Source organism: Synechococcus sp. RSCCF101, assembly GCF_008807075.1.
GTDB lineage: Bacteria > Cyanobacteriota > Cyanobacteriia > PCC-6307 > Cyanobiaceae > RSCCF101.
In genome coordinates this window covers 1,677,320-1,731,929 of record NZ_CP035632.1, presented here as the reverse complement: position 1 = coordinate 1,731,929, position 54,610 = coordinate 1,677,320, and the positions used below count along the sequence as shown (strand labels likewise).

The 54,610-nt window shown below is 69.2% G+C and carries 51 protein-coding genes, 3 tRNA genes and 3 pseudogenes (2 of these 57 cut by a window edge); 27 read left to right on the top strand and 30 right to left on the bottom strand.

The window, feature by feature from the left end; all coding sequences use genetic code 11:
• Positions 1 to 364 carry the start of a lytic transglycosylase domain-containing protein gene (locus EVJ50_RS08515; protein WP_150883482.1) on the bottom strand. 1,700 nt of this gene lie to the left of the window's left edge, so 364 of the gene's 2,064 nt are visible here — the first part of the coding sequence; it begins with the start codon at positions 362 to 364; its stop codon lies off the left edge, out of view.
• A 72-nt stretch (positions 365 to 436) separates the two neighbouring features.
• Between EVJ50_RS08515 and EVJ50_RS08510 the strand changes: the two genes are divergently transcribed.
• Both EVJ50_RS08510 and glmM read left to right on the top strand, forming a co-directional pair.
• Entirely contained in the window at positions 437 to 649 is a 213-nt protein-coding gene (locus EVJ50_RS08510; RefSeq protein ID WP_150883481.1) for a hypothetical protein, read from the top strand.
• 48 nt (positions 650 to 697) lie between these two features.
• Positions 698 to 2,128, top strand: a complete 1,431-nt coding sequence (glmM, locus tag EVJ50_RS08505) for a phosphoglucosamine mutase (RefSeq protein WP_150883480.1) — start codon at positions 698 to 700, stop codon at positions 2,126 to 2,128.
• On the opposite strand, the gene EVJ50_RS08500 is transcribed toward glmM, so the two are convergent.
• From EVJ50_RS08500 to EVJ50_RS08485, 4 genes are read right to left on the bottom strand one after another with little or no spacing between them, the layout of a single operon-like run.
• The gene (locus EVJ50_RS08500; RefSeq protein ID WP_150883479.1) at positions 2,113 to 3,054 is read right to left on the bottom strand and encodes a BadF/BadG/BcrA/BcrD ATPase family protein; all 942 of its coding nucleotides are present in this window, start codon (positions 3,052 to 3,054) and stop codon (positions 2,113 to 2,115) included. The two genes, glmM and EVJ50_RS08500, sit on opposite strands and share 16 nt — an antisense overlap.
• Positions 3,051 to 4,394 carry an IctB family putative bicarbonate transporter gene (locus EVJ50_RS08495; RefSeq protein WP_150883478.1) on the bottom strand — a complete coding sequence of 448 codons (1,344 nt, stop codon included), beginning with the start codon at positions 4,392 to 4,394 and terminating at the stop codon, positions 3,051 to 3,053. Before EVJ50_RS08495 ends, EVJ50_RS08500 begins: the two co-directional genes overlap by 4 nt.
• A gap of 27 nt (positions 4,395 to 4,421) precedes the next feature.
• Positions 4,422 to 5,093 carry a tRNA (guanosine(46)-N7)-methyltransferase TrmB gene (trmB, locus tag EVJ50_RS08490; protein ID WP_150883477.1) on the bottom strand — a complete coding sequence of 224 codons (672 nt, stop codon included), beginning with the start codon at positions 5,091 to 5,093 and terminating at the stop codon, positions 4,422 to 4,424.
• Positions 5,094 to 5,118: 25 nt separating this feature from the next.
• Complete coding sequence (locus tag EVJ50_RS08485) at positions 5,119 to 6,396, bottom strand: FIST N-terminal domain-containing protein (RefSeq protein WP_150883476.1); 1,278 nt, start codon at positions 6,394 to 6,396, stop codon at positions 5,119 to 5,121.
• 66 nt (positions 6,397 to 6,462) lie between these two features.
• On the opposite strand from EVJ50_RS08485, the gene EVJ50_RS08480 reads away from it, so the two are divergent.
• Both EVJ50_RS08480 and EVJ50_RS08475 read left to right on the top strand, forming a co-directional pair.
• Positions 6,463 to 7,077: a DUF3177 family protein gene (locus EVJ50_RS08480; protein WP_150883475.1), complete on the top strand. Its 615-nt coding sequence runs from the start codon at positions 6,463 to 6,465 to the stop codon at positions 7,075 to 7,077.
• A gap of 50 nt (positions 7,078 to 7,127) precedes the next feature.
• A complete protein-coding gene (locus tag EVJ50_RS08475; RefSeq protein WP_150883474.1) occupies positions 7,128 to 7,475 on the top strand; it encodes a hypothetical protein in 348 nt (115 codons plus the stop codon).
• Here the strand turns inward: EVJ50_RS08475 and EVJ50_RS08470 are convergent.
• The 3 genes from EVJ50_RS08470 to EVJ50_RS08460 form a co-directional block, all read right to left on the bottom strand.
• Positions 7,462 to 7,950 (bottom strand): cupin domain-containing protein, encoded by a 489-nt coding sequence (locus tag EVJ50_RS08470; RefSeq protein ID WP_150883473.1) that lies wholly within the window; start codon positions 7,948 to 7,950, stop codon positions 7,462 to 7,464. The genes EVJ50_RS08475 and EVJ50_RS08470 overlap by 14 nt on opposite strands.
• 8 nt (positions 7,951 to 7,958) lie before the next feature.
• Positions 7,959 to 10,832, bottom strand: coding sequence for an isoleucine--tRNA ligase (gene ileS, locus EVJ50_RS08465; protein WP_225323178.1), 2,874 nt, complete (start codon positions 10,830 to 10,832; stop codon positions 7,959 to 7,961).
• 92 nt (positions 10,833 to 10,924) lie between these two features.
• Positions 10,925 to 11,410 (bottom strand): hypothetical protein, encoded by a 486-nt coding sequence (locus EVJ50_RS08460; protein ID WP_150883471.1) that lies wholly within the window; start codon positions 11,408 to 11,410, stop codon positions 10,925 to 10,927.
• A 61-nt stretch (positions 11,411 to 11,471) separates the two neighbouring features.
• Here EVJ50_RS08460 and EVJ50_RS08455 point away from each other — a divergent pair.
• Together EVJ50_RS08455 and crtR are read left to right on the top strand one after the other, a co-directional pair.
• Positions 11,472 to 11,553: transfer RNA gene (locus EVJ50_RS08455), tRNA-Leu, on the top strand.
• A gap of 87 nt (positions 11,554 to 11,640) precedes the next feature.
• A complete protein-coding gene (gene crtR / locus EVJ50_RS08450) occupies positions 11,641 to 12,702 on the top strand; it encodes a beta-carotene hydroxylase (RefSeq protein ID WP_150883470.1) in 1,062 nt (353 codons plus the stop codon).
• Between the two features lie 22 nt (positions 12,703 to 12,724).
• Here crtR and gatC read toward each other — a convergent pair whose 3' ends face one another.
• Positions 12,725 to 13,018, bottom strand: a complete 294-nt coding sequence (gene gatC, locus EVJ50_RS08445) for an Asp-tRNA(Asn)/Glu-tRNA(Gln) amidotransferase subunit GatC (RefSeq protein WP_150883469.1) — start codon at positions 13,016 to 13,018, stop codon at positions 12,725 to 12,727.
• 54 nt (positions 13,019 to 13,072) lie between these two features.
• Positions 13,073 to 13,820, bottom strand: a pseudogene (locus tag EVJ50_RS08440) (creatininase family protein).
• 104 nt (positions 13,821 to 13,924) lie between these two features.
• Here EVJ50_RS08440 and EVJ50_RS08435 point away from each other — a divergent pair.
• Complete coding sequence (locus EVJ50_RS08435) at positions 13,925 to 14,251, top strand: DUF6679 family protein (RefSeq protein ID WP_150884955.1); 327 nt, start codon at positions 13,925 to 13,927, stop codon at positions 14,249 to 14,251.
• An 18-nt stretch (positions 14,252 to 14,269) separates the two neighbouring features.
• Here EVJ50_RS08435 and EVJ50_RS14610 read toward each other — a convergent pair whose 3' ends face one another.
• Positions 14,270 to 14,413 (bottom strand): hypothetical protein, encoded by a 144-nt coding sequence (locus EVJ50_RS14610; protein WP_191964722.1) that lies wholly within the window; start codon positions 14,411 to 14,413, stop codon positions 14,270 to 14,272.
• Between EVJ50_RS14610 and EVJ50_RS08430 the strand changes: the two genes are divergently transcribed.
• A complete protein-coding gene (locus EVJ50_RS08430; protein WP_150883468.1) occupies positions 14,412 to 15,119 on the top strand; it encodes a DNA-3-methyladenine glycosylase in 708 nt (235 codons plus the stop codon). The genes EVJ50_RS14610 and EVJ50_RS08430 overlap by 2 nt on opposite strands.
• A complete protein-coding gene (locus EVJ50_RS08425; protein WP_150883467.1) occupies positions 15,116 to 16,192 on the top strand; it encodes an aspartate carbamoyltransferase catalytic subunit in 1,077 nt (358 codons plus the stop codon). Before EVJ50_RS08430 ends, EVJ50_RS08425 begins: the two co-directional genes overlap by 4 nt.
• Here the strand turns inward: EVJ50_RS08425 and EVJ50_RS08420 are convergent.
• From EVJ50_RS08420 to EVJ50_RS08410, 3 genes are all read right to left on the bottom strand, one after another.
• Positions 16,156 to 16,491 (bottom strand): DUF565 domain-containing protein, encoded by a 336-nt coding sequence (locus EVJ50_RS08420; RefSeq protein WP_150883466.1) that lies wholly within the window; start codon positions 16,489 to 16,491, stop codon positions 16,156 to 16,158. The two genes, EVJ50_RS08425 and EVJ50_RS08420, sit on opposite strands and share 37 nt — an antisense overlap.
• Positions 16,492 to 16,778: 287 nt before the next feature.
• The gene (locus EVJ50_RS08415; protein ID WP_150883464.1) at positions 16,779 to 16,979 is read right to left on the bottom strand and encodes a hypothetical protein; all 201 of its coding nucleotides are present in this window, start codon (positions 16,977 to 16,979) and stop codon (positions 16,779 to 16,781) included.
• 369 nt (positions 16,980 to 17,348) lie between these two features.
• Positions 17,349 to 17,421: transfer RNA gene (locus EVJ50_RS08410), tRNA-Ala, on the bottom strand.
• Between the two features lie 69 nt (positions 17,422 to 17,490).
• Here EVJ50_RS08410 and EVJ50_RS08405 point away from each other — a divergent pair.
• From EVJ50_RS08405 to EVJ50_RS08380, 7 genes and pseudogenes are all read left to right on the top strand, one after another.
• Positions 17,491 to 17,736 (top strand): DUF2555 domain-containing protein, encoded by a 246-nt coding sequence (locus EVJ50_RS08405; RefSeq protein ID WP_150883462.1) that lies wholly within the window; start codon positions 17,491 to 17,493, stop codon positions 17,734 to 17,736.
• Positions 17,726 to 19,009: a bifunctional phosphopantothenoylcysteine decarboxylase/phosphopantothenate--cysteine ligase CoaBC gene (gene coaBC, locus EVJ50_RS08400; protein WP_150883460.1), complete on the top strand. Its 1,284-nt coding sequence runs from the start codon at positions 17,726 to 17,728 to the stop codon at positions 19,007 to 19,009. Before EVJ50_RS08405 ends, coaBC begins: the two co-directional genes overlap by 11 nt.
• 149 nt (positions 19,010 to 19,158) lie before the next feature.
• Entirely contained in the window at positions 19,159 to 19,977 is an 819-nt protein-coding gene (gene psbO / locus EVJ50_RS08395; protein WP_150883458.1) for a photosystem II manganese-stabilizing polypeptide, read from the top strand.
• 138 nt (positions 19,978 to 20,115) lie between these two features.
• A complete protein-coding gene (sat, locus tag EVJ50_RS08390) occupies positions 20,116 to 21,288 on the top strand; it encodes a sulfate adenylyltransferase (RefSeq protein ID WP_150883456.1) in 1,173 nt (390 codons plus the stop codon).
• A 93-nt stretch (positions 21,289 to 21,381) separates the two neighbouring features.
• Positions 21,382 to 21,618: pseudogene (locus EVJ50_RS15355) on the top strand (ATP-dependent metallopeptidase FtsH/Yme1/Tma family protein); the annotation flags it as partial.
• A 395-nt stretch (positions 21,619 to 22,013) separates the two neighbouring features.
• Positions 22,014 to 23,224, top strand: a pseudogene (ftsH, locus tag EVJ50_RS08385) (ATP-dependent zinc metalloprotease FtsH).
• On the top strand, positions 23,224 to 23,889 hold the full coding sequence (locus EVJ50_RS08380; protein ID WP_150883454.1) for a bifunctional 4-hydroxy-2-oxoglutarate aldolase/2-dehydro-3-deoxy-phosphogluconate aldolase: 666 nt from the start codon (positions 23,224 to 23,226) through the stop codon (positions 23,887 to 23,889). The pseudogene ftsH and the gene EVJ50_RS08380 overlap by 1 nt, the downstream one beginning before the upstream one ends.
• Positions 23,890 to 23,892: 3 nt before the next feature.
• Here EVJ50_RS08380 and aroC read toward each other — a convergent pair whose 3' ends face one another.
• Entirely contained in the window at positions 23,893 to 24,981 is a 1,089-nt protein-coding gene (gene aroC, locus EVJ50_RS08375; RefSeq protein WP_150883452.1) for a chorismate synthase, read from the bottom strand.
• A gap of 191 nt (positions 24,982 to 25,172) precedes the next feature.
• Positions 25,173 to 26,252: a photosystem II q(b) protein gene (gene psbA, locus EVJ50_RS08370; RefSeq protein WP_150882476.1), complete on the bottom strand. Its 1,080-nt coding sequence runs from the start codon at positions 26,250 to 26,252 to the stop codon at positions 25,173 to 25,175.
• A 162-nt stretch (positions 26,253 to 26,414) separates the two neighbouring features.
• Here psbA and cofG point away from each other — a divergent pair, with 162 nt between their 5' ends.
• Positions 26,415 to 27,374, top strand: a complete 960-nt coding sequence (gene cofG / locus EVJ50_RS08365) for a 7,8-didemethyl-8-hydroxy-5-deazariboflavin synthase subunit CofG (RefSeq protein WP_225322861.1) — start codon at positions 26,415 to 26,417, stop codon at positions 27,372 to 27,374.
• Between the two features lie 116 nt (positions 27,375 to 27,490).
• Positions 27,491 to 29,047, top strand: coding sequence for a photosystem II high light acclimation radical SAM protein (locus tag EVJ50_RS08360; protein WP_370455639.1), 1,557 nt, complete (start codon positions 27,491 to 27,493; stop codon positions 29,045 to 29,047).
• Position 29,048: 1 nt separating this feature from the next.
• Here the strand turns inward: EVJ50_RS08360 and EVJ50_RS08355 are convergent, their stop codons facing one another.
• The 3 genes from EVJ50_RS08355 to EVJ50_RS08345 form a co-directional block, all read right to left on the bottom strand.
• Positions 29,049 to 29,930 carry a type II CAAX prenyl endopeptidase Rce1 family protein gene (locus tag EVJ50_RS08355; RefSeq protein ID WP_150883448.1) on the bottom strand — a complete coding sequence of 294 codons (882 nt, stop codon included), beginning with the start codon at positions 29,928 to 29,930 and terminating at the stop codon, positions 29,049 to 29,051.
• A 3-nt stretch (positions 29,931 to 29,933) separates the two neighbouring features.
• Entirely contained in the window at positions 29,934 to 30,326 is a 393-nt protein-coding gene (clpS, locus tag EVJ50_RS08350) for an ATP-dependent Clp protease adapter ClpS (RefSeq protein ID WP_225322860.1), read from the bottom strand.
• 68 nt (positions 30,327 to 30,394) lie between these two features.
• A complete protein-coding gene (locus tag EVJ50_RS08345; RefSeq protein ID WP_150883446.1) occupies positions 30,395 to 31,621 on the bottom strand; it encodes an LL-diaminopimelate aminotransferase in 1,227 nt (408 codons plus the stop codon).
• 70 nt (positions 31,622 to 31,691) lie between these two features.
• On the opposite strand from EVJ50_RS08345, the gene EVJ50_RS08340 reads away from it, so the two are divergent.
• The 3 genes from EVJ50_RS08340 (at position 31,692) to EVJ50_RS08330 (ending at position 37,378) form a co-directional block, all read left to right on the top strand.
• The gene (locus EVJ50_RS08340) at positions 31,692 to 34,397 is read left to right on the top strand and encodes a TIGR03960 family B12-binding radical SAM protein (RefSeq protein ID WP_150883444.1); all 2,706 of its coding nucleotides are present in this window, start codon (positions 31,692 to 31,694) and stop codon (positions 34,395 to 34,397) included.
• Between the two features lie 318 nt (positions 34,398 to 34,715).
• Positions 34,716 to 36,734, top strand: coding sequence for an Rne/Rng family ribonuclease (locus EVJ50_RS08335; RefSeq protein WP_150883442.1), 2,019 nt, complete (start codon positions 34,716 to 34,718; stop codon positions 36,732 to 36,734).
• On the top strand, positions 36,731 to 37,378 hold the full coding sequence (locus EVJ50_RS08330; protein WP_370455468.1) for a ribonuclease HII: 648 nt from the start codon (positions 36,731 to 36,733) through the stop codon (positions 37,376 to 37,378). Before EVJ50_RS08335 ends, EVJ50_RS08330 begins: the two co-directional genes overlap by 4 nt.
• Here the strand turns inward: EVJ50_RS08330 and EVJ50_RS08325 are convergent.
• Positions 37,281 to 37,856: a DUF1997 domain-containing protein gene (locus EVJ50_RS08325; protein WP_225322859.1), complete on the bottom strand. Its 576-nt coding sequence runs from the start codon at positions 37,854 to 37,856 to the stop codon at positions 37,281 to 37,283. The genes EVJ50_RS08330 and EVJ50_RS08325 overlap by 98 nt on opposite strands.
• A 35-nt stretch (positions 37,857 to 37,891) precedes the next feature.
• Between EVJ50_RS08325 and pheA the strand changes: the two genes are divergently transcribed.
• Positions 37,892 to 38,767 carry a prephenate dehydratase gene (gene pheA, locus EVJ50_RS08320; RefSeq protein ID WP_150883440.1) on the top strand — a complete coding sequence of 292 codons (876 nt, stop codon included), beginning with the start codon at positions 37,892 to 37,894 and terminating at the stop codon, positions 38,765 to 38,767.
• Here pheA and EVJ50_RS08315 read toward each other — a convergent pair.
• The 9 genes from EVJ50_RS08315 to EVJ50_RS08275 all read right to left on the bottom strand — a co-directional run bounded on the left by EVJ50_RS08315 (position 38,737) and on the right by EVJ50_RS08275 (position 47,583).
• Positions 38,737 to 39,744 carry a methyltransferase domain-containing protein gene (locus tag EVJ50_RS08315; RefSeq protein ID WP_150883438.1) on the bottom strand — a complete coding sequence of 336 codons (1,008 nt, stop codon included), beginning with the start codon at positions 39,742 to 39,744 and terminating at the stop codon, positions 38,737 to 38,739. The two genes, pheA and EVJ50_RS08315, sit on opposite strands and share 31 nt — an antisense overlap.
• Before the next feature lie 8 nt (positions 39,745 to 39,752).
• Positions 39,753 to 40,433, bottom strand: a complete 681-nt coding sequence (locus EVJ50_RS08310; protein ID WP_150884950.1) for an LON peptidase substrate-binding domain-containing protein — start codon at positions 40,431 to 40,433, stop codon at positions 39,753 to 39,755.
• Positions 40,434 to 40,505: 72 nt separating this feature from the next.
• Positions 40,506 to 40,826, bottom strand: coding sequence for a 30S ribosomal protein S10 (gene rpsJ, locus EVJ50_RS08305; RefSeq protein ID WP_150883436.1), 321 nt, complete (start codon positions 40,824 to 40,826; stop codon positions 40,506 to 40,508).
• A gap of 114 nt (positions 40,827 to 40,940) precedes the next feature.
• Positions 40,941 to 42,170 (bottom strand): elongation factor Tu, encoded by a 1,230-nt coding sequence (gene tuf / locus EVJ50_RS08300; RefSeq protein WP_150883434.1) that lies wholly within the window; start codon positions 42,168 to 42,170, stop codon positions 40,941 to 40,943.
• A gap of 42 nt (positions 42,171 to 42,212) precedes the next feature.
• Positions 42,213 to 44,288, bottom strand: coding sequence for an elongation factor G (gene fusA, locus EVJ50_RS08295; RefSeq protein WP_150883432.1), 2,076 nt, complete (start codon positions 44,286 to 44,288; stop codon positions 42,213 to 42,215).
• Between the two features lie 92 nt (positions 44,289 to 44,380).
• Positions 44,381 to 44,851 (bottom strand): 30S ribosomal protein S7, encoded by a 471-nt coding sequence (rpsG, locus tag EVJ50_RS08290; RefSeq protein WP_150883430.1) that lies wholly within the window; start codon positions 44,849 to 44,851, stop codon positions 44,381 to 44,383.
• 83 nt (positions 44,852 to 44,934) lie between these two features.
• A complete protein-coding gene (gene rpsL, locus EVJ50_RS08285) occupies positions 44,935 to 45,309 on the bottom strand; it encodes a 30S ribosomal protein S12 (RefSeq protein ID WP_150883429.1) in 375 nt (124 codons plus the stop codon).
• Positions 45,310 to 45,368: 59 nt separating this feature from the next.
• Positions 45,369 to 45,716, bottom strand: coding sequence for an AIR synthase (locus EVJ50_RS08280; RefSeq protein ID WP_150883428.1), 348 nt, complete (start codon positions 45,714 to 45,716; stop codon positions 45,369 to 45,371).
• A gap of 103 nt (positions 45,717 to 45,819) precedes the next feature.
• Positions 45,820 to 47,583 carry a phosphodiester glycosidase family protein gene (locus tag EVJ50_RS08275; RefSeq protein ID WP_225322858.1) on the bottom strand — a complete coding sequence of 588 codons (1,764 nt, stop codon included), beginning with the start codon at positions 47,581 to 47,583 and terminating at the stop codon, positions 45,820 to 45,822.
• A gap of 220 nt (positions 47,584 to 47,803) precedes the next feature.
• On the opposite strand from EVJ50_RS08275, the gene gltB reads away from it, so the two are divergent.
• Positions 47,804 to 52,402: a glutamate synthase large subunit gene (gene gltB, locus EVJ50_RS08270; RefSeq protein ID WP_150883427.1), complete on the top strand. Its 4,599-nt coding sequence runs from the start codon at positions 47,804 to 47,806 to the stop codon at positions 52,400 to 52,402.
• 18 nt (positions 52,403 to 52,420) lie between these two features.
• Complete coding sequence (locus tag EVJ50_RS08265; RefSeq protein WP_150883426.1) at positions 52,421 to 52,741, top strand: YciI family protein; 321 nt, start codon at positions 52,421 to 52,423, stop codon at positions 52,739 to 52,741.
• Between the two features lie 20 nt (positions 52,742 to 52,761).
• On the opposite strand, the gene lipA is transcribed toward EVJ50_RS08265, so the two are convergent.
• Entirely contained in the window at positions 52,762 to 53,673 is a 912-nt protein-coding gene (lipA, locus tag EVJ50_RS08260) for a lipoyl synthase (RefSeq protein WP_150883425.1), read from the bottom strand.
• Between the two features lie 63 nt (positions 53,674 to 53,736).
• On the opposite strand from lipA, the gene EVJ50_RS08255 reads away from it, so the two are divergent.
• From EVJ50_RS08255 to EVJ50_RS15015, 3 genes are all read left to right on the top strand, one after another.
• A tRNA-Pro gene (locus tag EVJ50_RS08255) sits at positions 53,737 to 53,810 on the top strand.
• Between the two features lie 69 nt (positions 53,811 to 53,879).
• The gene (locus EVJ50_RS15020; protein ID WP_225322857.1) at positions 53,880 to 54,395 is read left to right on the top strand and encodes an EamA family transporter; all 516 of its coding nucleotides are present in this window, start codon (positions 53,880 to 53,882) and stop codon (positions 54,393 to 54,395) included.
• 14 nt (positions 54,396 to 54,409) lie between these two features.
• A protein-coding gene (locus tag EVJ50_RS15015; protein ID WP_225322856.1) for a DMT family transporter crosses the window boundary here: on the top strand, positions 54,410 to 54,610 show its 5' portion. Its footprint extends 339 nt past the window's final position; 201 of the gene's 540 nt are visible here — the first part of the coding sequence; it begins with the start codon at positions 54,410 to 54,412; its stop codon lies beyond the right edge, outside the window.

The window sequence follows — 54,610 nt, the reverse complement described above, 5'->3', positions numbered from 1 at the left end:
TCCCGTTGCGTCCCAGGGCACGGGCCGCCTCCGCCTGGCGCTTGAGCGCCACGGCGGCCAGGGCGGAACGACCCCAGCCCTGCCCCTGCATCAGGCTCCAGCGCTCTGCCGCCGAACCGCTCGATCCCTCCAGCAGCAGGGCCGCCTCCCGCCTCCGTTCCGGGTCGGGGTGCCGGCGCTGCGTCACCTGCAGCACGCGGGCAGGACTGTCCGGGGTGAGGGTGGGCTGCCGGCTTCTCAGCAGGCTCCGGCCGCTCAGCAGCACCGCCATGGCGGCGACCGCGGTTCCCGCCAGCAGCACGGCCCCGGCGATGGAACTGGCTGGCGAGGTGCGCACCTGGAAGCGGCTCAGCGGGGCCGGCATTCTGGTCGCCAGGCTGACGGCCTCCTGCCAACCGCCTCCTGCCACCGCTTTCTTTCGCCGCCCCGTCGTTCCGTGCCGCGCCTGCCCGCCTCCCTCAGCCGCCTCCCCGGGGCCTCCCAGCGATGGCGTGCTCTGCTGCTGACCGCCGCGGGTCTCACCTGCTGGCTGCTGCGGCCCCTCTGGCCGCTGCGCCTGCTGCCGGGCTGGGCGGTGGGCCTGCTGTTGCTGCTGGCCCTGGTGGCCTGGTGCCGGGTGCTCTGGAGTCCGCGCCGCTGGCGCACTTGAGACCCAGCTGAGCCACCCGTATCCTTTGCGCGCGTGCTTGCGGTGTTCATGGCCGAATCGGCCCCTCTTCCCATCGGCGCTCCGCTGGGGTCCTCCACCCCGGGCTTCGGGACCGATGGAATCCGCGGTCGGGTCGGCACCGTTCTCACTCCTGCCCTGGCTCTGCAGGTGGGCTACTGGGCCGGACAGGTGCTCGGTCCCGCCGGTCCGATCCTGCTGGGCATGGATTCCCGCAGCAGCGGCGCCATGGTCGTGGCCTCCCTCACGGCCGGTCTCACCGCCGCAGGCCGGGAGGTCTGGAGCATCGGGCTCTGCCCGACCCCCGCAATTCCTTACCTGATCCGACGCTGCGGCGCCGCCGGCGGCCTGATGGTCTCCGCCAGCCACAACCCGCCCGAGGACAACGGCATCAAGGTGTTCGGCGCCTGTGGCGCCAAGCTCGACCGCGCCCGGCAGGACGCCATCGAGGCCGGCCTCCGCGGGGATCGACCCGGCGCGGTGATCCGGCCGGCTCTCACCGGCTGCGGTGCGGCCCATCAGCGACACGACCTGCTCGCCGCCTACCGCGACTTCCTTGCCGCCAGCCTCGGCGGCGTGGGGCTCGAAGGAGCCCGGATCGTGCTCGACCTCTGCTGGGGATCGGCCACCGCCTGCGGCGCGGAGCTGTTCCGTGATCTGGGTGCCGAGGTGACCGTTCTCCACGGTGATCCCGACGGAACGCGGATCAACGTCGGCTGCGGCAGCACCCACCTCGATCCCCTCCGGCAGGCCGTGCTCGAGCGGGGCGCCAGCGCGGGATTCGCCTTCGATGGCGACGCCGACCGGATGCTGGCGGTGGATGGTCGCGGCCGGGTCGTGGACGGCGATCAGATCCTCCACCTCTGGGGCTCGGCCCTCAGGCGAGAACCCGGAGCGCTGCCGGAGTCTCGCCTGGTGACAACACTGATGACCAACCTCGCCTTCGAGCGGGCCTGGCAGCAGGCCGGAGGGCTGATGGAGCGCACCGCCGTCGGTGATCAGCACGTCCATGCCGCCATGGAGGCCACCGGAGCGGGTCTGGGTGGTGAGCAGTCGGGCCACATCCTCTCGGCCGCCCACGGCATGAGCGGTGACGGCCTCCTGACCGCCCTGCAGGTGCTGCGTCACCTGGACGGCTTCGGTTGCGATCTCGCCGGCTGGATGGATCAGAGCTTCCAGCCCTATCCCCAGAGGCTGATCAACGTGCGCGTCGAGGACGCCGACCGCCGGCGCCAGTGGCGCTCCAGCACCGCATTGCGGCAGGCCGTGGAGGCGGCCGAGCAGGCCCTCGGCGCCGAGGGCCGTGTCCTGGTCCGTCCCAGCGGCACCGAACCGCTGCTGCGCATCATGGTGGAGGCGGCACGCCGCGCTGATGTGGCCCACTGGTCCGGCCACCTGGCGCAGATCGCAGGCCTTGAGCTGGGCGGGCCAAGGCCCGAAGCCGTTCAGGCCCCGGCCTGAAACGCCATCTGGAGAGCTCCGTCGCAGGCATCGCCGGCCTGCTCCAGCCAGCGCGCGTCCGGCAGGCGCTGGGCCAGCTGCGCCTGGGTCGACTGCCGCAGGGTCGTCAGGTTCCTCCAGGCGCCGCCGCAGCCATGGATGAGCGGGCCGCTCAGATCCAGCCGCTCCGCCACCGCCGCCAGCGATCCGGCCAGGGCCTGCGCTGAACGGCTGATGATCGCGGCGGCATGGGGGTCCTCCTCCCCCGCCAGCGTCTCGACAGCGGGCGCCAGGGCCGCGAAGCCCGCCGCCCCGAAGCCCTCCTGCACCACCAGCGCCTTGATCTCCTGCGGGCTGCGCGCTCCAAGCCGGGCCCACAGTCGCGTCCGCAGCACCGTCTCCGGCAGCCTCCCGTCCGCCATCAACAGGCTGCAGGCCAGGGCCTGCTGGCCGATGCTGGAGGCTGCTCCGGCTTCGTCCAGAAGCCAGCCCCAGCCCCCGCAGCGGGCCTCCCGGCCCTGCCCGTCCCTGCCCAGGCAGATCATGCCGGTGCCGCTGATCACCACAAGACCAGGGCCGCTGGGGAAGGCTCCGCGCAGGGCCGTGCGCTCGTCGCCGGTCACCACCAGCCGCTTCGCCGGCAGCTGCAGCGCGGCGGCGGCCAGCGACAGCCCCCGGCTCTGCACCCGGGAGCCCTGCTCGATCCCACTGGCCCCCACGCCCGCGGCCCACACGGTTGCGGCCTGATGCCCCGACGGCAGTTGCCTTCGGGCGTCCCGAAGGCTCTCCGTCAGCGCGGCCTGGAAGAGCGCATCCCCGTGTGCTTCGGCCAGATGCCGCACCCCCGGACCCCGGCCCTCCGCGAGGGGGCGTCCGGGATCCTCCGCCGGGCTGAGCCGGCAGGTCGTGTGGGTCTGGCCGGCATCGAAGCCGGCAAGCACCCTCACGCCGGTTCCTCCGCCGGCAGCTGTCGATCCGCCCCGCCCCCGGAGGCGGGGAGAGAGGCGATGGTGGCCAGGCTGAACCAGCCCACCAGCTGCACCTCGGGCCGGAAGAACACGGTGTCTCCGAGGCCATGGCCCACCAGCCCCGCGATGGCGGCCAGCGCCCCGATGCAGGGCAGCGCCACCCGGGCCTCCCCCCGAAGCTGCCGCAGGGCCCTGCCGGTGGTGGCAACCAGCAGCCCGACGGCGCTCATGAGCATTGGCACGCCCCCCTCCACCAGCAGTTCGAGGGGGACGGAATAGGCGCTCAGGGCGTCGAAGCGGGGCTGCTGGTACAGCGGATAGATGAGGTTGAAGGCCTCATTGCCCGGACCGATGCCGATCCAGGGCCGGTCCCGGACCATGGCGAGGGCCGCCAGCCAGACATTGATGCGGAAGTTGTTGGAGCTGTCGCCCCGCCCGGCCATCAGGCTCGTGGCCCGGATGCGCAGCGGCTCGACGCTGGCCACCAGCACCACGGTCGCCAGCGATCCGCCGATCAGCAGCAGAACGGGCAGCAGACGCCGCCACAGGGGAGGCAGGTGCCGGGCGGCCCGCAGGGCCAGGAGCAGCACCAGTGCGGCCAGGCTGGCCATCAGCCCGATCCAGCCACCGCGGCTGTAGGTCAGAACGAGGGCGGTGCCGCCGATGGCGGCGGTGACGACGGCGAACAGACGACTCCAGGGGGACCTCCAGCGCAGCGCCGCGACCACCGCCAGGGGCAGGATCGGCACCAGAGACCCGGCCAGGAGGTTGGGATTGCCCAGCGTGCCGTAGAGACGCACGGTCCCGGCGCTGACGCTGTTGGGGTCGGCCCAGCGGGCCAGCTCCTCCAGCGGCATGTAGAGCTGGCGGATCGCCACGACCCCGTTGAGCAGCGCCCCGCCCAGGAGTGCGGCCACCAGGCGATCCCACCAGGGCGGCTCACGCCAGAGCAGTTCGCGCATCAGCGCGAAGCAGAGCAGAAAGCTGATCAGCTTGATCAGGCCCTCCAGGGCTGCGGCGGGAACGGGAGAGAAGCCCGTGGCCACCACGGCCACCGCCAGCAGCAGCAGCAGCCAGCGGCCGACGGCCTGGGCCGGGTGGGGCGGCTGGGTCAGCGCCATCAGAGCCCAGAGCACGGCGCTGGCCAGCATCAGCAGGGCCAGGCCCTGACGGGTCACCAGCGGCAGGCCCGCCAGCAGTGCCATCAGTACGAGGCCCGCGAGACCGTTGAGTCGCCAGGCGAGGGGGCCGCCGCCCAGGCCGGCCCAACGGCCCTGCCAGCACAGCAGCAGGGGCTGCAGGGCACGCTCCCGGGCCATGGCTCGGATCAAGGCAGTTCGGGCGGATTATGGGCCGGGGGCATCCGCTACAGCCTCATCCGGCGCGGGCTCGGCGGTGCGCAGCAGGAGCACGCGGTACAGGGCTCCCCCCTGCTCCGCCACGAGCCGCTCCCGCTCGGTCCGCACCGGGTAGGGACTCTCCGTGCGCCAGGGTCGCGCATCCTGTGAGGGGCGGGCGAAGGTTCCGCCTGCCTCGCTCAGGGCGACCATCGAAGCGATCGCCTCCGGCACATCGCTCTGGAAGTAGAGCTCAGCCCCCTCCCCCGTGGCCCGGGCCAGAGCCGCGAGGAGCGGTGGCTGCAGCACCCGTCGTTTCTGGTGGCGGGTCTTGAACCAGGGATCGGGAAAAAGGATGGTGATCCGCCTGAGCCGGCCCGGCGGCAGGGCGTTCAGCCAGCCGGGGAGCGTCACGGTGGCGTTGGCGAAGAGGTAGCGGAGATTGACCAGCTCTCGCCGCTCGCGCTCCGCTTCGGCGCTGCGCACCAGGGGGGCGCGGATTTCGAGCCCGAGGTGGTTCCAGTCGGGATGGAGCTGGGCCATCTCCATCAGGAACATGCCCCGGGCGCAGCCGATGTCCAGGTGCAGGGGACGCTCGCCGTTCTCGAAGAGATCATCCAGGCTCGGCAGGGCGCGGGGTTCCTGGAAGAAACGGCTCAGCGGGTTGACGTGCTGCCTCATCGGACGGGGCCGTGTCCGGGCCCGCTCACGCGGCCTCGGACTCCTCGGGGCTGGGAACGACCATCGCCCAGCAGGCGGTGTAGCCGTGCAGGTGGGTGGATCCACCGAGAGGTCCGATCTCGCCGTTGCAGAAGGCTCCCGCCACCGGAAGATCCGGATGGGCCTCGGCAGCGAGAGCCACATCGCCGTTGGACTTCTGGAAGAGGCCCTGTCCCCTGCCAAGACACGCGAAGAGCAGTCCGGCCAGGGGCGGAGCCGTCAGGCGCGCCCTCTGGGCCGCCAGCAGGCTCTGGGCCTCCTGGGTGGAGGCACCGCTCTCCCGGAGCTGGAACTGAACCTGCTGGCCGACGCGGATCCGTTCGGCCACGGCCACAGCCCCGTTGCGGGGATCCACGCCGATGAGGTTGCGCACGAGGAAGGCGGGCTCCTGTGAGGAGGCAGAGGCCGCCGAGGGCATGCGGAAGTCGTTCTGGCCGATGCCGAGAAACAGGGAGTGGCGCACCAGGTCCCGTTCCCCGGGAGTGAGGTCGGCCAGCACGCCCTGCAGGCAGGTCACGGGGCTGGCGCGGGAGCCCTCGGTGCTGAGCTCCAGGAGAACGTTCCGCTCCACCTGCTCGATCTCGAACACCGGACCGATGGGCCGGCAGCCCTGAGCCACGACGGGATCCAGTCGCCAGGGGCCATCGATCAGGCAGCCCACCGCTCCCGTGCATACCGATCCCTGATGCAGGAGGGAGCCATGGGCGGCGGCATGGTTCCCGGCGATCCCGCCCAGGGTGACCGCGCCGGGGTAGGCGTAGTCGAGACCGCGGATCAGGTCATTGATCCCGCTGGCACCGGGATCGATCAACAGCAGCATGCTGCGGGCCGCCTCCGCCGGAGCACCCACCCATCGGTGCCATTCGTCACGCGAGCCATCCAGGTCCGGCAGCCCGGTCATGTCCAGATGGAAGGGGTGCAGGCGCACACCCGGCAGCCGCAGCAACATCACCGAGAGGGCCGGTGCCGCTTCCACCTCCTGCGGCTGGGACTCGGCATCGGTGCCCACCACACCTCCGCCGAGGCAGCCGAGCCAGACCTCCGATTGCAACCCCTGAGCCAGCAGAGGAAGAAGCCGGGGCAGATCGGTGGCGAAGCTGCTCGAGACGAAGACCAGGGCCAGGTCGGCCGGGCCGGGCGGCTTGAGCTGGCGGCGGAGCTCCGCGACCGCGGCATCGAGGGAGCTGGCCCGGGAGAGGGCGGTGCGCACCCAGGGACCCTGGGTGGGGCCGCGCAGCCAATCCAGTGCGGGGAGGCGAAGCATGAGGCCGACATTACCCAGCCCACCGCTGCTGATAATGGCGCCTTCCCGTACCTCGCCCGAGCCGCTTTGACGGAACAGCTCTACCGAACGCTGGTCTGGCTGGACTACCGGTTGGCTGTGGTGTTCGGTGCCGGCCTTCCCCTGGTGCTGCTGCTCTGGGCAGCCCTTCGCCGGGAGGGGGCGCTGACCCGTCTGATGGGCATTTACTGGAAGGTGGCGAGCCTGATGGCGATCAGTGTGCTGCTGCTCACCGACGCCAGGCCACTCGGCTATCTCACGTCACTGCTGGCGCAGCTGGCCGTGCTGGTCACGCTCTGGTTCTGGGCGGACCTGAACGAGGAGCTGGCCGACATGCCCCCCTGGCGCTCCCTGCCCCTCACCCTGCGCATCTGGCGCTGGGCCCTGACCGTGACCGTGCTGTTCGGCATCGTCCTCGGCGTCACGGCCCTGCCCTGCATGGCCCAGGCCTCCGCCGCTGCCTCCTGCGCCGTCTGGCAGGAGGCCCCGCTGAGGCTGCACGCCGTGATGGCCCGTCTGTTCGGCTTCCTCTTCGGTGCCCGCTGGACACCGCCTGTGGCGGCGTTCGTGGGCTACCTCGCCCTTGTGGCCTATGCCATCGGCTTCCTGCAGTGGCTGATCGTGCGGCTGCCCCGCCATGGGCGGGTCGCCGGTGAGTTCTGACGCTGCTGGACCGCGGACACCCGTCCACCCCCCTCCGGCCTCGACTCCCCATGACCGATCCCTCCGCCGGCGATCCGCTGTCGCCCTACGAAGCGCTGAGCCGGGCTCACCCCGAGCTGGTGCTCCGTCTGAGTGGCCGCTGCCCCGGGGACGAGGGTGCGGAGGAACCGCTCGAACTGCTGATCTACAGAGGCATGAGCAGCTGCACCTCCCACCCCCTGCCCTGGGATCCGGATCGCTCCGCGCTGCCGCCGGGAGCCACGCTTGAGTCCGCCCAACTGTTCGCGGCGCCCCTCGATCCGGCCGCCCCCTCCCTGACCGGTCCGCTGGCGCTGCGTGATGGCCTCGACCCGGCCCTCTGGCAGCGCCTCGGCTCCGGGGGGCTCAGTCCGGGGTGAGCCGGGCGATCAGATCCGCCTGACCCGGATGGCTGGCGAGCAGCGCGTCGCGCTGAGCGAACTCCAGATCCTCGAAGTCGAAACCGGGCGCCACGGTGCACCCCATCAGGCTCCAGCCCTCGGGTGTGGCCGGCTCCGCGGCGAACCAGCTGCCCGCCTGCACCACGGCCTGGGGCTGCACCCCGCCGGAGCGCTCCGACCCCAGCCGAATCAGATGTGCGTCCCCCTCGGGGGTGAGCACGTGCAGCGTCAGGGCGCCTCCGTCGTGGTGGTGCCAGAGCTCATCCCAGCGCAGCCGATGAAAGCGGGAGCACTCGCCCGGTCCGAGCAGGTAGAGGATCGCCGTGCCGGCCGACCTCGGGCCGAATTCGGTCGGCACCGAACGGGAGGACCGGTAGGTCTCCCGGTAGTGCCCTCCCTCCGGATGGGGCCGGAGGCCCAGCTGGTCAATGCAGTGCCGGTGCGGCTCGGCCATGGCCCGGGTCATGCCGCTGCGCCCTGACCGGCAGGCGTCATCTGGTGCTGCATCACCTCCCAGCAGCGGTCGCACAGACCCGGATGGTCGCTGTGCCGGCCCACGCTCGGCTCGACATGCCAGCAGCGGTCGCACTTGGTTCCCTCCGCCCGGAACAGGCGCAGCGTCACACCGGGCTCCCTCTGCTCGGCCAGCAGGCCCTCGCCGTCCACTGCTGATCCCGGAGGCTGCCAGGTGAGCTGCGAGACCAGCAGCCAGTCCCGCAGACGGTCGACCTCCGGGTCCCCACGGCGCTCGAGAAGGGCCATCGCCTCGAGCAGCGCGGGCTCCTCCACCACCAGGTGCACGGCCACCTCGAGCGAGGATCCGATCCGCCCCTCGCTCCGGATCGTCTCCAGGGCGCGGTTCACCTGCCCCCGCAGCTCCCGCAGCCGCTGCACCGGTGCCGTCAGCTCCCCGGCGGTCAGCCAGCCGGGGTCGGCCTCGGGCCAGCCGCGCAGGAAGACAGAGCGCTCGGACACCGCATACGGGAGCGACTGCCAGATGTCCTCGGCCATGTGGCTGAGTACCGGCGCGATCAGGCCCGCCAGCTGTTCCAGCATCAGGGCCATCACGGTCTGGCAGCTGCGACGCCGGGGTGCCGCGGCTTCGCTCACATAAAGCCGGTCCTTGGCGATGTCGAGATAGAAGTTGCTCAGATCGACCACGCAGAACTGCTGCAGGGTCTGAACCACATGGAACAGCTCGTGCGTCTCGTAGGCCCGCTGGATGGCGGCGTTCACCTCCGCGCAGCGATGCAGCATCCAGCGATCGAGCAGGGGCAGCGTCTCCGGGGGCACCGCATCGCGCCGTGGGTCGTAGTCGTGCAGGTTGCCCAGCAGATAGCGGGCGGTGTTGCGCAGCTTGCGATACACATCAGCCAGCTGCCGCAGCATCGTCTTTCCGATCGGCACATCGGAGCTGGTGTCCACCGAGCTCACCCAGAGTCGCAGCACATCGGCGCCATAGGCGGGCTCCTGTTTCTGATTGGAGCCGCCCTGGATGATGCGGTTCGGATCCACCACATTGCCCAGGGATTTGCTCATCTTGCGGCCCGTCTCATCGAGCGTGAATCCGTGGGTGAGCACGCGCCGGTAGGGCGCCCGGCCGTTGACGGCCACCGAGGTCAGCAGAGACGACTGGAACCAGCCCCTGTGCTGATCGGAACCCTCGAGAACCAGATCGGCGGGATAGCGCAACCCTTCGCGGTTCGCGCTCACGGCGGCCCAGCTGGAGCCGGAATCGAACCACACATCCATGGTGTCGCTGCCCTTGCGCCATCGCTGCCACTCCCGGTCGTAGGGGGCCGGCAGCAGCACCCGCTCGTCCTCCTCCCACCAGACATCGCTGCCGCGTTCGCGCACCAGCGCCTGCACATGCCGGAGCGTGTCAGCGTTGAGCAGCACCTCACCGGTCTCGCGCTCGTAGAAGACCGGAATCGGCACACCCCAGCTGCGCTGGCGCGAGATGCACCAGTCGCCCCGTTCCCGCACCATGGCTTCGATCCGGTTGCGGCCCGATGCCGGCAGCCACTCCACCTCGGCGATGGCCGCCAGGGCCTGATCGCGGAAGCCATCAAGGGAGGCGAACCACTGCTCGGTCGCCCTGAAGATGGTGGGCTTCTTGGTGCGCCAGTCGTAGGGATAGCGGTGCGCGTAGGGCTGCTCCAGCAGCAGTGCGCCCTCCTCCCTCAGGGCACCGCTGATGGCGGCATTGGCATCCCTGAGCACATTCAGCCCGGCGAAGCGTCCGGCCTCCTCGGTGAGCACGCCGGCCTCGTCGACGGGGCAGAGCATCGGCAGGCCGTGCTTGCTGCCGGTGATGAAGTCGTCGCTGCCGTGCCCGGGGGCGGTGTGCACCAGACCGGTGCCGGAGTCGGTCGTGATGTACTCGCCGCCGAGCACCACAGGCGCCTCCCGCTCGAATAGGGGCAGTCGGTAGCGCGTGCCGGCCAGGGCCTCGCCGCGCACCCGGGCCAGTGGCTGCAGCGGCAGCCCCAGCTGGTCGCGCAGCGCCTCCAGCCGTTCCGCCGCCACGACCAGCAGGGGCTGGCCGTCCCCGCCGCTGCTGATCGCGTACTCGAGCCGGCCGTTGACCGACACCGCCTGGTTCCCGGGCAGGGTCCAGGGCGTGGTGGTCCAGATCGCCAGGGAGAGCTGCTCCGCGAGGTCCTGTCCGTCATCCGGCAGGGTCAGTCCCTGCCCGTCCAGCGCCCGGCGGAGCTCGCCGCTGAGCGCGTGCACCGGGAAGGCCACGAAGACGCTCGGGCTGGTGTGGCCGTCGGGGTATTCCAGTTCGGCTTCCGCCAGGGCCGTGCGGGAGCTCGGGCTCCAGTGCACCGGCTTGAGACCCCGGTAGATGTGTCCGGCCAGCACCATCCGGCCGAACACCTCCAGCTGGGCGGCCTCGTAGCCCCGGTCCAGGGTCAGGTAGGGCTGATCCCATTCGGCCCAGATTCCCCAGCGGCGGAAACCGCTGCGCTGCTGCTCCACCTGCTCCATGGCGTAGGTGGCCGCCTTGCGCCGCAGCTGCACGGGATCCAGGCCGCGCCGCTCCTCGCCCGAGAGGGACTGAAGCACCTTCAGCTCGATCGGCAGCCCGTGGCAGTCCCAGCCCGGCACGAACCGGACCCGACGGCCCCGCATCAGCTGGTACTTGTTGATGATGTCCTTGAGGATCTTGTTCAGCGCATGGCCCATGTGCAGGGCCCCGTTCGCGTAGGGCGGTCCGTCATGGAGCGTGAAGACCGGTCCGCTGTTGTTCCGGCTCAGCTGCCGGTAGATGTCCTGGCTCGCCCACAGCTCCTGCAGCTCAGGTTCCCGCACGGCGGAGTTGGCCCGCATCCCGAAGGAGGTCTTCAGCAGGTTCAGGGTGTCCTTGTAGGAGGCCGGGCTGGCGGTCACGGCAGCGGGGTCAGGCGCAGGAGGGTGGATTATCAGCCCTCGCTCCCGGCCGCCGTCGGCTCCGCCTCCTCCGCGGCGGCAGCACCCTCACCATCCGGCCTCACCCAGCGCCGCACCGGTCGGCTGCGCCGGCGTTCGGCGAGCCACTCCCCCAGGCCGCGCAGCGTGCGTGCGCACGTCCCCAGCGCCAGGGTGATGGATGCGGCCAGCTCGGAGCCGCTGCTGCGCCAGCGCTCACCGGAGCGGAGCCGCTGCTGCTCGTCCTCACTGAGCTGATGCCAGCGGCCGCGGCCGACCTCAGCGCTGAGACGGCCCACCAGAAGCGCACCGCAGATCACAGCGACCATCGGGGAGCCCGTCAGGCGGTCGGCGCTGGTGACCAGGGACAGGCCCAGCACCAGCACAACGGCACCGAGGGCGGGATCGCCGGGCCGGCTCAGCTCTGTCACCAGCAGGGGCAGCAGTAGCAGGAGAAGACCCAGAACCAGGGCCAGGGATCCACTGATCGCGGCGAGCATGGGGCGATCCGGCACCCCCTCATTGTGACGACCCGGGTTCTGCTGCCTACAGTCCTGCGGTGCCCACCTGGCGGAATTGGTAGACGCGCTGGTTTTAGGGTCCAGTGGCCACGGTCGTGGGGGTTCAAATCCCCCGGTGGGCAGTGTTGCGAGGTCGGAAGTCCGGTTGAGGGTCGTGATCTCCGTATGCTGAGAGGCCGAAACACTTCTTCAGAACAGCCCCGTTGCCCATGGTCCGGTCCGTGCTGATCCAGCCCGACGGCGTCGCGACGGACTCCGGAGTCCATGCGGGTTCCTCCCGCGAGGCGGGTGCCTCAGCTCCCGGGGTCCGCTCGCTTCCGCGCTGGCTCCTCGCTCCCCCGGGCCCGTGGAACGTGACGGTGTGGCTGTTCCTGGGCGGCTACGCCCTGGCTTCCCTGGCCATCTACGGCTGGTTCATCGCCGGCTGGCCGCTGCCACTGCTGCTGCTGTTCGGATTCCTGGCCCTGCACCTGGAAGGCACCGTGATCCACGACGCCTGCCACAACGCCGCCCATCCGAACCGCATCCTCAATGCGGTGATGGGTCACGGCGCCGCTCTGCTGCTGGGATTCAGTTTCCCCGTGTTCACGCGGGTGCACCTGCAGCACCACGCCAATGTGAATGATCCAAGGAACGACCCGGACCACATCGTCAGCACATTCGGGCCGTTGTGGTTGATCGCTCCGCGTTTTTTCTATCACGAGTTCTTCTTCTTCCAGCGTCGCCTCTGGCGCCGCTGGGAGCTGCTGGAGTGGGGATTGGCGCGTGGTCTGTTCCTGGCCATTGTTCTGGCCTCGATTCAGCACGGCTTCCTGCCCTTCATCCTCAATTGCTGGTTCGCCGCCGCTCTGATGGTGGGCGTGACTCTGGGGCTGTTCTTCGACTATCTGCCCCACCGACCCTTTCTTTCAAGGAGTCGCTGGCGCAACGCCCGCATCTATCCCGGGCGCCTTATGAACATTCTGATCATGGGTCAGAACTATCACCTGGTTCACCATCTCTGGCCCTCCATCCCCTGGTTTCACTACCGCACCGCTTACCACGCCACCCAGCCTCTGCTGGATGCCAAGGGCTCGCCCCAGCGGCTCGGGCTGTTCGAGAGCCGCTCCGACTTCGCCAACTTTCTCTACGACATCTTTCTCGGCGTCCGCAGCCACAAGCTGCGCCGCAGTCGCCTCAGGCCGCTGGCTCTGCTGATCCCCTCGCCCCGCTGGCGCCGGCTCTGGTTGTCGCTCCTGCACCGCACGGCGGTGTCTCCCGGTCTGCGCTGAGAATCAGCCGGCCCGAGGCCGCTCAACCCAGAATCCGCGGCACCCGGTAGAAGTCCCCTTCCCGCTGGGGGGCCTGGTCGAGCAGATCCTCCCGGATCTCGCCGGCCGGCTCCACCCGATCGTCGCGGCTGACGTTCACCACTTCAACGGCCCGTGTGGTGCAGGGCACGCCCTCTGTGTCGATCGCCTCGAGCTGAGCCACGTAGTCGAGGATCCGCTCCAGCTGGCCGGCGTAGGTGTGGATCCGGTCCTCCGGCAGGTCGAGACGGGCCAGTCCGGCCACTTTGCGCACGTCCTCCTCGCTGATGCGGCTCATGGATGGGGAAGCGGGTGGGCTCAACCTATCGGTGGGGCCGCCGCCACCGGCCTCTCAGGTCTCGGCCGCGAGGAAGGCCTTCAGATCAGCGCTGAGGGCTTCGGCCGCCATCTCCAGCAGTCGCTCGCCGTGTTCGGGCGTGGCCAGGGAGGGGTCCGAGCCCATGCGACCATCCGGGTGCCGCTTCCGGAAGTCCGCCGCGCCATGGATGGGTCCGGCCGGTGCCGGCTCGGGCAGAGGCCGCTGCAGGGCGAGCAGGCCGGGCTCCAGGGCCAGGGTCACGGCGATCTCGCTGGGGGTGGCGTGCTGCCCTTCGCTGTGTCCGTAGAGCCGGCGTGCCTCCTCCATCACCGGCCGGGCCATGAACCAGTTGGCCAGACGGCAGCGCAACCGGGCCGCTCCCGGCAGGCCCCGTGTGGCGGCCGTGGTCTGGGCCTGGGCGAAGGCCGCCTTGCAGGTGGCGATGTTGCCTCCATGGCCGTTGATCACGAAGATCCGCTCGAAGCCGTGGCCGGCGAGGGAGAGGATCAGATCGTGCAGCAGAGCCAGCAGGGTGGTGGGCTGCAGGCTCATGGTGCCGGCGAAGCCGAGGTGGTGCTCTGCCATGCCGTAGGCCTGGGCGGGAGCCACCAGGACCCCGCAGCGGTCGGCAACGGCCAGGCTCACCGCCTCGGCCGTCAGCGCGTCCGTGCCGATGGCGCCCGTCGGGCCGTGCTGCTCGGTGGACCCGAGGGGAGGATCACCCCCGGCAGCGCTCCAGATAGCGCTCCACCTCGGGCCAGCTCTGCAGCGCCAGTCGCATGCTTCCGGTGGGGGGCGGAGCTGGAGCGGCCTCGGGAGTCCTCACGGGCGTTGGATCACTGGAGACCATGATCCCTAGGATTGCTGCGCGCCGGGCCGCTGGCCATGCTGCACCGCAAGCTCTATCGGTACTGCACCGACAAGCAGCCCGTCTGGGTGTTCCTCAGGGATCAGCAGCGCTGGATCGAGGAGGCCGAAGTGGTGGAACTCGAGGGAGACCTCGTCACGCTGCGCTACGACTCGGATGACGACGAGGACGTCCAGCGCTGGGAGGAGAGTGTGCGGCTCGATTCCATTGGTGCCGTGAGCATCCAGCTCGCCAGCTTCAGCCGCCAGGGTCGTCCCGAGGAACTGGAGACGGCGGAGAACTGCCCCGATGCCGAGCAGATTCCCAGCCCGCCGGAACCCGGCTCCCCCGGCGACGGCCGGTGAGGCTGGCGTCGGCCGGCCTCAGTGGGCCGTGCCGTTGCCGTCGTACTGATCGGTGTCGTAGTACCCACCACGCGTGCCGAAGTAGAGCGTGGTCAGACAGAACACCCCGCTCACCAGCAGAAGCACGGTGCCGAGAGTGAAGCCCGAGAGAGCGGCGTTCATGGCAGGGCGGGATCACGGATTCGCTGGGCCCACTCTGGCCGAGCCGGACGCGTCAGTCAGCCCTGCGTGTGCATCACTGCCACGTTCCTTCTTCGCCCGGCCCGCCGAACAGGTGGGGCCGGAGCTGCTCGGCTGCGTGCTGGAGCATCGGCTGCCCGGCGGTGAACGCCGCACCGGTGTGATCGTGGAGACCGAGGCCTACTGCCAGAGCGAGCCGGCCTGCCATGGCCACCGGCGCCGCTCCCCGTCCAACGAGACCCTCTTCGGCGAACCCGGGCGCTTCTACGTCTACGTGAGCTACGGCATCCATCACTGCGTCAACGTGGTCACAGGCCGGTGCGACCAGGCCAACGGGGTGCTGCTGCGGGCGGCGGCCGTGCCGGGCGCACCCGAACGCCTTGCCGCAGGGCCGGCCCTCCTGGCCCGCCACTTCGGCATCGACCGGACCCACGACGGCATGGCAGCGACTGGGAGCCTGCTGCGCATCGCCCCCAGGCCCCCGGCGTTCGTTCAGTGGTGGGACAGTCAGACTCGCTGCGGCCATCCACTGACCGTGACGACCACGCGCATCGGCATCCGTCTGGCCCAGGACCTGCCCTGGCGCTGGTACCTGGCGCCCAGCCGCAGTGTCAGCCGACGCCAGCGGGGTGATCGCACCCCGGCCCGTGCCGCCGCCTGGAGTCCCGACGCGCTGGGCGGCCTGTGAGCGGCTGGCCCCACCACCATCTGATCGATCTGGCCCGCTTCTCCCGGGAGGATTTCGCAACGGTGCTGGGACTGGCGCAGCGCTTCCGCACCCTGCCCGTGAGCGGCGGCCGCAAGCTCCCTGCGCTTCAGGGCCGGCTGGTGACCACGCTCTTCTTCGAACCCAGCACCCGGACGCGCAGCAGCTTCGAACTGGCGGCCCGGCGGCTCTCGGCTGATGTGCAGAGCTTCACTCCCTCCTCCAGCTCCCTCAGCAAGGGGGAAACCCTGTTGGACACCGTGCTCACCTATGTGGCCATGGGTGCGGATGTGCTGGTGGTGCGGCACCGCTGCACCGGCGTTCCCGCCCGTCTGGTGCACCACCTGCGCACGCTGGGAATCCGGGCCAGCGTGCTCAACGGCGGCGATGGTCTCCACAGCCACCCGAGTCAGGGGCTGCTGGATCTGCTGACGCTGGCCCGCCATTTCAATCCCGGCGACCCCGGTCCCCGGGCCCTGGAGGGTCGCCGCATCGCCCTGGTGGGGGATGTGCTGCATTCCCGTGTGGCCCGCTCCAATCTCTGGGCGCTCACGGCCTGCGGTGCCGATGTGGTGCTGTGCGGTCCGCCCACCCTCGTGCCCGACCTCTTCCGTCGTTTCGTAGAGGCACCGCCGCCCGGGCAGCAGGAGGATCCCGTGGCGCGGCGCGGCCGGATCGAGGTGTGCCGCACGCTTGAGGAGGCCCTTCCCGGCGCTGATGCGGTGATGACCCTGCGGCTCCAGAAGGAGCGCATGCGCCAGCATCTCCTCAGCAGCCTGGAGAGTTATCACCGCTGTTTCGGTCTCACCCACGCCCGCCTGCGGCTGTGTGGGGGATCGGCACCGGTGCCCGTGCTCCACCCGGGCCCCGTGAACCGCGGTGTGGAGATGAGCGGCGCGCTGCTGAGCGATCCGGAGCACTCACTCGTGGATGAGCAGGTGCTCAACGGTGTTCCCGTGCGCATGGCTCTGCTGTATCTGCTGGCGGCCAGCGAGGTCGCACAGGGGGCAGCGCTCGATCAGAGCAGCTTGAACCCCTCCAGCAGCAGGCCGTAGAGCACCCCAACCCGGGCCATGTCGAGAAGCTGCAGCGGCAGCCGTCGCCCCTCACGCCTCAGGCCCGGCCTCAGGCGAACCCCGACCTCCAGCAGAGCCACCACAACGAAGGCGCCGACCGGGTCCATCACGGACAGGGCACCGCCCACGGTGCCGAGCGTGGTGCCGACGCCGAAGCCACTGAGCAGCACCACCAGCTGCAGCGAATGTCGGCGCCAGGGGTTCACCGACCAGGCCGCGAACCTGAGGGGCGCTTCACCGAGACTGCGCTCGATGCGTGTGCGTTGCGCGTTCGTCAAGACGAAAGACGTGGCAGGGGGTGAACCTCGGCGATCCCCATCACCCGGCACCGGTCCTGCCTCACCTTTTCTACACCATCAGTGGTGATTGTAGAGAGAACAGACACAACATCTGGTGGGTCCGGTTGTGACTGACTCGGCCAGGTCAATGTCAGCTCCCGCTGGTGACAACACCTCCTGGATGCCAAGCAAAGCGTCGCTCCAGCCGGCTGGCAAGGGACCGGGCTGCGCTGCCGCAGCGCACCTGTGAGGCCGGACTGGTCATGCCGGCCCGGTGATGCCCGGGTTCAGCTGTCGCTGTCCTTGGCCTTGCGACCGCCCTTGCCCTCGAGCAATTCAAGCAGGGCCTCCATCTGCGCCATCACGCCCCGCACTTCGCCGGCTTCCGGAAGCAGGCCGTCCTCCATCACGCCCTGATGCATCTCGCGCAGTTCCTGGCGGATGTAGCGCAGGTGGCTGACCACCTGTTCGCGCTTGGACTGCGACATGGGCACCGTGAGCAGGAGGGTTCTCTTTTACCCCATCGGCCCGATGGCCAGCAGAGCCCTTGTCACCGGTGCCGTCTGCCCCGCGACGGGGCGGACGCCGGGCCGTGGCCAGGCCGATCGCCAGCAGGATCAGGGAAAAGGTGAGGAGTGAGGCGGGACGCACCTGAACCGCAGCGGGCAGCAGCAGGAACAGGGCACTCAGAACAGCCAGTCTCCGGCGACCGCGGGGAAGCAGGGCATGGCCACGGTTCAGTGGCACGGCATCCGGTGATGGACGCCGGTGAGCGATTCAATCGGGCGGGGAATCCGCCTGAGAACGGATGCCGTGACGCCCCACACATCCACAGCCCGGACCAGCTTCGGGTTCAGTGGAGAATAGGGGATTCGAACCCCTGACCTCTGCGGTGCGATCGCAGCGCTCTACCAGCTGAGCTAATTCCCCGTGGCGCGAATGTAGCGCTGCTCGACGCGCCGCCACCTCCATGGCCGATCTGCAAGGCGGGCCATCAGAATGAGTCAGTGCTGTTGTCGATCCGCTTCCGTGACCCAGGCCGCCGCGATCACCCCCGAGCGTCTCGAGGCCTTCGACGAGGAGGCCATCGCGGATCTGGCACGGCGGCTTGAAGAGGATGATTACCCCACCCCCTTCGCCGGACTGGAGGACTGGCATCTGATCCGCGCCCTGGCCATCCACAGGCCCGATCTGGTTCGCCCCTACGTGCACCTGGTGGATCAGGAACCCTTCGATGAGGACTGAGGAGGACCCCTCCCCGCTCTCCCCCTCAGCACCTCCCGCCCGCGATCCTCTCGCCGGACGGCGCATCCTTGTGGGCGTGTGCGGAGGCATCGCCGCCGTCAAGGTTCCCCTGCTGGTCAGCCGGCTCGTCCAGATGGGGGCTCAGGTCCGCTGCCTGCTCACCCCCGGTGCCGAGCGGCTGGTCAGCGCGGCGTCCCTGGCCTGTCTCAGTCGCCACCGCTGCTACCGGGACGAGGATCAGTGGGATCCGATCGAGCCCAGGCCCCTGCACATCGAGCTGGCGGAGTGGGCCGATGCCGTGGTCGTGGCACCCCTCACGGCGACCAGCCTGTCCCGATGGGTGCATGGCTCGGGGGAGGGACTGCTGGCCAGCACCCTTCTGGCCTGCGAGGCCCCTGTGGTGGTGGCGGCGGCCATGAACACCGCCATGTGGACCAGCGATCCGGTGCGCCGCAACTGGCAGGTCCTGGGGGGGATGGCGCGGGTGCTCCCCCTGGGGCCCTCCCCCGGACTGCTGGCCTGTGATCGCGTCGGCGACGGCCGCATGGCGGAACCGGAGGTCCTGATCCTGGCGCTGCAGAGCCTCCTGGCCCACGGTTGGCAGAGGGACTGGCAGGGTCTGCGCCTGCTGGTGAGCGCCGGGCCCACCGTGGAGCCGATCGATGCCGCGCGCGTGATCAGCAATCGCAGTTCCGGACGGATGGGCCTGATGCTTGCCCAGGCCGCCCGCTTTCGCGGCGCCGACGTGAGCCTCGTTCACGGGCCCCTGCAGTTGCCCGATGCGCTGCGGGATGGCCTCCGCTGCGAGGCCGTGGACACCGCGGCCGAGATGGATGTGGCGCTGCATCGGCACCAGCCGGAGGCGGATGCCGTGGTGATGGCGGCGGCCGTGGCCGATCTCCGGCGCGCGGCGCCGTCGCCGCTCAAGGTCCCGAAGCGGTCTCTGATCGACGGCTGGGCCGATGGCTGGGAGCCTGTGCCCGATCTGCTCGCCGGCCTTGTGGCGGCACGGCCCCCGGGCCAGGTGCTGCTGGGGTTCGCCGCCGGAACGGGCGATGTGCGCGAGACCGCATCCCTCAAGCACCGGCGCAAGGGGTGTGACCTGCTCTTCGCCAACCCCATCGATCAGGAGGGCATCGGCTTCGCCGCTCCCGACAACGCGGGCTGGCTGCTGGGTCCGGGAGAGCGGTGTCTGGAGCTGCCCCGCACCGGCAAGCTGAGCCTGGCTCATCAGCTGCTGACCCAATTACGGCGGCTTCTGCCGACCTCCTGAACCGGCACGGAGCGAACAGAGCTCTACAGGTTGTTGAGAGCTTGAGAAGCCCTGCGGGCGAGGCGGAGTCCCACCTGTAGTATCCCGGCTGAGCCTGATCCGGACGCGTCCGATCGGCCCCGATCTCCAGGCCGCGACCGCCTTTCCCTATGAGATTCCGTCCTCTTCTTTCGCTTGCGCTGGCCCTGTGCCTCACGGTTCTCACCGCGTGCGGCGGTGGCTCCGAGGCGAAGGAGCGTTCCAACATCACCTACGAGGACATCGTCAACACCGGTCGCGCCAACGACTGCGCCACCCTGCCGGACTCGGCCCGCGGAGCCATCCCCCTCGAGGCCGGAGGCCGCTACGAGCTGCGGGAAATCTGCATGCATCCCCTTGAGGTGTTCGTGAAGGGCGAGCCCGTCAACAAGCGACAGGAGGCTCAGTTCGTTCCCACCAAGATCCTCACCCGCTACACCTCCAGCCTCGATCAGGTCTACGGCGACCTGGAGGTCACGGCCGACGGCATGGTCTTCACTGAGAAGGGCGGCATCGACTTCCAGCCCATCACCGTTCTGCTGCCCGGCGGCGAGGAGGTGCCCTTCACCTTCTCCAGCAAGCGCCTGCTGGCCTCGGCTGATGGCACCGCCCTCACCACGAGCACGGATTTCAGAGGTGATTACCGCGCTCCCAGCTACAGGACCAGCAACTTCCTCGATCCCAAGGGCCGCGGTCTGACCACCGGCTACAGCAGCGCCGTGGGCCTGGTGCCCGCCGGTGACGACGAGGAGCTCGTCCGTGAGAACGTGAAGCGATATGTGGATGGCACGGGCAGCATGAGCCTCTCCATCACCAAGGTCGATCCGGAGACCAGTGAGTTCGCCGGAGTGTTCACCGCCGTTCAGCCCTCGGATACCGACATGGGCGGGAAGGAGCCCGTTGACGTCAAGATCAGCGGTGAGCTCTACGGACGCCTGGAGGTGCTCTGACGCCTCGCCGCCGGGTCGAGGTGGTCCTGAGCCTCCATGCGTCGTCTCATCAAGCGCTTCCAGACGGCTGTCTGGGACACTGCCCCCAGGGCTGCTGATCCTTCATCCGCTCCCCGCCTCTGACCCCGACCAGACCGCATGTCCGCTTCCTCCGCTCCCACCACCGGCCGGTCCGGCCTGATCGCTCCCTACGGGGGCACTCTGGTCGACTTGATGGTTCCGGCCGAGGACCGGGATGCTGTCAAGGCGTCGGCCACGACGCGGCTGGAGTGTTCCGATCGCAACGCCTGCGATGTGGAGCTCCTGGTGGTCGGGGGCTTCTCGCCTGAGCGCGGCTTCATGCACCAGGCCGATTACGAGTCGGTGGTGCGCGAGCACCGCACCACCAGCGGTCGTCTCTTCGGGCTGCCCCTGGTGATGGACACCGACCGCGAGGACATCGCGGTCGGCGACAGGGTGCTCCTCACCTACAGGGGTCAGGACCTGGCGGTCCTGACCGTCGAGAGCCGCTGGGTTCCCGACAAGGTCCAGGAGGCCCTTGGCTGTTACGGGACGACCTCCCTCGAGCACCCCGCCGTGCGCATGATCGCCATGGAGCGCCGGGCGATCTACCTGGGAGGCGCGCTGCAGGGACTGGAGCTTCCCCGGCGTGTGTTCCCCTGCCGCACCCCCGAGGCCGTGCGCGCCACGCTGCCGGCCGGTGAGGACGTGGTGGCCTTCCAGTGCCGCAATCCCATCCACCGGGCCCACTACGAGCTGTTCACCAGGGCTCTGCACGCCAGCAACGTCAGCGCCAATGCGGTGGTGCTTGTGCACCCCACCTGCGGCCCCACCCAGCAGGACGACATTCCCGGCGAGATCCGCTACCAGACCTATGAGCGGCTGGCGGCTGAGGTCTCCAATCCCCGCATCCGCTGGGCCTACCTGCCCTACTCGATGCACATGGCCGGACCGCGCGAGGCCCTGCAGCACATGATTCTGCGCCGCAACTACGGCTGCACGCACTTCATCATCGGCCGTGACATGGCGGGCTGCAAATCGTCCCTGACCGGCGACGACTTCTACACGCCCTACCAGGCCCAGGACTTCGCGCGGGAGTGTGCCGTGGAACTCGGCATGGAGACCGTTCCCTCCCTCAATCTCGTGTACACCGAGGAGGAGGGCTACGTGACCGCGGAGCACGCCCAGACCCGCGGTCTGCACGTGCGCAAGCTGAGCGGCACCCAGTTCCGCAAGATGCTGCGCAGCGGCGAGGAGATCCCCGACTGGTTCGCCTTCCGCAGCGTGGTCGAGGTCCTCAGGGCCGGCTGAGCGTCGGGGCCATCGGGCCCCGCCCGGCGCGGCAGCAGCCGTTAACATTCCTTTACGACGAGTCCATCCCGTCCTTTTCATCCGGAGGGTCAAGTGAACAAGCGCTGGCGCAACGTGGGGCTCTACGTCCTGCTCGTGGTCGTGATCATCGCCGTGGGCACGGCGTTCCTGGATCGGCCCGACCCCTCCCAGGCCGCCCGCTCCCTCCGCTACAGCGACTTCATCGAAGCCGTTGAGGACAACCAGGTCTCCCGCGTCCTGATCTCCCCGGATCGCGGCACCGCCCAGGTGGTGGAGAGCGATGGTCGCCGGGCCGAGGTGACCCTGGCGCCCGACAAGGATCTGCTCTCCCTTCTGACCCAGCACGATGTGGACATCGCCGTGCAACCCGCGCGTCAGGCCGGTGCCTGGCAGCAGGCGCTCGGCAGCCTGATCGTTCCACTGCTGCTGCTTGGGGGCCTGTTCTTCCTGCTCCGGCGTGCCCAGGGAGGCGGCGGCAACCCCGCCATGAATTTCGGCAAGAGCAAGGCGCGGGTCCAGATGGAACCCGAGACCCAGGTCACCTTCGGCGATGTCGCCGGCATCGAGGGGGCCAAGCTCGAGCTCACCGAAGTGGTGGACTTCCTCAAGAATCCCGATCGCTTCACCGAGGTTGGCGCCAAGATCCCCAAGGGCGTGCTTCTGGTGGGCCCCCCGGAACCGGCAAGACCCTGCTGGCCAAGGCCGTGGCCGGTGAAGCGGGAGTGCCCTTCTTCTCGATCTCAGGCTCGGAGTTCGTCGAGATGTTCGTCGGCGTGGGCGCCAGCCGCGTGCGCGATCTGTTCGAGCAGGCCAAGAAGAACGCGCCCTGCATCGTCTTCATCGATGAGATCGACGCGGTGGGCCGGCAGCGGGGCGCCGGCCTGGGCGGCGGCAACGACGAGCGCGAGCAGACCCTCAACCAGCTCCTCACCGAGATGGATGGCTTCGAGGGCAACACCGGCATCATCATCGTGGCGGCCACCAACCGTCCCGACGTCCTCGACGCCGCACTGATGCGGCCGGGGCGCTTCGACCGCCAGGTGGTGGTGGACCGGCCCGACTACGCCGGACGCCTCCAGATCCTCAACGTCCATGCCCGCGGCAAGACCCTCGCCAAGGACGTCGACCTCGACAAGGTGGCCAGGCGCACTCCCGGCTTCACCGGCGCCGATCTGGCGAACCTCCTCAACGAGGCGGCCATCCTGGCGGCCCGCCATCAGCTGAGCGAGGTGTCCATGGATGAGGTCAATGACGCCATCGAGCGTGTGATGGCCGGGCCCGAGAAGAAAGACCGGGTGATGAGTGAGCGGCGCAAGCGGCTCGTGGCCTACCACGAGGCCGGTCATGCGCTGGTCGGGGCGCTGATGCCGGATTACGACCCGGTTCAGAAGATCAGCATCATTCCCCGCGGCCAGGCCGGAGGCCTCACCTTCTTCACCCCCAGCGAGGAACGGATGGAATCCGGCCTCTATTCGCGGGCTTATCTTCAGAACCAGATGGCCGTGGCCCTCGGCGGTCGGGTGGCTGAGGAGATCGTCTACGGCGAGGACGAAGTCACCACCGGTGCCTCCAATGATCTTCAGCAGGTGGCCAGGGTGGCGCGCCAGATGGTGACCCGCTTCGGCATGAGTGATCGCCTCGGACCCGTGGCGCTGGGCCGGTCCCAGGGGGCATGTTCCTGGGTCGGGACATTGGTGCGGAGCGCGATTTCTCCGAGGACACCGCCGCCGCGATCGATGAGGAGGTGTCGCAACTGGTGGATGTGGCCTACCGCCGTGCCACCGGAGTGCTGACCGGCAACCGGGCCATTCTCGACCAGCTGGCTGATCTGCTGGTGGAGAAGGAGACCGTGGATGCGGAGGAGCTCCAGGATCTGTTGATCCGCAGCGAGGTGCGCGCCGCTGAATACGTCTGATGGAGGCGGCGGCGTCCCTCGTCGCGTCCCTCCGCAGCCAGCCCCTGATCGTGGTGCTTCGCCTGTCCCCGGATTCCGGGGATGGGCTTCACGTGTTTGAGAGGGCGCGGGCTGAGCTGCTGCGGCACCTCACCCTGCTCGCCGAGGCCGGTCTCCGTCATGTGGAGCTGGCCTGGTCCCCCCATCCGCAATGGCCCGAACTGGTGCGTCAGGCGCGCCGGCTCTGCCCGGATGTGCTGCTGGGGGCGGCCTCGATCACCGACCGCCGAGGCCTGGAGGCCGCCTCGGCCTGTGGTCTTCGCTTCGCCATCAGTCCGGTGCTGTGTGCCGATCTGCTGGAGAGGGCCACGGCCCTGGGCCTGCTGCTCGTGCCGGGCGTCTTCAGCCCGAGCGAGGTGCACCGGGCCGTGGCGCTGGGCTGCGCGGTCGTGAAACTGTTCCCGGCCTCGAGCCTCGGCCCGCGGTACTGGTCGCAGCTGGCGGCTCCCCTGGGCTCCCTTCCCTTCTGCATCGCCTCGGGCGGACTCACGCCCGCGGACGTGATCCCCTGGCTGGATGCGGGCGTTGACGCCGTGGCCCTCGGCCGACGCTGGAAAGAGTCCGGCCCTCAGGCTTCCGGCGATCTGCGGGGCCTGCTGGACGCCCTCGAGGCCCGCAGCGGCTGAGGTTCAGAGCAGACTGCACTGGCCCTGCTGCCGCAGCAGGTGATCCGCCAGCACCAGGCTCACCATGGCCTCCACCATCGGCACGGCGCGGGGAAGCACGCAGGGGTCATGCCGCCCGCGGGCGGCGAGGGTGGTGGCGGCCCCGGTCACATCCACCGTGCGCTGCTCCTTGCGGATGGTGGCCGTGGGCTTGAAGGCCACCCGGATCCGGATCGGCTCGCCGTTGCTGATGCCTCCCTGAATGCCGCCGGAGTTGTTGGTGGCGGTGCGCAGGGACCCGTCCTCACTGGGCAGGAAGGCATCGTTGTGTTCGCTGCCCTTGAGCAGCGTTCCCGCGAAGCCGGAGCCGATTTCGAATCCCTTGGTGGCGGGCAGTGACATGACCGCCTTGGCCAGGTCCGCCTCCAGCTTGTCGAATACCGGCATGCCCAGACCCACCGGTGGCCGGCGCACCAGGCAATCGATCACGCCGCCGCAGGAATCTCCCTCGCGCCCGATCGCTTCGATCCGCTCGATCATCGCCGCCGCCGCCTCGGGCTCCGGGCAGCGCACCGGTGTGGCCTCCACGGCATCGCGGTTCACCAGGGCCGGATCGATGCCGGCTTCGATCGTGTGGATCCGCTGCACCCAGGCGATGACCTCGGTGCCGTGGGTGCGTGCCAGCAGCTGCCGGGCGATGGCTCCGCCCGCCACCCTGGCGATGGTTTCGCGGGCCGAGGCCCTGCCGCCACCGCTGCGGGCCTGGATGCCGTACTTCGCCTGATAGGTGGCATCGGCGTGGGAGGGGCGGAAGGCCTGCTGCACCTCGCCGTAGTCCTTCGGGCGCTGGTCCTTGTTGCGAACCAGCATCGCGATCGGGGTGCCCAGGGTCACGCCGTCCAGGAGCCCGCTGAGAATCTCGACCCGGTCCGCCTCCTTGCGCGGCGTGGTGATGCTGCTCTGACCCGGCCGGCGACGATCCAGATCGCTCTGGATGTCCTCGAGGCTGAGGGCGAGCCGCGGCGGACAGCCATCCACAATCACACCCACGCCGCCGCCGTGGGATTCACCGAAGCTGCTGATCCGGAAGAGGGTGCCGAAGCTGTTGCCCATGCGCCACCTGGTGTGCCGTGAGCGTAGGCAACCGGGCCCGACGGTCAGGCCAGCCGCGTCAGCATCGATGCGCTCGATGGCGCCGGCATGGGAACGCTGCAGCGGCTGCGCTCGCCATGAAAAAGGCCCCCGCATGTGCGGGGGCCGGTCTACAGGCAGCCGGGTGATCCGGCCCTGGCAGTGGGGGTGGATCAGCCGATCGCCGGAGCGGTCAGGGCCACAGGCGTGGACTCGGCAGCAGCCAGGTCCAGCGGGAAGTTGTGAGCGTTGCGCTCGTGCATCACTTCCATGCCCAGGTTGGCGCGGTTCAGCACGTCAGCCCAGGTGTTCAGCACACGGCCCTGTCCATCAAGGATGGACTGGTTGAAGTTGAAGCCGTTCAGGTTGAACGCCATCGTGCTCACGCCAAGGGCGGTGAACCAGATGCCGATCACAGGCCAGGCAGCCAGGAAGAAGTGCAGGCTGCGGCTGTTGTTGAAGCTGGCGTATTGGAAGATCAGGCGACCGAAGTAACCGTGGGCAGCCACGATGTTGTAGGTCTCCTCTTCCTGGCCGAACTTGTAGCCATAGTTCTGGCTCTCGCTCTCGGTGGTCTCACGAACCAGCGAGGAGGTCACCAGCGAACCGTGCATGGCGGAGAACAGGCTGCCGCCGAACACACCGGCCACACCCAGCATGTGGAAGGGGTGCATCAGGATGTTGTGCTCAGCCTGGAACACCAGCATGAAGTTGAAGGTGCCGCTGATGCCGAGGGGCATGCCGTCGGAGAAGGAGCCCTGACCGAAGGGGTACACCAGGAACACGGCGCTGGCAGCAGCCACGGGGGCGCTGTAGGCGACGCAGATCCAGGGGCGCATGCCCAGGCGGTAGGAGAGTTCCCACTCACGGCCCATGTAGCAGAAGACGCCGATCAGGAAGTGGAAGACAACCAGCTGGTAAGGACCGCCGTTGTACAGCCACTCATCCAGAGAAGCGGCTTCCCAGATGGGGTAGAAGTGCAGGCCGATGGCGTTGCTCGAAGGCACAACAGCACCGGAGATGATGTTGTTGCCGTAAAGCAGCGAGCCGGCAACCGGCTCACGGATGCCGTCGATGTCGACGGGGGGTGCCGCGATGAAGGCGACGATGTAGCAGATGGTGGCGGCCAGCAGCGTGGGGATCATCAGCACACCGAACCAACCGACATACAGACGGTTGTTGGTGGAGGTGACCCATGCACAGAACTGGTCCCACACCGAAGCGCCGGAGCGCTGCTGAATGGTGGTGGTCATGAGATCGGAAAAGATGTCTGCAACGGAACCGGGGCGAAACCCAGCCCCGCCAGCAGGCGGGATGGAAGGGGCGCGGGCGGAAACCCGTCCCACGTCCACAACGACTGTAACAGAACATTGCGGGTTCGTTACATGGATTTAAGGATCGGGAGGCGGGGGCAGGTGGGCTCGGCCGTCACCTTCAGTCCCGCGCTGACCCTCGTCCCCACCCGAGGCTGCTTCAACGACTGCGCCTACTGCGGTTTCCGCCTGCCCCCGACCCAGGCCGATCCCCTTGCGGATGGCGAGGCCGTCGAGGCGATGCGGGCACGCCCCGAGGCCGCTGAGATCCTGTTGCTCTCGGGCGAAGTGGCTCCGGGCTCGCCGCAGCGCGCCGCCTGGTTCGCCCGCCTGGTTCGCCTCAGCCGGCTTGCCCTGATGGCCGGCCGCCTGCCCCACACCAACGCGGGTCCGCTCAGCCTGGCGGAGATGGCCGCCCTCGGCCGCCTCAATCCATCCATGGGTCTGATGCTCGAGGGACTGGGGCCGGCCTACGCGGCGCTGCATCGACGCGCGCCCAGCAAGGCGGAATCGGTGCGGATCGATCAGATCGCTCAGGCCGGTCGGCTCGGGATTCCCTTCACCACAGGCTTGCTGCTCGGTGTCGGCGAGTCGGCGGCGGACCGGGAGCGGGCCCTGACGCTGATCGCCCGACTCCAGGACCGCTTCGGCCACATCCAGGAGGTGATCCTGCAGCCCTGGCGGCCGGGCGATGCCGCGGCCCAGCCGCTCAACAGGCGAGAGCGGGCCGACGTTCTCGATGCGGTGGTGATGGCCAGAGCGCTGCTGCCGGGCTCCATCCATCTGCAGCTGCCCGCCAACCTCTGGCCCATCGATCAGCTGCCCCGGGCGCTGGAGGCCGGCATCGACGACCTCGGGGGCATCGACGACCGCGATGTCATCAATCCGGCCTACCGGCAGCCGACCCACGATGCCCTGCGCCGCTGTGTGGCCCAGGCCGGCCGCCGCCTGGAGGCCCGCCTGTGCGTGCACCGCGAGTGGCAGCGCTGGTTGTCCGGCCCGCTCCGTCACGCCGCTGAGGTCACGGAACAGTTGTTAGCGTCCCGCCATCACCGGTTCTGAAGGCTCACCGGTCCCCGTCATTCGCGCCCGTGACCCCAGCCGCAGCACTCCAGACCGCCCAGCGCCCGGACGCCGGCCCCGTTGCCGGTGGGCTGCCGCCGGCCCACGCGGAGCGGGTGCTGTTCGTGCGCCTGCCCTGCAATCCCATCTTTCCGATCGGTCCGATCTATCTGGCCGACCACCTGCACAAGGTGTTCCCGGACCTGCCCCAGGAGATCCTCGACCTGGCCGCCCTGCCCGTGCTGGATGTGGGGCGGATCCTGATTGAGCGGGTCGAGAGCTTCCGGCCGACCCTGCTGGTCTTCTCCTGGCGCGACATCCAGATCTACGCCCCGGTCGATGGGCGCGGGGGGAACCCACTGCAGCACTCCTTCGAGGTGTTCTACGCCCGCAACCCGCTGAAGCGGCTGCGGGGCGCCTGGGGCGGCCTGCGATTGATGCGCAGTTTCTACGGCGAGCTGTGGCGGAACATGCGCCTGATTCGCCGGGGGCTGCGCCACGCCCGCCGCCACAACCCCGGCGCCCGGGTGGTCCTCGGTGGCGGCGCGGTGAGCGTGTTCTATGAGCAGCTGGCCCGGGACCTGCCCCGCGGAACGGTGGTGTCCATCGGAGAGGGCGAGCCCCTGCTGGAGAAGCTGCTGCGCAGACAGCCGCTGGCCGGCGAGCGCTGTTTCGTCGTCGGGGAGCCCCCGCGCCCGGGCCTCATTCACGAGCAACCGGAAAGCCTGCGCAAATCCGCCTGCGATTACCGCTACATCGCATCGATCTGGCCGCAGCTGAACTGGTATCTCGAAGCGGGTGACTTCTACGTCGGGGTTCAGACCAAACGCGGCTGTCCCCACAACTGCTGCTACTGCGTTTACACCGTGGTGGAGGGCAAGCAGGTGCGCCTGAACCCCGTTGAACAGGTGGTGGCCGAGATGCGCCAGCTCTACGACCGGGGTGTGCGGGGGTTCTGGTTCACCGACGCCCAGTTCATCCCGGCCCGCCGCTACATCGATGACGCCAAGCAGCTGCTGCGGGCCATCCGCGCCGAGGGCCTCACAGGCATCCGCTGGGCGGCCTACATCCGCGCCGACAACCTCGATGCCGAACTGGCGGAACTGATGGTGGCCACCGGCATGAGCTACTTCGAGATCGGTATCACGTCGGGCTCGCAGGAGCTGGTGCGCAAGATGCGCATGGGCTACAACCTGCGCACCGTTCTCGAGAACTGCCGGCTGCTTGCCGCGGCCGGGTTCCGCGAGCACGTGTCGGTGAACTACTCGTTCAATGTCATCGACGAGCGCCCGGAGACCATTCGCCAGACCATCGCCTACCACCGCGCCCTCGAGGAGATCTTCGGAGGGGACCATGTGGAGCCGGCCATCTTCTTCATCGGCCTGCAGCCGCACACCCATCTGGAGCAGTACGGCTTCGATCAGGGTCTGCTCCAGCCGGGCTACAACCCGATGAGCATGATGCCGTGGACCGCCCGCAAGCTGCTCTGGAACCCCGAACCCATGGGCCGCACCTTCGGTCGCATCTGCCTGGAGGCCTTTGACACCGACCCCGCTGATTTCGGCCGCACGGTGATGCGTCTGCTCGAGCGCGATTATGGGCGCGCTCCGCTGGAGGAGGCCCTGAGGGCTCCGGTGGAGGGCCAGCGGGCCATGGCCAACGCCAGGCGCTGACTCAGGCCGCGTCAGCCGGCGCCCGTCCGGCCCTCCGGCGGCCGGGCCTCCATCCCTGCAGGTGTACGAGCCAGGCGCCCAGCCCCAGCCATCCCGCCAGCCCCCCGATCGGGTTGGCGGCCGCGCCTCCGGGGCCGATCAGCAGCGCCGGAGCATCGGCGGGGAGCTCCACAAGCCCCGCCACCAGGAGAAACCAGCCCCCCACGAGACCACCGTGGAAGCCGATGGCGCCGCCCAGGCGTCCGCCGTCCCGCCGCCGCTGCAGTGCCAGGGCCCAGCCCAGCAGCAGCAGCCCGCCGAGGAGGCTGAGCATGGCGCTGGGCCCGAGATTGAAGCGGGTGTGGGCCACGGAGAACACCGCCGCCTGGCTCAGTAGGGCGGGTTGCTGACGGCAGCCGGGGTCACCCAGCCGCTGACCCAGCTCACCCCAGAGCCAGCCGCGGAAGAGCACCTCCTCCGCCAGCCCCACCCCGAGCATCAGGGCCAGGGCGTTGCCTGCGATCCCGGCAGTGAGGCGTGGCTGCCACTGGGCCCATCCCCCCAGCAGCAGAACGACCACCAGCGGGCTCAGCAGTGCGGCCGAGGCCAGAAGGCCCCGGATCCAGGCCAGCAGCTGCTGCCGGAGCGGGCCCGCCAGTCCGAGCTCCCTCCAGGGCGCCTTGCTGCGCCACCGGCGCCGCACCCAGCCGGGGAGGGTGGCCAGCAGCAGGAGCACGCTGATGCCGGTTCCGATCAGGGCGATGGAGGCCGGCTCCGGCTCCGGTCGCCAGATGCGCAGGGGCAGTGCCAGCAACCAGCCGGCCGCGTAGAGCAGCGGCACGTAGAGCAGGGTCAGCGACCAGGCACGCACCGCACGGAGGCCCGGACGGAGCCGGGGAGCCATGCCTCAGTCCTCCGGCTCGATCGTGCTCGTGAGTCCCTTGGCCTTGAGGGTCTCGCTGTAGAACTCCGCCGGTTCGAGATCGCAGACGATCACCAGGCCCACACCGGTGTTGTGAGCCTCGAGCATCACGGCGATCGCATCCTGCTCGCTCAGCGAGGGCACCACCTGCCGCAGCGTTGTGACCACATATTCCATGGAGTTCACCGGATCGTTGTGGAGCAGCACCCGGTAGCGGGGTGAGTGCTTGCGCACCCGCTCCGGTGCCTTCTCCAGAACGGCGGCTCCACCGGGAGACCGCGTGGGGCTCTCACTGGCGCCGGCCGTGGCGGCAGGATCCCGCCGCAGCGGGAGCTGAAACGGTGCGCTGCTGCTGGAGGCGGAGATCGGGTCCCTCATGGGCGGGATGGCGATGGACGGTCGGTGGGTGTGGGTGCTGCTCCTGAGAGGCTGCGGTTCCGGGACCCTCAGAGGTTGCGGATCCGCTGCATCGCCTCCTCGACGTTGGCGCGGCTGTTGAAGGCCGAGAGGCGGAAATACCCTTCGCCTGCCGCCCCGAAGCCGCTTCCGGGGGTTCCCACCACATGGGCCTTCTGGAGCAGCTGGTCGAAGAAGTCCCATGAATCGAGTCCTTCCGGGGCTCTGAGCCACACATAGGGAGCGTGCTCGCCTCCGTGGACGCTGATGCCCGCAGCACTCAGCTCCCGGCGAATCAGGGCCGCGTTGTCCATGTAGAAGCGCACCAGACGGTTCACCTGGGCCTGCCCCTCCGGGCTGTACACCGCCTCGGCGCCACGCTGAACCGGATAGCTCACACCGTTGAACTTGGTGCTCTGGCGCCGGTTCCACAGGGGCCAGAGCTCCACCTCCTCTCCCGCCGCCGTGCGTCCCGTCAGGCCGCGCGGCACCACGGTGAGGGCACAGCGGGTGCCGGTGAAGCCGGCGTTCTTGGAGAAGGAGCGGAATTCGATCGCACACTCACGCGCGCCATCGATCTCGAAGATGGAGTGGGGAAGCTCCGGGTCCTGGATGAAGGCCTCGTAGGCGGCATCAAAGAGGATCAGCGACCCATGGGCGCGGGCGTAATCCACCCAGGCCTTGAGCTCGCCGCGGCCGGCGACGGCACCGGTCGGGTTGTTGGGAAAGCAGAGGTAGATCAGATCCACCGGCTCGTCCGGGATCGCCGGCGAGAAGCCGTTCTCCGCCGTGATCGGCAGGTAGGTGAGGCCGCCGTAGCGGCCGCGTTCATCCGCCGGGCCCGTGTGGCCGGCCATCACGTTGCTGTCCACGTACACCGGATACACCGGATCGGTGACGGCGATGCGGTTGCCCGGGCCGAGGATGTCGAGGATGTTGCTGCTGTCGCACTTGGAGCCATCGGAGATGAAGATCTCCTCAGCGCTGATCGAACAGCCGCGGGCCTGGAAGTCGTGGCTCGCGATCGCTTCCCGCAGCCAGGCGTAGCCCTGCTCCGGGCCGTAGCCGCGGAATCCCTCAGCCGTGCCCATCGCATCGATGGCGTTCTTCATCGCCGTGCGGCAGGCCTCGGGCAGGGGCTCGGTGACATCGCCGATGCCGAGGCGGATCAGGGCGGCATCGGGATTGGCTTCACTGAAGGCCTTCACCCGCCTGGCGATCTCGGGAAAGAGGTAGCCCGCCTTGAGCTTGAGGTAGTTCTCGTTGACCTGCACCAAGGGCCGTATCCAGCATGGGTGGGCATCCTGCTACAGGAGCCGCTGAGGGTGCCGGCCCCATCTGATGTCCATGGTGTCCATCGCCCCCTCCATTGATCGGTCGTCGCCACTCGATCTCACAACCCTTGTGGACGCCGGCCTGCAGCGACCGGCCCGTTATCTCGGCAATGAGCTGGGGGTGATCCGGCGCGACTGGGGGAGCGACTGGCCGGCGGCGCGGGTGCGCTGGTGCCTCACCTACCCCGAGCTCTACGAGGTGGGCGCCAGCAACAGCGGCCACGTCATTCTCTATTCGATCCTCAATGCCGTTCCTGGGCAGCTCTGCGACCGCTCCTACCTGCCGGCACCCGACATGGCCGGCCGTCTGCGGCAGCGAGGCCTGCCCCTGTTCGGCGTGGAGAGCCGCCGGCCCCTGGCCGCCTTCGATGTGCTCGGCTTCTCGCTGAGCTACGAGCTCGGCGCCACCAACATCCTCGAGATGCTCGACCTGGCGCGCCTGCCCCTGCGCAGCGCCCAGCGAGGCGATCGGCCGCTCGATCATCCGGAGTCCCCACCGCTGATCTTCGCCGGCGGGCCCACGGCCACCAGCAATCCGGAGCCCTACGCCGCCTTCCTCGACTTCGTCGCCCTCGGCGATGGGGAGGAGCTTCTGCCGGAGATCGGTCTGGTGGTGGCTGAGGCCCGCGCCGCAGGCCTGAGCCGGAGCGCCGTGCTGCGCGATCTGGCTCAGCTCCGCGGGGTCTATGTGCCCTCCCTGTATGCCACCGCTGGCGACGGGGTGCGCCTGGTGCCGCTGCATGCCGATGTGCCGGCGAGGCCGGTCCGGCGTGTGGCGACGCCCATGCCCCACTACGCCATGGGGCTGGTGCCCCACCTGGAGACGGTTCACGACCGGCTCACCGTGGAGATCCGCCGGGGCTGCACCCGCGGCTGCCGCTTCTGCCAGCCGGGCATGCTCACCCGCCCCGCCCGCGATGTGGCGCCGGATCAGGTGATCGAGGCGGTGGAGACCGGCATGCGCCGGACGGGGTACAGCGATTTCACCCTGCTCTCCCTCAGCTGCAGCGACTACCTGTCTCTGCCGGCTGTGGGCGTGGAGCTGCGCAACCGCCTGTCCGCGGCGAACGTGAGCCTCAACCTGCCCAGCCAGCGCGTTGATCGCTTCGATGAGGACATCGCCCACATCCTCGGGGGAACCCGGCGGACCGGGCTGACCTTCGCGCCCGAGGCGGGCAGCCAGCGACTGCGGGACATCATCAACAAGGGCCTCACCGACGCGGACCTGCTGCAGGGCGTGCGCACGGCGATGCAGAGCGGCTACCGCCGCATCAAGCTCTATTTCATGATCGGCCTGCCGGGCGAGCGCGACGCCGATGTGGTCGGCATCGCCGACACCTGCCGCATGCTGCAGCGGCAGTGTTCGGATCTGGGGCGGCTCACGCTGAATCTCACCATCAGCACGTTCACGCCCAAGCCGCACACCCCCTTCCAGTGGCACAGCGTCAGCGTCGCCAAACTGCAGCGCCGTCAGGCGCTGCTGCGGCAGGCCGCGGCGCCTCTGCGGGGCGTGCGGCTCAATGTCACCGATGTCCGCCTGGCGGCGATGGAGGATGTGCTGGGGCGGGGCGATCGCCGGCTGGCTGATGTGATCGAAGCCGCCTGGCGCGGCGGTGCCGGGATGGATGCCTGGTTCGAGAACCTCGATCGCACCTTCGCCGCCTGGACCCGCGCCATCGACGCCGCCGGCCTCACCGGAGCGGTGCGGGCGCTCGAGATGGGCGGCTGGCAGAGCGCCACCGATCTGGGCGATGCGGGGCTGCAGGCCTTCTGCGAGCGGCCGCTTCCCTGGGATCACATCGACTGCGGTCTCGACAAGCGCTGGCTGGCCGAGGATCTGCAGAGGGCACTGCGCCGGGAGGTCGTGCCCGACTGCTCGTTCGAGGGCTGCAGCCAGTGCGGGGTCTGCGGCCCCGCACTGGGGCACAACGTGGTGCTGCCGCCGCCGCCGATTCCCGGGCGACAGCCGACCGTGCTCCCCCCCAGCCAGCGGGCCTGCCGCCTGCGCTTCCGCTTCGCCAAGCGCGGGGATGTGGCTCTGATCAGCCATCTCGATCTGGTGCGGCTGCTGGAGCGGGCCCTGCGCCGGGCCGGGCTCCCGGTGAGCTTCAGCGCCGGCTTCCATCCTCTGCCCCGCCTTCAGGTCGCCCTGGCCCTGCCGCTCGGGGTGGAAGCGGATGGCGAGTGGATGGACATCGATTTCCAGCGGGAGGTGGAGCCGGACCGGGTGCTCCAGGCCCTGCAGGCTCAGCTGCCTGACGGGTTGCTCCTGGAGGCCTGCAGACGTGTTCCCATGAACGGGGCGGGCCTCTCCAGGCTTCTGCGCTCGGCCCTCTGGCAGTGGCGGGCCCGCGCCACCGTGTCGATCCCGGAGGACCGCTGGGACGAGGGACTCCGGCAGCTCCTGGAGGCCGCGGAACTCATCTGGTCCGATACCGACAAGAAGGGGCGTCCGCGCCGCCGCGATGGCCGACCCCTGCTGCTGCGGCTGGATCGAGGCTCCACGGAGCCCGGCTGTGTCCCGGCCGGTTCGGTGACACTGGACCTGGAGGCCGGCATCGATCCCCAGGGCCGCAGCCTGCGGCCCGAACAGATCACCCACTGGCTGTCGGAGCGGCTCGGTGTGCCGCTGAAGGCCGAGGCCCTGCGGAGGTGCGGGCTGGTTCTTTCCGATGAGAGCGGATGGCCTGAAAGGCAAGCAGCGGCGGTGCTAGCGTGAGTGGAGGGAATACAGAAAGATCCGGTTCAGGTCATCTTTCCTCCACCCGCTCTTTTCCCACCTTCCCTCCCGCGACACCACTGCTGCCATCGAGGCCTCGGCCGATCGATCGCACTGGTGCATCTCTTCCGGGGCCCTGTCCCCATCCAGCCGTTGTGTGCTCCCTGGGCGTCCTCTCTGAAGGGGGATGGCCACTGAGTCAACACGTGCTTTCTCCGTCATCCCCAGTCGGTGTCTGTCTCCGTGATCGCCTCACGGTCACGGATCTGATCGCCCCGGCTTTCTGCCGGCAGTGGTCCTGGGGTTTCTCCCCTTGTCATGTCACTGCAGATCGTCATCGCCGAGCAGCTGCGCATCGCGGCTGTGCTCCACGACGAACGGGTCGATGAACTGGTCGTCGCTCAGGGCCGCTACCAGATCGGCGACGTGTACCTCGGTACGGTCGAGAATGTTCTTCCCGGGATCGACGCGGCTTTCGTCAACATCGGCGAAAGTGAGAAGAACGGCTTCATTCACGTCAGCGATCTCGGCCCTCTCAGGCTGAGGAAGGGTGCGGCCGGCATCACCGAGCTGCTCTCCCCCAGGCAGAAGGTTCTGGTTCAGGTGATGAAGGAGCCGACCGGCACCAAGGGGCCGCGGCTCACCGGCAACCTCTCCCTTCCCGGTCGTTTCCTCATCCTGCAGCCCCACGGCCAGGGGGTGAACATCTCGCGCCGCATCGCCGGCGACGCCGAGCGGAACCGCCTGCGTGCCCTCGGGGTTCTGATCAAGCCTCCCGGTGCCGGCCTGCTGATCCGAACCGAGGCCGAAGCGGTGAGCGAGGAGCTGCTGATCGATGACCTCGAGGCTCTGCTGCGTCAGTGGGAAGGCATTCAGCAGGCGGCGGAGAACGCCAGTCCGCCGGTTCTCCTCAATCGCGATGAGGACTTCATTCACCGCATCCTGCGGGATCGCTACTCACCCTCCCTGGTGCGGGTCGTGGTCGACACCCCGGAGGCGGTGAAGCGGGTGAACGCCTTCCTCGGCGAAAGCGCATCGCATCTCCTGGTGGAGCACCATCAGGAATCCGTCGAAATCCTGGAGCACTACCGGGTCAACGCCGCCATCCGCGACGCGCTGAAGCCACGCGTGGATCTTCCATCGGGTGGTTCGATCATCATCGAGCCCACGGAAGCGCTCACCGTGGTGGATGTGAATTCCGGCTCGTTCACCCGCTCCGCCAATGCGCGGGAAACGGTGTTGTGGACCAACTGCGAAGCGGCAACGGAGATCGCACGCCAGCTGAAACTGCGCAACATCGGCGGGGTGATCATTGTCGACTTCATCGACATGGATTCGCGGCGCGACCAGCTGCAGGTGCTCGAGCAGTTCACCGAAGCGATGCAGAGCGACGGTGCCAGGCCCCAGATCGCCCAGATCTCCGAGCTGGGCCTGGTCGAGCTGACCCGCAAGCGCCAGGGTCAGAACATCTATGAACTCTTCGGCCGGGCCTGCCCCAGCTGCGGTGGCCTCGGCCACGTCGCCGTTCTGCCGGGGCGCGACACCATGCAGCCCCTGGCCACGGCCACCGGCCTGGTGCGCAGTGCCGCCTCCGCCAGAGCCGAGAGTCCCGCCCCGGCGGCAGCCGCCGGCTCCAACGGCGGCGGTCGCCGCCGCCGTGGCGGCCGGGGACGCGGCGGTGCCTCCGAGGTGCCGGAGACGCCTGCTGAACTGACGGTCGTGGCGCCTCTGCCCCTGACTGAGGACTCCGCTGTCGGACCGGTCGATCCAGCCGTATCGGAGCCTTCCGGCGAGTCAGTCATCGGCTCCGAGGCGCCGCCCCGTCGCCCGGAGCCGGAGGTGGTGGCGGTCGCGATGACGCCTGAGCAGGAGGAGGTGTACGCCCGCCTGGGTCTCAGTCCCGCCCTGCTGCTGGAGACGCCGCCCGATCCGGAGACGGCGGTGATCCGGGTGGTGCGTCCCGGCGAGGACGCCGATCAGATCGTTGCCGAGGCCAGGGCCCAGCTGGCGGCGGCCGGTTCGCGGCGGCGGCGTCGCGGCCGTGGCGGTTCCGGTGGAGGTGGAGGTGGGGCTGCCCCGGCTGCGGGCGGACAGGGCCGCAACGGTTCCGCCCCGGCGGCGGCCGGCGAACCGTCCGACGACAGCTCCCTTGCCGGCGAGGGTCTCGATGCCGGCCCGGCGCCGGTGGCCATCACCCCTCTGCCACAGGAGCCCGTCGATTCGCCACCTCCGACCGACGCGGCGCCCGCCACGCCAGCGGAATCCGCGCCGGAGGCTGAGCCCGAGCCCCAGCGCCGCCGTCGCCGTCGCTCCTCGGCGCCGGTCGCCTTGGGGTGATCACCGCCGGTGTGGATGAGGTGGGCCGGGGCTGTCTCTTCGGCCCTGTGGTCGCCTCCGCCGTGGTGCTGCGGGAGTCGGCCGCTGCACAACTGGCCGCGGCAGGTCTCACCGACAGCAAGCGGCTGAGCCCCGGCCGCCGCGCGGCCCTGGTGCCGCAGATCGAGGGCCTGGCCGACGACTGGGCGCTGGCCGAGATCTCAGCCGAGCGGATCGATGCCCTCGGCATCCGTCCGGCGACGGAAGCCGCCATGTGCTCGGCTCTCGGCAGGCTGCAGCGCCCCCCTGATCTGGTCCTCGTGGACGGCAATCTGCCCCTGCGTGGATGGAGCGGCGCGCAGCGATCGATCGTCGGAGGCGATCGACTGGAGATGAGTATCGCCGCGGCCAGCGTCCTGGCCAAACAGCACCGGGACGGGGTCGTCAGGTCGCTGGCCGCCGAGCACCCGGGCTACGGGTTGGAACGCCATGTCGGCTACGCCACGGCGGCCCACCGCGCCGCACTGGTGGAGCTGGGGCCCACGCCCCTGCATCGGATCAGCTTCCTCAGCCGTGTTCTGCAGGGGACCCGCTGGCAGGCTGCTGCGGCTGGGCGACCCAGCGGCGGAAATCGCGCAGCAGCTGCTGCCCCACCCGACCCTTGATGCCGAGCAGGATTCCGTTGAGCACGGTCTGACCCGTGGCTTCCAGCACCGTGCGGGGGATCAGGCGCAGCAGGGGCGGCCGGCTCACCTCTACCGCCAGGCGAGCCTCCCCCTCCAGTCCCCGGCCGTTGGCGGCCAGCTGGGCCTTGAGCCGGAGGTCGAAATCGTCCACCAGGCCGAGACCCTCCAGGCTGCACTCGGTGGCTTCCATCGTCAGCTGTCCATCCCGCTCGTGCACCTGCAGCGTCACCACGGGCTGCACGCTGAGCTGAAACACCTGCACCCGGGTCACCTCGTAGCGCCAGAGGCCGGGATGGATCGCCGTCAGGTGGCGCGGGTCGAGCAGCGCCTGGAGCACCCGCTCCTCCTGCTGCAGATAGGCCGGGAGCTGATCCGCATGGTCGCTGACCATGAGGCTGAGACCCTGACTGGCGCCGAAGGCCAGGCGCATGGGCGATACCGGGCTGTCGCAGGGCATGATCCTATCGATGCCCTTCCGGAGCTTCCTCCTCCATGCGACTCGCCTTCCTCGGACCCGTGGGCACCTTCGGCGAGCAGGCGGCCATCACCCTGATGCGTCACGAGGGCCGGCGGGATGTGGACCTGGTGCCGCGCACCGGCATCCGGGCTGTGGTGGAGGCCCTGGTGGCCCGGGAATGCGACGCGGCGGTGGTGCCCGTGGAGAACTCCGTGGAGGGAGGGGTCACCGCCTCCCTGGATGCCCTCTGGCAGCACCGGGAGCTGTGCATCCGCCGGGCGGTCGTGCTGCCGATCCGCCACGCCCTGCTCAGCAGCGGCAGTCTGGAGACCGTCAGCGAGGTGCTCTCCCACCCCCAGGCTCTGGCGCAGTGCAGCGGCTGGCTGGCTGAGCACCTTCCCGGCGCCCTGCAGCTGCCCACCAGCTCAACGGCCGAGGCGGCCCGGATGGTGGCCGGCAGCCGTTTCCGCGCGGCGATCGCCTCGCCCCTGGCCGGGGAGGAGCGGGGGCTGCAGCAGCTCGCTTTCCCGATCAACGATGTAGCGGGGAACTGCACCCGCTTTCTGCTGCTGGAGCGGGGGGAGCGCCGCTACGAAGGCCATCTCGCCAGCCTGGCCTTCTCACTTCACAGCAACCGTCCCGGGGCCCTGCTCGAAGCCCTGGCCGTGTTCGCGGATCGCGGGCTCAACATGAGCCGGATCGAGTCACGCCCCTCCAAGCGTGAGCTCGGTGAGTACATCTTCTTCGTGGATCTCGAGCTGGGGGACCATCGCGATCACCAGGCCGGCCAGGTTGCCGTGCGCGATCTGCTCGATGCCCTCAGCCGCGCCTGCGAGACCGTGAGCTGCTTCGGGGTCTACAGCACCCTGGATCTCAGCGATCAGCCGGAGGCGGACGCCACTGGGGCCTGACGATCCGGGCCGATCCGGAGCCGGAACACGCCGAACTGCATCAGACCCGTGGCGAAGGCCCAGCGCATCAGCAGCAGGGTGGGGGTTTCCCTGAGGCCCTGCAGGACGGCGGCAGGACCAAGACCCAGCACCGCTCCGGGCCGGCGCAGGCCTTCGGCGATCGAGTCGATCCAGCTGGGCAGGGTGGCGGTCGTCCAGTCGGCCGTCTCGATCGGCCCTCTCCGCTGCTGGCTCGTTTCGAGATGATGCCTGAGGCCGGCGATGCTCGCGAATTCCGGGTGGGCCCACTGGTCGAGCAACTGGCGCATCACCCAGCATTCCCGGGCCGAGAGGGGGCCCGCTGCTGCATCGCGTCGGTTCCAGTCCGCCACGGCCAGTGCGCCTCCCGGGCGCAGCACCCGCAGCAGTTCATCGGCGTAGCGCTGCTTGTCGGGCATGTGTGGACCGGCCTCCACGCTCCAGACGCCATCGAAGCTGCCCTCGTCCAGCTGCAGATCGAGGGCGTCCATCACCGCGAAGCGGCAGCGCCCGGCGAGGTCATCCGGGGTCAGGGCCCGGGCCCGCTCCACCTGGGCGGGGCTGATGCTGATGCCCAGCACATCGAAGCCGTAGTCGCGGGCAAGAATGCGGCTGCTGCCGCCGATGCCGCAGCCCACATCAAGCACGCGCGAGCCGGCCGGCAGCGCATCCAGTCCGCTCCAGCGCACCAGTTCATGCACGAAGGCCGCTTTGGCTCTGCGGAAATCGACGGGCTGGGGGGGGTCACCGTAGTGCCCCAGGTGGATGTGCTCGCCCCAGAGCCGTTCCAGCAAGGCGTCGCCGGTCCAGCGGTCGTAGGCCTCGGCCACGGAGGCCGACCCCTGATAACGACGATCCCGTTGCTGCCAGAGGCTCACCAGACCGGCTCCGGCCGACAGGGTGAGCAGCAGGCCCAGACGCTGCTTCTGGCGCGGGGCGGGGGGATGGATGCGGGCCATGCAGTCAGTCAGGCCGAGGGGGATGGTTCCGCACCATCGCTGCCAATGTCCTGGAAGGTCTGCTTGAGCACGGTGCGGGCCGCCAGCTGACGGCGGGTCTGATCGAGCAGGTCCATTTCCTGCTGCAGCCGCGCACGGGTGTCGGTCAGCTCCAGCAGGGCCTGTTGCTCATCGGCCACCGGGCCTCCGAGGTGGGCTCCGATCCAGAAGGAGAGCTCGCGCGGAAGGTCGGGCAGGTCATCGGGGAGTTCGGAGGGTTTGCCCACCAGCTTTCCGGTCAGATCCACCACATCCCGCAGGGCGGTGCGCACGTCACCGCTCAGTTGCTCGAGCGCCTCCGGTTCGGCCGGTGGCTCGTCCTCAAGCCAGCTCACCATGGCGACCCGGAAGGGAGCCTCCCGGATGATGTTGAGCACCCGGAAGCGCTGCTGACCCATGGTGACGATGTTGCTGCGGTCGTCTTCCTGGGTCTGGCAATGCAGGATCTCCGCGCAGCAGCCGATCGGGGCGCAGGTCTGGTTCTGGGGGTCCCAGCGGACCACACCGAAGCGACGGTCAGAGTCCATGACCGTGCGCAGCATCATGCGGTAGCGCGGCTCGAAGATATGAAGTGGCAACACTTCCTGGGGGAAGAGCACCACATCGGGCAGGGGAAAAAGGGGCAGCTCCCGTACCGCCAGATCGGCCACTGAGGCAACATCACGCACGATGAAATCACCCTAGGTCGGCCGAAGCGGTGGCGGTGGGCAGCCTGGTCGGTCTCAGAGCTTGACTTCGATGTCCACGCCGCTGGGGAGATCGAGCTTCATCAGCGCGTCGATCGTCTTGGCGGAGGGGCTGTAGATGTCGATGATGCGACGGTGGGTGCGCGTCTCGAAATGCTCACGGGAATCCTTGTCCACGTGGGGCGAACGGAGCACGCAGTAGATGCGACGCTTGGTCGGCAGAGGGATGGGGCCGATGGCCGTGGCCGCCGTGGTGTCGGCCGTTTCGATGATCTTGTCGCAGGAGAGGTCCAGCATGCGCCGGTCGAAGGCCTTGAGCCGGATACGGATCTTCTGCTGAGCGATCGTTGCAGACATGGAGAGTGTGGGGTGTGGAGCCCTGTCGGGCCGGTTGGATTCAGTTGTCGAGGTGCGAAAGGGGCCGGGGGAGATGGCCGCAACCACCTCCCCTGCCGGGGAATCAGATCCGGATCACTCGAGGATCTTGGAAACAACGCCGGCACCGATGGTGCGGCCGCCTTCACGAATGGCGAAACGCATGCCCTGCTCGATCGCCACCGGGCAGATCAGCTGGCCGGTCATCTTGATGCGGTCACCCGGCATCACCATCTCAACGCTGGAGCCGTCATCTGCGGTGAAGGCCGTGATCTGACCGGTCACGTCGGTTGTGCGGATGTAGAACTGCGGCCGGTAGCCGGCGAAGAAGGGAGTGTGGCGGCCGCCCTCCTCCTTCTTGAGCACATATACCTCACCCTCGAACTTGGTGTGAGGGGTGATCGAGCCGGGCTTCACCAGCACCATGCCGCGTTCGATGTCGTCCTTCTGGATGCCGCGCAGCAGCAGACCGACGTTGTCACCGGCCATGCCCTCGTCGAGCAGCTTGCGGAACATCTCCACCCCGGTGACGGTGGTCTGACGGGTGTCCTTGATGCCGACGATCTCGACGGTTTCACCCACCTTGACCTTGCCGCGCTCGATGCGGCCGGTGGCCACGGTGCCGCGGCCGGTGATGGAGAACACGTCCTCGACGGCCATCAGGAAGGGCTTGTCCACCTCGCGCTCGGGCTCGGGGATGGACTCATCCACGGCATCCATGAGATCGAGGATCTTATCGACCCAGTCGTTCTCACCGCGCTTGGCGCTGCCGCCGCCCTTGACGTGATCGAGGGCCTGAAGGGCCGAGCCGGCAACGATGGGGATGTCATCGCCAGGGAAATCGTATTCGCTGAGGAGTTCGCGCATCTCCAGTTCGACGAGCTCGAGGATCTCCTCGTCGTCGACCATGTCGCGCTTGTTCAGGAACACCACCAGCGCCGGCACGCCGACCTGCTTGGCCAGGAGGATGTGCTCCTTGGTCTGGGCCATGGGGCCGTCGGTGGCGGCCACAACGAGGATGGCTCCGTCCATCTGGGCGGCGCCGGTGATCATGTTCTTCACGTAGTCCGCGTGGCCCGGGCAGTCCACGTGGGCGTAGTGACGGTTCTCGGTCTCGTATTCGACGTGAGCCGTGTTGATCGTGATGCCACGCTCCTTCTCCTCAGGCGCACCATCGATCTGATCGTAATCCTGGGCCTTGGCCATGCCGGCGGCGGCCAGAACATTGGTGATCGCTGCCGTCAGCGTGGTCTTGCCGTGGTCAACGTGACCGATGGTGCCGATGTTGACGTGGGGTTTGTTCCTTTCGAACTTCTCGCGAGCCATGATGAAAAAGAATCGGGGGGTTGGTGAACAGGGAGAGAAGGATCAGGACTGGCCCTGATTCTTGGAGATGATGGCCTCAGCCACATTGCGAGGAACTTCCTCGTAATGGCTGAATTCCATCGAGAAGATGCCCCGGCCCTGGGTCATGGAGCGGAGCTGGGTGGCATAGCCGAACATCTCGGCCAGCGGCACCTTGGACTGGACCTTGGAGGTGCCGTCATCGACGGACTGGCCCTCGACCTGACCCCGGCGGGAGGACAGGTCGCCGATGATCGAACCGAGGAAATCCTCAGGAACCTCGACCTCGACCTTCATCATCGGCTCAAGCAGCACGGGATTGCACTTCTTGACGCCGTCCTTGAAGGCCATCGAACCGGCGATCTTGAAGGCCATCTCGGACGAGTCCACATCGTGGTAGGACCCGTCGACCATGGTCACCTTCACATCGATCAGGGGGTAACCCGCGATCACGCCGGATTCGCAGGTCTCCTTCATGCCGGCCTCGGCCGGACCGATGTATTCCTTCGGCACGACGCCGCCGACGATCTTGTTGACGAACTCGAAGCCGGAGCCGGGCTCGCCCGGCTCCATCTCGATCACGACGTGGCCGTACTGACCCTTGCCGCCGGTCTGGCGGGCGAATTTGCCTTCGCCCTTGGAGGCGGCCCGGATCGTCTCCCGGTAGGACACCTGCGGAGCGCCGATGTTCGCCTCGACCTTGAACTCCCGCAGCATCCGGTCGACCAGGATCTCCAGGTGTAGTTCGCCCATGCCGGCGATCACGGTCTGGCTGGTCTCCGGATCGGTGCTGACGCGGAAGGTGGGATCCTCTTCCGACAGGGCCTGAAGCGCCTTGGAGAGCTTCTCCATGTCGCCCTTGGTCTTGGGTTCCACGGCAACGGAGATCACCGGTTCGGGGATGAACAGGGTCTCCAGAACGATGGGATCCTCTGCGTCGCAGAGCGTGTCACCGGTGGTGGTGTCCTTCAGGCCGAGCACGGCGCCGAGGTCACCGGCCCGGAGCTCGTCAACCTCCTCGCGCTCGTCGGCCTTGAGCACGATCAGTCGGGAGATGCGCTCCTTCTTGTCCTTGGTGGCGTTGAGGACATAGCTGCCCTTCTTCAGCACACCTGAGTACATGCGGACGAAGGTGAGCTTGCCGTAGGGATCGGCCATCACCTTGAACGCCAGGGCGCTGAAGGGGGCCTCGTCGTCGGAGGGGCGAACCGCTTCGTTGCCGTCGGGCAGCTGACCCTGGATCGGGGGCACGTCGACCGGGGCGGGCAGGTAGTCGACCACCGCGTCGAGCAGCAACTGCACACCCTTGTTCTTGAAGGCCGAGCCGCAGAGCATGGGAACGAGTCCGTGACGCAGCACGCCCTCGCGGATGCCGCGGCGAAGCTCCTCCTCACTTAGCTCGCCGTTCTCGAGGAACGCCTCCAGGAGCTCTTCGTCGGTTTCGGCGACACTTTCCATGAGCTTGACGCGCCACTCTTCGGCCAGCTCGCTCATGTCGGCCGGGACGTCGGCTTCCTGGATGTCCTTGCCCAGGTCGTCCTTGTAGATGTAGGCCTTGTTCTTGACGAGATCGATGATGCCCGTCAGGTCGTTCTCGGCGCCGATGGGCAGCTGGATCGGTGCTGCATTGGCCTTGAGGCGGTCCTTGATCTGGCCATAGACCTTGAGGTAGTCGGCGCCGGTGCGGTCCATCTTGTTGACGAACACCATCCGCGGAACGGAGTAGCGGTCCGCCTGACGCCAGACGGTCTCCGACTGGGGCTGAACCCCGCCGACGGCGCAGAAGACCGCGATCACGCCATCGAGCACTCGCATGGAACGCTCCACCTCGATGGTGAAGTCCACGTGACCAGGGGTATCAATGATGTTGATGCGGTGGTCGCGCCAGCTGGTGGAGATGGCGGCAGCGGTGATCGTGATGCCACGCTCACGCTCCTGGGCCATCCAGTCGGTCACCGCAGCGCCGTCGTGCACCTCGCCCATCTTGTGAACGACGCCTGAATAGAACAGGATCCGTTCGGTGGTGGTTGTTTTGCCAGCGTCGATGTGGGCGGCGATGCCGATATTTCTGACGCGTTCCAGGGGATAGGCGCGAGCCACAGGGAAGAACTCCGGGGAATCAGGACGTAAAAATCGGGCGCAACTCTACAAGTCGGACCCGGGCGGGCATGGGTGTTCCGCGGCTGCCGGGATCAGTAGCGGTAGTGGGCGAACGCCTTGTTGGCTTCGGCCATCTTGTGGGTCTCTTCCCGCTTGCGAACGGCGCTGCCGCTCTCGTTGGCGGCATCCATCAGTTCCGCGGCCAGCTTCTGAGCCATGCTGCGGCCGCCGCGGGCACGGGAGAAGCCCACGAGCCAACGCAGCGCCATGGCCGTGCCCCGCTCCTGGCGGACTTCCATGGGCACCTGATAGGTGGCGCCACCCACCCGGCGGGCACGCACCTCGACCAGGGGGGTGGCGTTGCGGACGGCCGTCTCGAAGACTTCGAGCGGTTCACCACCGGTTCGCTCGCCGATCAGCGCGAAGGCATCGGAGAGGATGCCCTGAGCCGTGGACTTCTTGCCGTGCTTCATCAGCCTGGCCACCATCATCGAGGCCAGGCGGCTGTTGAACTGGGGATCGGGAAGAACGGGGCGCTTCTCGGCAGCGTTGCGGCGTGACATGGAGAACGGTTGGTGTGGTGCTCGCGGGCGGAGCGTGAACGGTGGCGGCCGGCTTCAGCCCGGGCGCGCCTGAACGTCTGGTCTTATTCCTTCGGCGTCTTGGCGCCGTACTTGGACCGCGACTGGCGGCGATCCTTGACGCCAGCGGTGTCCAGCGTTCCGCGAATGATGTGGTAGCGGACGCCGGGCAGGTCCTTGACCCTGCCGCCACGGATGAGCACCACGGAGTGCTCCTGGAGGTTGTGACCGATTCCCGGGATGTAGGCCGTGACCTCGAAGCCGGAGGTGAGTCGGACACGAGCCACCTTGCGCAGCGCCGAATTGGGCTTCTTGGGTGTGGAGGTGTAGACGCGGGTGCAGACGCCGCGGCGCTCCGGGCAGGAGCGCAGTGCCGGAGACTTCGTTTTACGGGTCAGACGCTGGCGCTCGCTTCGGATCAGCTGCTGAATGGTGGGCATCGAGGGTCGGAGTGGGATCGGTCGTCCGACCGATTTCGACAATCGCTCACCTTACTGCCTCACTGACCCACCGTTCCTGCTCGGGTGAAGGCGGCTCCGCAGGGGCAGCAGCGCACGTCGCGACCGGCCCGGATCAGAAACCCGCCGCCGCTGAGATCGCCCCGGTAGTCGAGCGAGAGCCCCGTCAGCTGGTCCACCTGGTCGGCGGGGCTGTGAAGGGTGATGCCGTCGGCGCGGGCCACCGGCACCCCGGCCAGATGGCCGGGGCGGATCCGGATCACGTGCCGCTCACAGGCGCCTTCCAGCAGGTCGAGATGCATCAGCCCCGGCGTGCCCGCCACGGCGGCCAACCGGCCGAGCTCGGCCGCAGCGGTGGCGGTGAGACGAAGGCTGTGACCTCTCGGCATGGGGTCCGGATCGATTCGGAGCGGGGTCTGCGGGGAGGGGCCGGCGCCGGCCGTTGCTCCTGGCGGGCATGCTCTCACGGCTGCAGTGGCGAGGGAGGCCGGCTCAGGGAGCCACCAGGCCCAGTCCGCTGTGGACGCGGGCCGGCACGCCGCGTCCCATCACCGTCAGCTGGCCATCGAGCAGCAGGGCGGTGGAGCTGCCGCCATCGAGGTTCAGGGCCTGACGCATCCCGAGCCGCTGCAGCAGAAGGCTGGTTTCCAGCAGGGTCGGCCCCGGACCGGACACCCCCTCCAGGGTCATCAGCCAGAGCCGGCGTCCGTCCGTGGCGAGAACGGTCCGCGGTGCCGCCTGCTTCACAAAGGAGGGACTGAAGCCTTCGGCGCGGCCGTTGAGCACCACCCGGCCGTCCTTCAGCAGCAGGGGGCCTCCGCCGATCACAAAGGACCGCTGCCCGAGCGGATGGCTCGCGCGGCTGTTCAGCCTGAGGGGTGTGCCGACAGGCCAGGGGAGCGGTGCGCCCGCCCGCGACACCACCAGATCCACCCCCGCTCCCAGGGGAACCCCGCGGCTGAGAGCCGCCTGATCCAGCACCGCCTGCACCGTGCCGCCCCGGAGCAGAACCGCCCGCTCCTGGCCGCTGAGGGCCTGATAGACCCGGCCCCAGTCGGCGGTGTAGCGGCTCAGCCCCCGCTGCACATAGCCGCTGTTGACCGTGAGCACCGGCTGGGAGCGGCCATCGGGCCCCGTGAGGGTCTCGATCAGCCGCAGACGGTCGAACTGGGGCAGCTCGCCGGCGTTCCAGCCGGCCGCGCCTCGGTTGAGGATCGGGCCCGAATGCCAGCGGCCATCCAGGCGCAGGGCGCCGAGGGGCAGCTGGCGGATGCGGTTGAAGAACCCCCCGTTGATGGCGATCGGCGCGTCGCTCCGCCCCGCCAGGGCGCTCAGCGTGCTCAGGCCACGCATCCCGTCGCTCCGCAGCAGCGGTTTCAGCTGCAGCGGTGCACCACGGGACGGCGCCATCCCGACCCGGGTCACTGCGAAGCGACGCACCCCCACACCGCGCACGAGGCGGTCGATCGCAACTCCCTGGCTCAGCAGGGTCTGCAGGGTCGGGTTGAGCAGGGCCTGGGCCAGCGGCACCACGCCACTGGCGGAGGCGGTGCCGCCGGCACCGTCGAGCACGATCCGCCAGGGACCGGCCAGCGTGAACACCGCCGTGTCCGCGCGGACGGCTCCCCGGAGCCGCAGGCCGCCGGCCTCCTGGACGGGCTTCAGCCCCAGGGCGCGCAGCTGCGAGAGCAGGGCCGGCGTGCTGACCAGTCCGAGCACCAGATCGCCGCCCTGCTCCTCCACGAGCGCGGCGGCTGCCAGATCGAAGACGAGGCGGCGACGCGGGCCGGGAGGACCGGCCCGCAACTGCTCCACCGCTGCCGGCGGAAGGGTGATGTTGAGCCGCCCGTTCGCATGGCTGAGCGCAAGTCCCGCCTCCAGCAGCCGTGCGGTGACATCCACGGCCACCTCGTCCTCCAGCGTGCGCTGGGCGGCCGCCGGCAGATCGAAGGCCTCGCTGTACCACTGCAGCCTGAGGGTGGATGGATCGGCCGCCGGAGCACGCCGGAAGCCGAGTTGACCCTCCAGCAGCTCCAGCGGCAGCCAGAGGGCCTCGGGTCGTGTCGCATCACCCCCCTGCCACAGCCAGGGGGCCTGCCGCTCGCGGCCGTTGATCACCACCCGGGTGCCCCTGCTGGCGGGGCCGGCGCTCGCCCGCTCCCCGTCCGGTGCCGCCGCGGGCCGGGTCAGGGCGGAGGCGGCGTGCAGGCTTGGATCCGCGCTGGACCAGGCCGGTGCAGGGGGAAGCCAGTCCACGCGGAGCCGGGCATCGCGCCGCGACCCTAGGTCCGATTCCCGCCGTGCACCCGGACGGGCATGGCTGCCGGTCGCATGGCGAACAAAGCTTGCGGGAGCGAATCTCTAGGATTCCTTGATACAACGCGTGGTGCGAGGTCCGTCCGGCGCTGCCGTGCCGCCGCATCCGGCCGCTCCCGGCTCCCATCACACGCAGCGCACCGACCAAAGAGTTCCTCTCATGCTCCCTGGCCCTCAGTCCAAGCCCGCCTGGCCCCATCGGGACTCGGCGGCCCCACGGGCGATCGCCGGCGAGAAGGATGCCTGTGGTGTCGGCTTTCTCGCCCATCTGGAGGGTCGCCCCAGCCGCTGGGTGCTGGAGCAGGCGCTGCGGGGTCTGGGCTGCATGGAGCACCGGGGCGGCTGCGGCGGCGATTCCGATTCCGGAGACGGTGCCGGCATCCTCTGCGGCATCCCCTGGGCGTTCCTCGAGCAGGTCTGGCCGGCGGCCCAGCAGAGCAGCGATCGCTCCCGCGGCCTGGGCATGGTCTTCCTGCCCACGGACCCGGACCGGCGCGAGCAGGCACGGGCCTTCTGCGATGAGGAGGCCCGTCGCCTCGATCTCCAGCCCCTGGGCTGGCGGGTGGTTCCGGTCGATCAAAACGTTCTTGGCCCCCTGGCGCGCGGCACGGCCCCGGCGATCGAGCAGTGGCTCGTCGGCTCCGAGGCGAGCGGCGACGCCCTGGAGTCCCTGCTGTTCCGGCTGCGCCGCCGGGTCGGTGACCGCTGCCGCGAAGCCTGGGGTCTGTCGCCGACCGATCTCTACTTCGCCTCCCTGAGCAGCCGCACCGTTGTGTACAAGGGCATGGTGCGCTCCGAGGTGCTGGCGCCCTTCTACAGCGATCTGCGGGACCCGCGCTTCGAGGTGGGCTTCGCCGTGTACCACCGCCGCTTCAGCACCAACACCCTGCCCCGCTGGCCCCTGGCCCAGCCGATGCGGCTGCTCGGCCACAACGGCGAGATCAACACCCTGCTGGGCAACCTCAACTGGGCCCGGGCGGCCGAGACCCATCTCGAGCACGCCTGGGGTGACAGCGCCCGCGACATCACCCCCGTGGTGAATGCGGCCTTCAGTGATTCGGCCAACCTCGACGCGGCCCTCGAGCTGCTCGTTCGCAGCGGCCGTCCGATCACCGACAGCCTCCTCACCCTCGTTCCCGAGGCCTTCCATCAGGAACCGGAGCTGGCCAGCCGCCCGGATGTGACGGCCTTCTACGAGTACAGCGCCTGCGTGCAGGAGGCCTGGGACGGCCCCGCCCTGCTCGTGTTCGCCGACGGCCGCCGTGTCGGTGCGTCCCTCGATCGCAATGGCCTGCGCCCGGCCCGCTACTGCATCACCGACGACGGCTACGTGGTGATGGGGTCCGAGACCGGTGTGGTGGACCTCGACGAGAGCCGCATCGTGGAGAAGGGCCGGCTCGGCCCCGGCCAGATGCTGGCGGTGGATCTGGAGAACCGACGCATCCTCCACAATTGGGATGTGAAGGAGGACGCCGCCGCACGGCACCCCTATCGCGCCTGGCTCGAGGAGCACCGCCGCCAGCTGGCGCCCGCTCCCTGGACCGATGGACCCGTGCTGAGCGAGCTCGACCTGCTCCAGCGGCAGACCGCCTTCGGCTTCACCGCCGAGGACCTCGATCTGATCATCGAGGACATGGCCGGTCAGGGCAAGGAGCCCACCTACTGCATGGGGGATGACATCCCCCTGGCCGTCCTGTCGGACAAGCCCCACCTGCTCTACGACTACTTCAAGCAACGCTTCGCCCAGGTCACCAACCCGGCGATCGACCCGCTGCGGGAGCAGCTGGTGATGAGCCTGGACATGCACCTCGGCCCCCGCGGCTCGGCCCTGTGTCCCGTGCCGGAAGCCGCCGCCGTGCTGCATCTCGCCACGCCCGTGCTCAACGAGGCGGAGCTCGACGGCCTGCATCGCTGCGGTCTGCCGACCCGCACCCTCTCGACCCTGGTGCCGGTGGCCGACGGTCCCTCCGGGTTCGCCGGTGCGCTCGAGCGGCTCTGCGAGGCGGCCAGTTCCGCCGTGGCGGAGGGTGCCGCGATCCTGGTGCTCTCGGACCGCTGTGCCTCCGGCATCGGCGCCGCCACCACCTACCTGCCGCCCCTGCTGGCGGTGGGTGCTGTGCATCAGCACCTGCTGCGCCGCGGTCTGCGGTTGCGCTGCTCGATCGTGGCCGACACGGCCCAGTGCTGGAGCACCCACCATCTGGCCTGCCTGATCGGCTTCGGGGCCAGTGCGGTCTGTCCCTGGCTCACCTGGGAGACCACACGCCACTGGCTGCAGCATCCCAAGACCCGCAAGCTGATCGAGCGCGGCAAGCTGCCCGCCCTGTCCCCGGCGGATGCCCAGGCCAACGTGCGCAAGGCGCTGGAGGCGGGTCTGCGCAAGATCCTCTCCAAGATCGGGATCTCCCTGCTGGCGAGCTACCACAGCGCCCAGATCTTCGAGGCGATCGGCATCGGAGCCGACCTGATCGAGCTGGCCTTCGCCGGCACCACCAGCCGAGTGGCGGGACTGTCGCTGGAGGATCTGGCCAGCGAGACCCTGGCCTTCCACGCCAAGGCCTTCCCCGAACTCAACCGCAGCAAGCTGGAGTTCATGGGCTTCGTGCAGTACCGCACGGGAGGCGAGTACCACCTCAACAGCCCGGAGATGGCCAAGGCCCTGCATGCGGCCGTCGCCGCCGGGCCGGGCTACGACCACTTCGCCACCTACCGCACCCTGCTGGAAAACCGGCCGGCCACCGCCCTGCGGGACCTGCTCGATCTCACCCCGGCGGCCACGCCGCTTCCCCTCGATCAGGTGGAGAGCGCCGAGAGCATCTGCAGCCGCTTCTGCACCGGCGGCATGAGCCTGGGGGCCCTCTCACGCGAGGCGCATGAGGTGCTGGCGGTGGCCATGAACCGCATCGGCGGCAAGAGCAACAGCGGTGAAGGCGGCGAGGATCCGGCCCGCTTTCACCCGCTGCAGGATGTGGACGAGAGCGGACGCTCCGCCACCCTGCCCACCATCTCCGGCCTGCGCAACGGCGACACCGCCTGCTCGGCCATCAAGCAGGTGGCCTCCGGCCGCTTCGGCGTGACGCCCGAGTACCTGCGCAGCGGCCGCCAGCTGGAGATCAAGGTGGCCCAGGGGGCCAAGCCCGGTGAGGGCGGCCAGCTGCCCGGACCCAAGGTGGACCCGTACATCGCCTGGCTGCGCAACAGCAAGCCGGGGGTGGCGCTGATTTCACCGCCGCCGCACCACGACATCTATTCGATCGAGGACCTGGCTCAGCTGATCCACGATCTGCATCAGGTGCATCCGGCGGCGAAGGTGTCGGTGAAGCTCGTCTCGGAGATCGGCATCGGCACCATCGCCGCCGGTGTGGCCAAGGCCAATGCGGATGTGATCCAGATTTCCGGCCACGACGGCGGCACCGGAGCCTCGCCCCTGAGCTCGATCAAGCATGCGGGCAGCCCCTGGGAGCTGGGACTGACGGAGGTGCACCGGAGCCTGCTGCAGAACGGTCTGCGCGACCGGGTGCTGCTGCGCGCGGATGGTGGCCTGAAGACCGGCTGGGACGTGGTGATCGCGGCGCTGCTCGGGGCCGAGGAGTTCGGCTTCGGCTCGGTCGCGATGATCGCCGAGGGCTGCATCATGGCCCGCGTCTGCCACACCAACCGCTGCCCTGTGGGGGTGGCCACCCAGCAGGAGGCCCTGCGGCGTCGCTTCACGGGGCTGCCCGAGCACGTGGTGGCCTTCTTCGAGTACGTGGCCGAGGAGGTGCGCCAGCTGCTGAGCGTGCTCGGTGTCGCCCGGCTCGAGGACCTGATCGGCCGCACCGAGCTGCTGCGGTCCCGTCCCGTGGCCCTGGCCAAGACGAGCCGCCTCGATCTCTCCTCCCTGCTCGGTCCCACCCTCGATCCCGGTGACCGGGGCTGGCTGCAGCACGAGGCCGGAGCCCACAGCAACGGGCCGATCCTGGAGGACCAGCTGCTGGCCGACCCCGAACTCATGCGGGCGATGGAGTCCCATGGCCAGGTGCAGCGCAGCCTGGGCATCGTCAACACCGACCGCAGCGTCGGCGCCCGTCTGGCCGGGGAACTGGCCGCGCGGCACGGCAACCGCGGCTTCCGCGGCCAGATCGACCTCACCTTCCGCGGGGCGGCCGGTCAGAGCTTCGGTGCCTTCGCCCTGCAGGGGCTGAACCTGCGGCTGGAGGGCGAGGCCAACGACTACGTGGGGAAGGGCCAGAACGGCGGTCGCCTGGTGGTGGTTCCGCCCGCCGGCGTGCAGGACCCCTGCAACCAGGTGATCCTCGGCAACACCTGCCTCTATGGCGCCACAGGCGGCGAGCTCTTCGCCCTGGGCCGGGCCGGCGAACGCTTCGGCGTGCGCAACAGCGGTGCCCGGGCCGTGATCGAGGGAGCCGGTGACCATTGCTGCGAGTACATGACCGGCGGCCTGATCGCCGTGCTCGGTGCCACCGGCCGCAACGTGGCCGCGGGCATGACCGGTGGCCTGGCCTTCATCCTCGATGAGGACGGTCGCCTGGAGCAGCGCCTGAACCGGGAGATCGTGAGCCTGCACCCCTGCAGCACCCCCGAGCAGGAGGCGCTGCTCCGGCCGCTGCTGGAGGCGCACCTCACCGCCACCGGTAGCCCCAGGGCAGCCGCGATCCTGGCGGACTGGCCCCGCTGGCGCGCCCTGTTTCGGGTTGTGGTGCCCCCATCCGAGCGCGAGGCCGCCGGCCTGGCCGCCCGGGAACAGGTGGCCGCCTGACCCTCGGGGCATCAGGCGGTGGTCTGGTTCGTCAAGCAGGAGACCTTCCTGGCCCCGCGGCCCGCGCTCGAGGAGCCGCTGCGCGACCACCGGGCCTGGGTGCGGCAGCTGCAGGCCTCCGGCCATCGCATCAGCAGCGGCTACCTGGTGGATGAGGAGGGTCGCCCCGGCGGTGGCGGCCTGATGCTCTTCGAGGCCCCCGATGCCGAGGCGGCCGCTGTCCTGGTGGCGGCCGACCCGATGGTGCGCAGCGGCCTGGTGGACTGGCAGCTGCACCAGTGGCGCTCCGCCGTGGGGGATCTGGCCACCGCCCCGGCCGCGGAGGGCGGCTCAGCCTGAAGACCGAAGGGGGGTCCGAGTCAGCGCGGGAAGCGCCGCATCAGCTGCTGCACCTCGCCGGCGTGGTAACTGCTGCGCGTGAGCGGCGAGCTCACCACCTGGAGAAAGCCCAGCTCCTCTTCGCCGAGGCGCCGGAACCGGTCGAACTGATCGGGCGTGACGAAGCGATCCACCGCCAGGTGCTTCGGGCCGGGTGAGAGGTACTGACCGATGGTGACGATGTCGACCGCATGGGCCCGCAGGTCCCGCAGCACGGCCACCACTTCCTCGTCGGTTTCGCCGAGCCCCACCATCAGGCCCGACTTGCTGAACACCTTCGGCCAGCCCTCGCGCACACGCCGGAGCAGCTCCAGCGAGCGCTCGTAGATCGCCTGGGGCCGTGCGCGCGGGTAGAGGCGCGGCACGGTTTCGATGTTGTGATTCAGCACATCGGGGCTGCAGGCCATCAGGGCCTCCAGCGCCTGCCAGTCGCCGCAGAGATCGGGGATCAGCAGTTCGACGGTCGTGGCGGGAGAGCGCTCGCGCAGGCGCTCCACGCAGGCCACGAACTGACTGGCCCCGCCGTCGGGGAGGTCGTCGCGATTCACCGAGGTGATCACCACATGCCGCAGCCCCAGCCGCGCCACCGCTTCGGCCAGCCGCTCCGGTTCACTCGGATCGAGGCCGCGATCGCTGCGGTCGAAGGCGATGTCGCAGTAGGGGCAGGCCCGGGTGCAGCCCGGACCCATGATCAGAAAGGTGGCGGTGCCGCCGGCGAAGCACTCGCCGATGTTCGGGCAGCTGGCCTCCTGGCAGACCGTGTTCAGCTTGAGGTCCACCAGCAGGTCGGCCACGGCGCCGATGCGCTCACGCTGCGGTGCCTTGACCCGCAGCCACTCCGGCTTGAGGGCCGGGGAGGGCTGAAGGGCCGTTGCGGAAGAATCACCTGCCATGGTGCGAGCATAGGAAGGGTGCCCTGACGGGCCGGAGGGGCTGATCCCCTAAGCTCACCTCAACGGGATGTAGCGCAGCTTGGTAGCGCACTTCGTTCGGGACGAAGGGGCCGCAGGTTCGAATCCTGTCATCCCGATTGCTCAGCACCACTGGCTCCTGCCGAGGTGATCGGAGCCATGCACAACGCTCTGCCGGCGCAGTTCCGATGAGGCGGCAGGGCCTGATCGCCGGCCTTCTGGCGGCTGTGCTCTTCGGCTGCAGCGCTCCCCTAATCGGCGCGCTGGTGGGGGATGGATCGCCCCTGGTGGCCGCCGGCCTGCTCTACGGCGGCGCCGCCCTGGCCCTGCTGCTGGTGCGCGCCGTGCGCGGGGCGTCCGACCGGGAGACCCCCGTGCTCCGGGCCGATCTGCCGGCCCTGGTGGCCCTGACGGTGCTCGGGGGAATCGTGGGGCCGATCGCTCTGGTGATGGGTCTGGCCCGCCTGTCGGGCGCGTCGGCGTCCCTGCTGCTGAACCTTGAAGGGGTGTTCACCATGGCCATCGCCGTGCTGGTGGGCCGGGAACACCTGTCCGGGCGCGGTCTGGCCGCGGCGGGGCTCACCCTGGCCGGTGCACTGGTGCTCTCGGAGGGCTCGCTGGAGGGCGTCACTCTGCAGGGAACTCTCCTGATCGCCGTCGCCACCCTGGCCTGGGGGCGGATAACACCATCAGCCAGCGCCTGAGTCTGCGCAATCCTGTGCAGATCGCCACCCTCAAGACGGTGGGTGCCGCGCTGCCGATGCTGCTGCTGGCCCGCGCCATGGGGCACAGCGTTCCGCCAGTGGGAACCACCGCGGCGCTGCTGCTGATCGGTGCCCTCGGCTACGGCATCTCCATCTGGCTTGATCTGCTGGCCCTGCGGGCCATCGGTGCCGCGCGCGAGGCGGTGGTCTTCTCC

What these genes read in the sequence shown, in the direction of transcription:
- crtR (WP_150883470.1), top strand. Translation starts at nt 11,641, where the DNA reads ATGGTCCGGTCCGTGCTGATCCAGCCCGACGGCGTCGCGACGGACTCC.
- gatC (WP_150883469.1), bottom strand. Translation starts at nt 13,018, where the DNA reads ATGAGCCGCATCAGCGAGGAGGACGTGCGCAAAGTGGCCGGACTGGCC.
- EVJ50_RS08435 (WP_150884955.1), top strand. Translation starts at nt 13,925, where the DNA reads ATGCTGCACCGCAAGCTCTATCGGTACTGCACCGACAAGCAGCCCGTC.
- EVJ50_RS08430 (WP_150883468.1), top strand. Translation starts at nt 14,412, where the DNA reads ATGGCAGGGCGGGATCACGGATTCGCTGGGCCCACTCTGGCCGAGCCG.
- EVJ50_RS08495 (WP_150883478.1), bottom strand. Translation starts at nt 4,394, where the DNA reads ATGGCCCGGGAGCGTGCCCTGCAGCCCCTGCTGCTGTGCTGGCAGGGC.
- lipA (WP_150883425.1), bottom strand. Translation starts at nt 53,673, where the DNA reads ATGGCAGGTGATTCTTCCGCAACGGCCCTTCAGCCCTCCCCGGCCCTC.
- glmM (WP_150883480.1), top strand. Translation starts at nt 698, where the DNA reads ATGGCCGAATCGGCCCCTCTTCCCATCGGCGCTCCGCTGGGGTCCTCC.
- EVJ50_RS08335 (WP_150883442.1), top strand. Translation starts at nt 34,716, where the DNA reads ATGTCACTGCAGATCGTCATCGCCGAGCAGCTGCGCATCGCGGCTGTG.
- EVJ50_RS08325 (WP_225322859.1), bottom strand. Translation starts at nt 37,856, where the DNA reads ATGCCCTGCGACAGCCCGGTATCGCCCATGCGCCTGGCCTTCGGCGCC.
- EVJ50_RS08415 (WP_150883464.1), bottom strand. Translation starts at nt 16,979, where the DNA reads ATGTCGCAGTCCAAGCGCGAACAGGTGGTCAGCCACCTGCGCTACATC.
- tuf (WP_150883434.1), bottom strand. Translation starts at nt 42,170, where the DNA reads ATGGCTCGCGAGAAGTTCGAAAGGAACAAACCCCACGTCAACATCGGC.
- EVJ50_RS08340 (WP_150883444.1), top strand. Translation starts at nt 31,692, where the DNA reads ATGGTGTCCATCGCCCCCTCCATTGATCGGTCGTCGCCACTCGATCTC.
- EVJ50_RS14610 (WP_191964722.1), bottom strand. Translation starts at nt 14,413, where the DNA reads ATGAACGCCGCTCTCTCGGGCTTCACTCTCGGCACCGTGCTTCTGCTG.
- EVJ50_RS08475 (WP_150883474.1), top strand. Translation starts at nt 7,128, where the DNA reads ATGACCGATCCCTCCGCCGGCGATCCGCTGTCGCCCTACGAAGCGCTG.
- EVJ50_RS08460 (WP_150883471.1), bottom strand. Translation starts at nt 11,410, where the DNA reads ATGCTCGCCGCGATCAGTGGATCCCTGGCCCTGGTTCTGGGTCTTCTC.
- psbO (WP_150883458.1), top strand. Translation starts at nt 19,159, where the DNA reads ATGAGATTCCGTCCTCTTCTTTCGCTTGCGCTGGCCCTGTGCCTCACG.
- rpsG (WP_150883430.1), bottom strand. Translation starts at nt 44,851, where the DNA reads ATGTCACGCCGCAACGCTGCCGAGAAGCGCCCCGTTCTTCCCGATCCC.
- EVJ50_RS08485 (WP_150883476.1), bottom strand. Translation starts at nt 6,396, where the DNA reads ATGCTTCGCCTCCCCGCACTGGATTGGCTGCGCGGCCCCACCCAGGGT.
- coaBC (WP_150883460.1), top strand. Translation starts at nt 17,726, where the DNA reads ATGAGGACTGAGGAGGACCCCTCCCCGCTCTCCCCCTCAGCACCTCCC.
- EVJ50_RS08380 (WP_150883454.1), top strand. Translation starts at nt 23,224, where the DNA reads ATGGAGGCGGCGGCGTCCCTCGTCGCGTCCCTCCGCAGCCAGCCCCTG.
- EVJ50_RS08405 (WP_150883462.1), top strand. Translation starts at nt 17,491, where the DNA reads ATGAGTCAGTGCTGTTGTCGATCCGCTTCCGTGACCCAGGCCGCCGCG.
- rpsJ (WP_150883436.1), bottom strand. Translation starts at nt 40,826, where the DNA reads ATGTCTGCAACGATCGCTCAGCAGAAGATCCGTATCCGGCTCAAGGCC.
- EVJ50_RS08355 (WP_150883448.1), bottom strand. Translation starts at nt 29,930, where the DNA reads ATGGCTCCCCGGCTCCGTCCGGGCCTCCGTGCGGTGCGTGCCTGGTCG.
- aroC (WP_150883452.1), bottom strand. Translation starts at nt 24,981, where the DNA reads ATGGGCAACAGCTTCGGCACCCTCTTCCGGATCAGCAGCTTCGGTGAA.
- rpsL (WP_150883429.1), bottom strand. Translation starts at nt 45,309, where the DNA reads ATGCCCACCATTCAGCAGCTGATCCGAAGCGAGCGCCAGCGTCTGACC.
- gltB (WP_150883427.1), top strand. Translation starts at nt 47,804, where the DNA reads ATGCTCCCTGGCCCTCAGTCCAAGCCCGCCTGGCCCCATCGGGACTCG.
- EVJ50_RS08315 (WP_150883438.1), bottom strand. Translation starts at nt 39,744, where the DNA reads ATGGCCCGCATCCATCCCCCCGCCCCGCGCCAGAAGCAGCGTCTGGGC.
- sat (WP_150883456.1), top strand. Translation starts at nt 20,116, where the DNA reads ATGTCCGCTTCCTCCGCTCCCACCACCGGCCGGTCCGGCCTGATCGCT.
- ileS (WP_225323178.1), bottom strand. Translation starts at nt 10,832, where the DNA reads ATGCGGGCCAACTCCGCCGTGCGGGAACCTGAGCTGCAGGAGCTGTGG.
- EVJ50_RS08470 (WP_150883473.1), bottom strand. Translation starts at nt 7,950, where the DNA reads ATGGCCGAGCCGCACCGGCACTGCATTGACCAGCTGGGCCTCCGGCCC.
- EVJ50_RS08280 (WP_150883428.1), bottom strand. Translation starts at nt 45,716, where the DNA reads ATGCCGAGAGGTCACAGCCTTCGTCTCACCGCCACCGCTGCGGCCGAG.
- EVJ50_RS15020 (WP_225322857.1), top strand. Translation starts at nt 53,880, where the DNA reads ATGAGGCGGCAGGGCCTGATCGCCGGCCTTCTGGCGGCTGTGCTCTTC.
- psbA (WP_150882476.1), bottom strand. Translation starts at nt 26,252, where the DNA reads ATGACCACCACCATTCAGCAGCGCTCCGGCGCTTCGGTGTGGGACCAG.
- trmB (WP_150883477.1), bottom strand. Translation starts at nt 5,093, where the DNA reads ATGAGGCAGCACGTCAACCCGCTGAGCCGTTTCTTCCAGGAACCCCGC.
- clpS (WP_225322860.1), bottom strand. Translation starts at nt 30,326, where the DNA reads ATGAGGGACCCGATCTCCGCCTCCAGCAGCAGCGCACCGTTTCAGCTC.
- pheA (WP_150883440.1), top strand. Translation starts at nt 37,892, where the DNA reads ATGCGACTCGCCTTCCTCGGACCCGTGGGCACCTTCGGCGAGCAGGCG.